Below are 57671 nucleotides of genomic sequence, written 5' to 3' on the forward strand. Positions count from 1 at the left end.
GGTATTGTCACCTTGGACAATGGCGTATACAAAATATGGTTCGCCCGAAACTATAAATGTTACGAACCCAATACGCTGCTACTTGACAATGCGCTAGCCACCATGGGGGCTGGTTTGCCTTCGGCGATGGCTGCTAAACTTATTCATCCTGACAAAAAAGTAATAGCAGTATGTGGAGACGGAGGTTTCATGATGAATTCTCAGGAACTAGAAACTGCCGTCAGAGAAAAACTGCACGTAGTAATCATTATACTTAATGACAATGCATATGGCATGATCAAATGGAAACAGGAAGGTATGGGCTTCGATAATTATGGTCTGGACTATAACAACCCAGATTTTGTAAAATATGCAGAAAGCTACGGTGCCATAGGTCATAGAATATCAAGTGATGCTGATTTTAGCGAAACCTTAACACATTGCCTAAATACCGATGGAGTTCATTTGATTGACTGTCCGGTGGATTACTCTCTCAACCATGCCATTCTGAATGTTAAAATCAAAGAAAAAGCAAAAGCACTCTAATCCAAATACCAATATTATTACCATGTCAAAACTATCAGTTTACGCCCCATTTGATCAATCCTTAATCAAAGAAATTCCACTGGCTACCAGTAAAGAAATGGATGAAACCATTGAACGAGCCCATGCACTATTCTTGGATCAATCAAAATGGTTGCCAAAGCACAAAAGAGTAGAAATACTCGAAAACATTGCCTTTCTGATGGAAGAACGGTCCGAAGAAATCATACAGGTATCGGCCATGGAAGGTGGCAAACCCTGGATGGATACTGAGGTAGAAATGAAACGTGCCATCAATGGCGTGAAGCTGGCTATCGAAAACATGGGGCATCTGAAAGGTGAAGAAGTAGCTATGGGCCACACCGCTTCATCTGCCAACCGGATGGCCTATACCATGCGTGAGCCTATTGGTGTGGTAGCTTCTGTCAGCGCCTTCAACCATCCAATCAACTTGATCATTCACCAAACTATACCAGCCATAGCTGTAGGTAGTCCTGTGATTATCAAACCTGCACCCACTACTCCTCTCACCTGCCTGCTTTTAGTGGAAATTTTTGAATCTGCGGGTTTACCAAAAGGCTGGTGCACAGCCATGCCGTGCGAAAATGAGGTAGCTGAGCAGCTAGTAACCAGTCCAAAGGTCAATTTCTTTTCTTTCATCGGATCGGCCAAAGTTGGCTGGTACTTAAAATCTAAGTTGGCGCCAGGCACAAGATGTGCACTAGAGCATGGCGGAGCAGCGCCTGTCATTATTGAGCCAGATGCAGAGATTAAAACCATGATTCCAGCACTGGTGAAAGGTGGTTTTTATCATGCCGGTCAGGTGTGTGTTTCTGTGCAACGCATCTATGCCCACGAATCAATCGTAGATGAGGTGGTTGAAGAAATGGACTCACAAGTACGGGCCTTAAAGTCTGGCAACCCTTTAGATAAGGAAACGGAAGTAGGGCCTCTTATTTTACCTAAGGAAGTTGATAGAGTACATCAGTGGGTATCGGAAGCCAAAGACAAAGGAGCTAAAATTATTTGTGGTGGTCAGAAACAATCAGACACCTTCTACGAACCCACAATTATTTTGAACCCTTCAGATGACTGCAAAGTATCCTCGCAAGAAATTTTTGGTCCAGTCGTTTGCGTATATTCCTACACCGATCGTCAGGAAGCTATCAACAGAGCCAATTCACTAGAATTTGCCTTTCAATCTTCCGTGTTCACTAAAGATATCAATGTTGCCTTAGACACTGTGAAAAAACTTAATTCAACAGCCGTCATGGTCAATGACCATACAGCTTTCAGAGTAGATTGGATGCCTTTTGGAGGGCGGGACTCGTCGGGCCTTGGACTAGGCAGTATTCCTCATTCTATGCACGATATGACACGGGAAAAACTAATGGTGATTAAAAGCCATGTTTTGTAAAAATGATTAAGGTCATGTTTTATTGATTTTTTCATCAATCCTGAAATTTCTTTTTCTTAGGTAAATATTTGATATTTTAAAGTCTTCTTTAAGTGTTTTATATCCTTTAAAAACTATTTCCCTACGATTATCACATCGCACTACTTTTTTACCTATATGTACCTACATATAACTATACGTATATTCTCCTAATCGAAAATTGAGTAGTTCCGCTTATTGTCTTAAACAACTTCACCATTGTACTTTTGTGGAAAGTTAATTCTGATATGATTTATTGACCGATAGAATTAACATTTATAAACTCAGTTTGCACTGATTTTAGTAACTTAAAGTCAGGACATAACAGAATCAACATAATGATGGAGCTTAGGCATCTGATAAAACTTAATTTCACTATCGGACGAAAAATCCGACTTAGCTTTTACATACTCATAGGTGTTATTGCCTTAAATGGTCTTTACACATATAGTACGCTAAACAATAGCATTGACCTCCTCAATAAAGTCTTCAAAGACGTATATCCAACACTCGATACCTACGGAGATTTTAGAAACCTTATCAAAGACAGTAAAGCCTACTCAACCAATTGGGTCTATGTAAGCCGATACGAAAAGGATAAAGAAAAACTCAGAGTTATCCATAAAGAGACTTATCCGGCGCTAAAAGAAAAACTTCAAACGATCATCACCACCACGCATCCGGAGGAAGCTGAAGTTATAGGGTCTATTTTAGAAACCTATGAGTCCATTCTGGAAGATCAGAAAACTATCATGGAGAGTCTTAATTCTGCATTAGCTTATGAAGATGCCATGACACTTTTTGTATGTGAAGACTTAGTAGAAGGAAACATCATTCCAATTTGTGATGAACTGATCGAAAGACTAGATGCTACGATGGCAGCCAAATCTGCTGAAACCAATAGCATCAGTCTAGAAATGGAAGATTCATTCTCGGATTTGAGCTTAGCCATTTTTATATTGGGGTTAGTAGGTGCAGTTTTTGGATTGGTTATATCAGGTTGGCTGTCAAGAAATATCACTAAACCTGTGAAAGCCCTACAAGCAAAAATTGCTCAAATACGCCTTGGTGAAATACCAGAATCTATCTCTGTCATGAACAATGACGAAATCGGAGAAATGAGCCATGGTATTAATTCGCTCATTCAAGGTTTTAGGTCTTCATCTGAATTTGCAAGTGAAGTTGGAAAAGGTAATTTGGAAGCAGAATTCCAGGCCCTGAGTGAAAACGACGTTCTCGGTCATGCCTTGCTTTCTATGAGATCAAATCTCAAAGAAGTAATAAATGAGACTAATGAGGTCGTTAAAGCCGCTGGCGAAGACGGTAGACTAGATACGCGGATATCAACAGAGGCTAAAGCAGGCGCTTGGTTAGATCTTAGTGATGCCATCAATCATTTACTTCATTCCATTGCAACGCCAATTCTTGAGGTCAACAAAATTGTGACTGCTCTTGCTGATGGTGACCTAACACATAAATACCAGTTAGATTCGAAGGGAGATATTTATACACTTGTTAGCAACTTAAATAAGGCCACTTCCAACCTCAACAATCTTTTGGTTCAAATTACTGATAGCGCCAGCGTAGTGGAAGAGGCATCTACAGAAATGCTCAATGCCAGTGAAGAAATGTCTTCTAACACAGGGGAAATTGCATCGGCCATTGGACAAATGAGCACTGGTGCTCAGAATCAGGTAGTTAAAGTAGATGAAGCGTCCAATTTAGTAGAAGGGATTAGAAATTCATCCAATGAGATGGGTAGTAAAGCCGCAAATATTAATGAAGCTGCTAAATCTGGTGTAGAAAGCAGTAAGAAAGGAAGAGAAATGGTAGACAACGTGGCTACTAGTATGGAAGAAATTGCGGTCTACTCGGTAAAAACTAATGACTCCATTAAAGTACTAACTCAGAGGTCCGAAGAAATCACAAGAGTTCTAGGAGTAATTACTGAAATCGCCTCACAGACCAACTTATTGGCATTGAATGCAGCTATCGAAGCAGCTCAGGCTGGTGATGCTGGTAGAGGGTTCGCAGTAGTAGCAGAAGAAATTAGAAAACTAGCCGAAGACTCAAGAAGCTCTGCTCGAGAGATTGAAACCTTAGTCGCTGATGTGCAAAAGGACACTGAGCAAGCAGCTCAAGTAATGGAAACCATGAATCAGAGTGTAAAGGTGGGCGGACAAGCCTCTACCGAAGCTTCTGAGGTATTTAAAGAAATTGCAGATTCTACCACCCGAACCCTATCCTATTCAGAGGAAATTGTGAATGCAACTCAAACACAACAGACAGATATTGGCAAGGTAGTCTCTATCACTGAATCTGTAGTTGTCATTGCAGAACAAACAGCAGCAGGTACGGAAGAAGTGGCTAGTTCGGCCACAGAGTTATCTTCTGGAATGGAAAATTACAGCCAAAAGTCAGAGCAGCTGACTCATGTCGCCACAGAATTAAAAGGCAGTATGAGTAAATTCAAACTGGCTAAAAACGAAGACATTTAATCAAAGAAACTGACTCAAATTAGAACTTCATGAAGCAAAGTAAAATCATATTTGGATTAGTACTTTTTCTGGTGCTGGCATTTACAAACAGTAGTCATGCCCAGGAAAGTAAATTCAAAGCGCTGTTCATTTACAAGTTTGCCGAATATATAGAGTGGCCATCTGGTAAAAAAAATGTAACTGTAGGAATGGCTGGCAAATCTGGAGTGTCCAAAGAGCTATCAAACTTTGCCGCCTCCAAAGGTAACATGACTGTCTTAGATATCGGAGGCCCAAGTGATACCGGAAAGTGTGATATCATTTTTCTGCCAAACTCAGAAGATTCAAAAATCGCGGACTATAATTCTGCTATTGGTGGCAAGAGTGTTTTGGTTGTCTCAGAAAACAGTGAGCTCGCAGGAAAAGGATCCGATATCGGATTCTACTTAGATAGTGGAAAACTAAGGTTTCTAATCGACGAGAAAAGTATCAGAAATAAAAAAATGACACCTAGCTCCAAACTTCTGGCGTTGGGCAAACCAATCTAACTAGGAAAAGCCTTTAAATCAGGAAAATTCAAGCTTTCGAAAGATTGCATGGAAGAATACACCCTAAATAAAAAACTATGAAGCATTTTAAAAACATCCTTTTCTATCATCTGCTAGGCATGAGCATGATGATGAGTCCAAGTTTATTGGGACAGGATATTGACGACAACATGTTTGACATGTCATTGGAAGATTTGATGAATCTTGAAATCACTTCAGTTTCGAAAAAGGCAGAAAGACTGCAAGATGTATCATCTTCTATATACGTGGTGACTTCTAGGGATATAGAACACTCTGGTGCCACTACCCTACATGAAGTATTAAGATTAGTTCCTGGCTATTGGGGTGTACAAGATGAATACTCTAATGCCGAATCGAATGTTCGCTACTCACAGGTAACTAACGGATTGACTGGAACTGTTCTTTATCTATTGGATGGTACTCCCATTCAGGATTTGATGTCATCCTCGTTTTCATTTAGAAATTTCGACATTCCATTAGACGAAATTGATAGAATCGAGGTAATTCGTGGGTCTGGAGGAACAATCTACGGAGCAAACTCAGCGACAGGTGTAGTAAATATATTCACTAAAAGCCCAGACAACTATGATGGTATAAATGCAAGAGCAGAAGGAGGCTCTGCAGGGTATGTTGCCACTAGCCTAAGAGCTGGCGGAGTATTGAGTGATAAATTTTCAATATCTGGTTATGGAAAAATGAGACTTTTCAAAGGATGGGAATCATTGGCCGGAAAAGATGAAAATGGAGACCCAATCGTGGCCAACAGTAGATTCACAGAAGACTTTGAGAAAATAGACATGTTCAGTCTAGGGATGAAAGCGAAATACAAAGTCAGTGAACAAGGTTCCTTGTCGTTGAACACTCATCTCAACACACTGAAAACTACAGACTATAGCAGCTACTTTGGAGATGATTTTGCTTTCTCGGGCAATGATATACTGATTGAAAATGAAGTGAAGGCTGCGCGATTCGTTGGCAATCTAAGATATGATCATAGCTTTAATGAAAATCATAGTTTGTTTGTACGAGCCTCTACAAACACAGAAGAAGATTTCAATCGTCTTTCTGGAGGGTTTGAAATCTCAAACGCTACCTATGATTTTGAAATTCAAGACAACATATCACTAGGAGACAAGAATGATTTGAGCCTTGGATTTAACTATAGAATAAATAAAATTGATGTTCACGACATCAATTCTACCAGTGCCGTAAACTATGTAGATCCGCAAAGCACCGAGTCTTTAAAAGGAGCATTCATTCAAGACAAAATCAAATTGTCGGATGGCAAACTAAACTTCTTATTGGGAATCAAAGCGGAAAACTATTCGTTGGTTAATGATGATTTTTACTTGTCACCAATGGCTAAAGTGAGCTACATTCCTACAGAAAACCTAACCTTATGGGGAGGTTTTACTCAGTCATTTAGTACGCCTGGATTCAACAATACCAACATTGATTTGTACTTATTTCAAACTCCAGCCAGAAGTGCATGGCAAGGAGTAGTGTATCAGCAAACATACCAAGCAGCAATTGACGGAGGGGCAGATGATGCCACTGCTCAGGCTACGGCAGATGCATTCATAGCATCGGCTGCCGGTCAAGCTACTGTGGATGGCTTGGTTGCTGCCAACCCTAGTGTAGCCGTGAAAAATGGTTCTAGCACGGTGCCAACAAGGTTCAGAACCTGGGAAGCTGGTTTTAGAGCGAATATCGATAATCAGTTGACCTTTGAGTCTAATTTTTACTACACTAATATTCAAGATGGTATTGGCATATCTCCTGAAGCGGCAGCTGAGCAAAATTCAGAATCTGCTACTCAACCAGGCCGCTTTGCCACGTACTACTTGTATGGCAACTATGTTGAAGGCACTACATTCGGAACTGAAAGTACGGTAAAAATCATTCCGGTACATGGTGTGACATTCGAACTCACTCACTCCTACTTGAAATCTACCTGGAAACTTCAGGAAAATCCAGATTTTGATGTGAATGACCCAAACATAGTAACAGACAGAGATCGCACACCAGATGTATCTAAGGTACCTTCACATGTATTCAGGTTTAAAGGAGATTTCGACCTTCCAAGACAAATCAATTTTAGCATGAGTATGATTTATGGTACAGAGTTTAGTTCCCAAGGCAACTATCTACCAACTCAAGAACGTTTTGAAAACATTGCTCTTCCTGAAGCGAATACTTCCGTAGTAGCGCCAAATGGAGAACGTACCATTATCAATGTTCGGATAGAGAAAAAGTGGATGGATGGAGACCTGACGGGTTATGCATTTGGAAATGACATTTTCAACGATGGCGTTGAAGCCAATGCAAAGCCGGTTTTTAACGTCACCAGAACGCAAATTGGTGCAATGTTTGGGCTTGGTCTAAACTATAAATTTTAATCATCCACCTGATTTAAAATTTTGTGGGAAGAATTGAGGGGGAAAAGCCATTCCATTCCGATAGTTATCGGGATCGGAATGGCTTTTTATTTCACTTCTTTCAATTCTTACAACTATTTTAGCGACTTTAATAGTCACCCATGCAAAAAGCCACCAAAGCCGACGAAAGACTCGTCATTGACATCATTGCCGAATCTTTTCCTTACAATCCCAGTGTACTTTCTGTTATAAAAAATGACAAGAAAGAACCTCAACGCATGCGTTGGTTGGCTCAGTATGTATTTCGAACTGCCTTGCGCAGAAATGCCATTTTCATTTCTTCAGACCGCACAGGAGTAGCCGTGTGTTATAGATTCAATAGCCATAAAGAAAACTTGATGGACTATTGGAATCAGCTGCTATTGGCCTTTACTGCCATCGGCATTGAGCGAATTTTCAAAGTGCTGAAAAGAGATAGCTATGTGAAAAAGCAAAGGCCCAAATCTGGTAATTTTATGTATTTCTGGTTTTTTGGAGTTAGCAATGCCGGTAAGGGAAAAGGAGCAGCTTACGAACTCCAAAAGGCAGTTTTTGAAGATGCCGAAAAACAAAACCTACCCATCTACCTCGAAACATCAATAGCTAAGAACAAAAGGGTTTATGAAAGGTTTGGATTTGAAGTATATCACACCTGGGATTACCAAAGCGAGGGTATTACGCTTTGGTTTATGCGAAGTCAACCGACCTTAGAGCGAGCAGCGAGGTCTGTTTAAACAAATAATTCGTTATTCGAGGCAAGACTGGGGATATAAACCCTCACTCTGTGAGTAAATTACGCATATACCCTACGAATTTCAGAGAATACTCTATTGATAGGGATTTCCCTTATGACCATCTTTGCATGGTAGGAATTAGTAAAACGAACTAATTTCTGCATCCACTTAAAAAACTTAAAAATGAGATCATTTGTAGTAGCAGCACTATGCATGACTTTGAGTTTCTCGGCATTTTCGGATGAACAGGATAAATTCAAGGCTTTGCTTGTTTACAAATTCACAGAATACATTGTCTGGCCTAACAACCCTTCTGTGATTAAGGTGGGCGTAATGGGAAACTCTCCTATTTATGCAGAATTGGTTCGATTTGCTTCGCGCAAAGAAAACTTAGAGGTGGTCAAATTGAACAACACCAGCGACGCTGAAAAATGTCATTTGGTCTACTTATCCAAAGCACAAGGTGGTTTGATTAAACCACTATATGCTAGTTTGTACGAAAAAAGTGTTCTACTCGTAAGTGAAGACAAAGATCATATTCAAAAAGGCGCCAATGCTGTGATCTACATTTCCGAAGGAAAACTTAAGTACATCATGAACGAACAATCCATCTCTATTAAAGGGATGATCCCTAGTAAGAGATTGGCCTCTTTGGGAGAGACATTATAAGCCGAAAGGTAGTAGTTAGAAAAAGGTATAAGTGAAGTAGTCTCGGCTACTTCACTTTTTTTGCGTCAAAACTGGAAAAATTTAACAGCCAGGTTTCCCCGCCGTCATAAGAACGATCCATCTTGAATGAATAGCTGTCAGGCTTGATATCATAATACTCAAATCGTTCTAAAAATTCACCATTACCGTCATAGCCCTTACCAGTGGTTACGAGCTTACCATTCGACATCACGCCTGATATATCAGTTATGCCGTTTATTCCTGGCATCACCCACACAATTTGATATTTCCCCGACCTCCTATTATAACTCCTTATGCTCGTTCCCCTAAACACTACATTGTCATTAGGATCTAAAGCATAAAAATCATCCTGAATAGCCGCTTTATCCAAAATATAATACGCTTTGGTTCGGGCCTTGCCCATCATCACCGATCCATCTGGTCGACTGGCCTTTGTGGTCAACTCCCATTCTCCAATAAAGAATTCTATTTTTTTAAGACCTTCATTTTGAGCTTGAACATGTGTCAAGGCCGAACATATGACTAAAGTTAAAAGGTAAATACGTTTCATGTTTTTTTGAGTTTTTGGTTTTGACTTAAACAGCCCAAGTCGCGATTCCCCTTAAATTAAAAACCTAGCTGAGGGAAGTTAATTATACTGCACTCCGGTTTTACCGATACTATTCCCGGGTTGGCCGATTCATGTTATACAGGCTATGATTCCAGTCGTAATATTGTATCGTAATCAATAACTCACAATACCATGTCACAACGTACATCACAAAAAACACCATCATCCAATTCCAGATCAGGAATTTTAGGAATTATTCTAATCGCTCTAGGAGGTTTATTTCTGCTTGACAATTTAGATTTGATTCCTTACGAAATCTCTTATTATCTATTCAATTGGAAGGGAATCATGATCATGATCGGAGCACTATTCCTTTCTTCCAAAGAAAACAAAACCCCAGGCATTATACTTATGGCCGTAGGCGGTTTCTTCATTATGTCAGATGTCCTGTCTTATGAGTTTGATTGGCATTGGTATGATACACGCAAATTATTCTGGCCTGTACTTCTCATAGTCATTGGATTGGTGATACTAAGCAGAAAAAGCAAGAGTCCTATAGTATCGGCACATGTTTTTACTGTTGGAGATGAAGATCTTAATGCTGAAACGGGCGAAAAAACCGTACCCAATGATTCAGATCATATCAACGTCACCGCCGTGCTGGGAGGAGGCGATATGTCCATCACTTCTGATAATTTTCAAGGAGGAAAAGTAACAACAGTTATGGGTGGAGGCACCTACGACCTCAGCAATTGTAAATTGGCCGACGGAACACAAGAAATAGACATTCTCATTCTGATGGGAGGAGCCAATTTCATCGTACCAGCAGATTGGAATGTACGACTCGAAGTTACTTCTATCTTTGGTGGATATAGCGATTGTAGAAAATCAACTTCGGACGTAAAGACCGATACTACTAAAGAATTGCTAATCAAAGGTACCGTATTGTTTGGCGGAGGAGAAGTAAAAAACTACGTGTAAGATATAAACTCAGAATAACCAAACACTCTGTCACCCAGTGAGCCGATTGGCACCTGGGTGATTTTTAAAAATCAAACAACTCGCCGTATCTTGTAGATCAGAATCCAAACACAAATGAGACATCACAAAACAGAAGATAGATCAAATATCATAGGCATTATTCTGGTATGTGTTGGCGGAGCGTTCTTACTCGTCAATTTCAACCTCCTTCCTATGGTAATCGAAAACTTAGTTTTCAACTGGAAAGGAATTGTCCTACTCATCGGACTGATTGTTTTGGCAACAAAACCCAACAAACTGCCTGGCATATTAATGGTGGGAGTTGCCAGTTATTTCATCATAGCCAGTTACGTATGGCAGGAATATCACATCAACATAGGTATGAGCAGAATCTTCTGGCCAGGTTTGATGATAGCCGCTGGTTTTCTGCTTTTGAACAAAAGAAAAATAGAATTTAAACGAAAAGTGACCGGGGAATCTTTCGACTATCTCAATGACTCCAATATCATGGGTGGAGGAGAAGTGAAAGTTCGATCAGAACAATTCAAAGGAGGCCAAACCAGTGCAGTATTTGGAGGAGCCAGCTATGATATGACTGGGTCCAAACTCGCAGAAGGCAATCACACGTTAGAAGTTATGGCAGTGTTTGGAGGGTTTACTTTCATTGTTCCTTCGGACTGGGAAGTACAGATGGAGGTTACAGCCATCTTTGGTGCTTTGGTGGACAAACGGAAATTTGTAAAGCCTGCGGAATCTGACACCAAAAAAGTGCTTCGCATCAAAGGCTTCGTTTTGTTTGGAGGCGGAGAAATCAAAAATTACTAACCTAGCCTATGATCAACCCTATTCTAAAAAACAGAGAGCATCTGCTGGTCTACGGGCTTTTTTGGTTGCTGCTCACCATCATTCATACTATGCTCTTACATTGGGGGCAGCAGGTAGAATGGTCATTGGCTCTTGCCGAAGCCACTATATATGGACTGGGGTTTGCCTTAGTTGGATTAAGCATCTGGTTTATTGTTCGGTTCACAGGCCTTACAGAAGGAAGCTTATGGAATGCAGTTATGAGTCATATTGCAGCTGGTGCTCTGCTTATTTTTATATGGTTAGCTACTAGTTATTTTATTACAGGATATCTGTTGGGGTATGAATCCTCTATACGTCAGGCGTCAATTGAGAAACTTTGGTGGAGAATTGCTTTGGGTGCGGTATATTATCTTCTGGTGGCCTTGGTTTATTATCTATTGATCTTCTACGAAAACTATAAAGAAAAGCAGATCAGGGAGATTGAAATGCAATCAACCCTGAAAGAAACAGAGCTGAGTATGCTAAAAGCTCAGATCAATCCACACTTCATCTTCAACAGCCTGAATTCCATCAGTTCGCTAACACTGACGAGACCTGAAGATGCCCATGAGATGATCGTAAAACTTTCCTCCTTTTTGAGATATACGATAGGTCATTCCGAAACAGAACTTGTTCCCTTGAGCCAGGAAATTGAAACCATACAGCTTTATCTAGAGATTGAAAAGTTAAGATTTGGTAAGAAGCTCGAAGTAAATTTCGAAGGAGTAGATGCTATTCCAAACTCAGCCAATCTACCCAACCTGATACTTCAGCCGTTGATTGAAAATGCCATAAAATATGGCGTATATGAAAGTACGGAGGCCAGTACCATATCTGTAGTAATCTCATATAGCGATAGACATCTGCAAATAGAAATCACCAACAGCACAGAAGACGACTCTATAGTCCACAAAGGAAAAGGCATAGGCTTGAAAAATGTAAGGGGAAGATTGCAACTCATCTATGAAAGTGCTGACCTATTAGAAACCTACAAGGAAGAAAACAAATACAAAGTACAACTGACCATCCCTCAACTAGACCAAAACTAAACTATGTGTGCTTATAGAGTAATCATCATCGACGACGAACCGCCAGCCAGAGAAGTAATCAAACACTTCCTAAAAGACCATGAAGACCTCGAACTGGTAGGCGAAGCAGAAAATGGTTTCGATGGACTTAAATTGATTCAAACTCAAAATCCCGATTTGATTTTTTTGGATATACAAATGCCTAAACTGACTGGCTTTGAATTACTGGAACTGATCGATCAACCACCTACCATCATTTTCTCCACGGCATACGATCAGTATGCGCTCAAAGCATTCGAACAGCACGCGGCCGATTATCTGCTCAAACCTTACAATCGCGAACGGTTTGAAGAGGGACTAACCAAAGCACGAACGCTCATGAGTAAACCCTCCTCCCCTCTAGCCACAGAGGCCCTCGTACAAGATTACCTTCATGAACCCACTCACCGACTCGTAGTGAAAGATGGCACCAAAATAGACATTATTCCTGCGGACGAGGTGATTCGTATTGCTGCACAAGATGACTATTCAGAAATCATTACCGCCAAAGGAAAGCACCTGAAGAAGCAAACGATGAAGCACCTGGAACAAGTGCTTGATCCCATCAAGTTTGTTCGCGTACATCGATCCTCGATCGTACAAGTATCACAAATAGCCAAGATCGACAAGTACGGCAAAGAAACCCATCTGGCCCAACTTAAAAATGGTGATGAAGTGGTGGTGAGTGCTACCGGCTATGCCAAATTGAAAGAATTATTAGGTTGGTAAATCAAAACATGTGATGACAACAAATAGAACCAAAACAATACTTCGAATTTCACTCGCCGTAGGCACAGTAGTTTCCTTATTTTTTGTACCCTGGTTGTTGGTGTATGCATGGATTTTGCCCCTACCAGACACCATTCAGGAACAACTCGATCAAGCCATCGATCATGGCTTTGATGGGATGATTGTGTACATAGATCAGCCAGACCCGGCGACTCAGTTTTATGCCTCTGGCTGGCATGATAGAGAATTAAAAATTCCAGCCAAATCTGACGCATTGTTCAAAATCGCCAGCATTAGCAAGTTATATGATGCTGTAGCAGTTACTAAACTTGTAGGTGACGGACGTCTGTCACTTGACAAAACAATTGCAGACTATCTGCCAGAGTTGGTGGGTAGGATTGAATATGCAGATGAAATCACTTTGAGATTACTGATTCAGCATCGTAGTGGCATTCCCAATTTCACCGACGCACCCAACTTTTGGGGAACTCCACCAGCATCCTATGAGGAGAACCTTGCTCTGATTTTAGACCAACCGGCCAACTTTGAACCCGACGAAGATTATGAATACTGCAACACCAATTACCTGCTCATCAATAAGATCATGGATAATGTGTTGGGGTATGAAAATTTTCAATTTAAAGAGGAAAAAATCCTCTCTCCTCTTGACTTGAAAAACACTTTTGCCTCCTTGGATGAAGTAAATATGGATAATGTAATGAGTGGCTATCATGTAGGTCATCCCTATGATCTGAAAAGCGACAGTCGTGGCATGGTAGCTACTGCTGAAGATGTGGGTATTTTCTTAAGGGCGCTAAACAATGGGGCTTTGTTGACTAATGGCGAACAAGAAATCTATGCATCCCTATACAAGTATGAACACGGCGGCTGGATACCTGGCTATCAAAGTTTTGCCAGCTATCATAAGGATATTGACACTGTAGTTATTCAATTTTACAGCACTACGGATGCTAAGTTGTACCTGTGGAATTTATCTGAAATCATCAATAGTCGAATTGTTGATATTATTCGGAAGTAATGTTCCAACACCAAACTACTTGTACAGGAGATAGATAAAATTGAGTAAGAACTAAGAGTACCCTACCCATGATTACGGCCAAATCAAACTAGTCCAATCAACTTTCAAATTATAAAATTTTGATATATTTGTAACTAGTTACGTATTTAATTACTTAGTATGGATTTTGATAAAATAGGAGTTATGGCATTAGGAAGCCGGTTAAGAGCTTTAAGCGAAACCGTTACTAAAGATGCACAGCACATATATACCATGTATGGCGTAGAGCTAAAACCTAAATGGTTCCCGGTATTCTATGTTTTATCTCAGCAAAATCGGGAGAAGACTATTACCTCAATCGCCAAGGAAATAGGGCATTCTCACCCATCCGTGATAAAAATTGTCAGGGAAATGTCACAAGCAGGATTGGTCCTGGAGCGAAAGGACAAATTAGATGGTAGAATAAACAATATACTGTTGACCAAAAAAGGAATTAAAACATCTAAAAAAATACAAGACCAATATGTGGATGTTGAAAACGCAATTGAACGGACATTAGAACTGACAACTCACAATATTTGGAAGGCTATTCAAGAATTTGAATACTTATTACAAGAAAAGCCTCTTATAGCCAGAGTACAGAAAGAAAAGAAAAGTAGAGAATCCTCAACCATAAAAATCTTAGATTATTTGCCTGAACACCATACCGCTTTCCGGCGATTGAATGAAGAATGGATAACAAAATACTTCAAACTCGAAGAAGCGGACAAAAAAGCATTAGACAACCCAAAGGAGTACATACTTGACAAAGGAGGTCGAATCATTGTCGCTCTCGAGGCTCAGGAAGTGCTAGGAGTTTGTGCTTTGCAAAAAATGAACGATGCAAAGTATGATTTTGAATTGGCAAAAATGGCTGTTTCTCCGAAAGCGCAAGGCAAAGGCATTGGCCTCCTATTAGGAACATCCATTATAGAAAAAGCGAAGGCATTGGATGCCTCTAGCGTTTATCTTGAAAGTAATACTGCCTTAAAACCTGCGATTTCATTATATGAGAAACTGGGCTTTAAAAAGGTTGTTGGACACCACACACCCTATGAAAGGTGCAATATCCAAATGGAACTGAATCTAAATTATAAAAAATGAACTTCGAAAATAAAATAGCTATCATCGTTAAAAACGATCTATTGAATTGGCAAAAGTTAAATGTTGCATCATTTTTGGCGAGCTCTGTAGCAATAAATTTCCCTGAGACACATGGCAAACCATTTATCAATGCTTCACAATCAGAGTACCTTCCTTTTATTAAGCAGCCCATTCTAATTTATAAGGCTGACGACCAGCCACAAATGGATAGGGTATTTTCAAGAGCCAAAGAAAGAAACTTAAGCATTGGCATATACCCCTACTCCTTGTTTTCTACAAAGAATGAAGAGCAAAATCATTTGGAGATGAGCAAACTCACTGACGATTGCTCAAGCTTAGTAGGAATTGTTATCTATGGAGAAAACAAAAAAGTAAACAAGGCGCTGGATGGACTTATGTTTCATTCATAGTATTGGGTTAACCATATCTCTTCGAAAAAATCCAATTACATTGTTAATTCCAATTTCAAACATGTTATTAATCCACTAGATTTGGAAAAAGCATTAAGCGGATAACACAATTAGCGGTTGCCACTTGTTAAGCGAGACTATTGCAGAATAATATCAACAATTTTTAGAATGGGATTTTTTGATTTTTTAAACGGTACACTAGCTATTGAAGCAGGCAGCTCTTGCCTGAGGATTATCAAAGATGGAGATATCGTTTACAATGAACCTACCGCTATATCATTTAACCCCAATGATAATAGGGTGTCTGGAGTTGGTAATAGTATTAATAGCACCCCTCCAAATAAAATCATTGAACCTTTCAATTATGTTATAAGTGATTTCGTCGGGTTTGAATCGTGCCTAAGAGGCGCTATCAAAAAAATTGATAATCAAGTATCATTATTCCCTAAAAGCTATAAGATGTTTTTTTCCATTCCAATTGGAACAACTGAAATTGAAAAACGAGCTTTTAGAGATTCTGCTGAACATGCTGGAGCAAAAGAAGTTTGCATGATACATAGCCCGTACTGCACAGCACTAGAGCTTAACTTGCTAAAGGAAGTCAGAGACTTTCTAATAGTAGATTTTAGTAAGAGCAAATTTGAAGTTACAATGTTTTGCAATTCAATTCCGGTAAGCGAAGGAACTTTGCGTTTGGGAACACAGCAAATTGAAAACTTGGTGAAAAACCACATTTATCGTTCATTTAATATTTTACCAGCTGAAGATGAAGTTAGGCTGCTTCTGAGTTCAACATTCTCAAATCAAAATCACGTTATGCTACAGCACAAGGAAGTGGAATTATTAAAAGTTGAGGAGTTAATTGATCATTACTTAACTTTCGTTATAGACGAACTCTTTACTTGTATTGATACTGTTAAAAACTCGAGTAAAAACGAAGCACTTGGAAGGGGAATCTATTTTACTGGCGGTGGAGCAAAGTATGAGAACATATGCCAACTTATTGCAAAAAGACTGAATCTAGTTTCAAACCTAAGTGCAAACCCGTTGCATGACAACGTAAATGGGCTTTCAAAAATCATGGCAAACCCAAAGGGTTTTGAAGAATTTTTGATGAACTAAAAATACACTTAACATGACAATCTCTCCATGGAAATTGCTGCTAAATTTGAGTGCTTCAGTTTCTAGTTGCACTAGAAAATCACAGATTTTCCTACATTGTAACCGAAACAACAACACACGTCAAATGCCACAGATGATGGGCGGACGCCATATGGCATGACCAAATGAATAGATTAACCAAAATTCTAATTGCAACAACTATAGTGGTTAGCTCCTTAGCATTACTAGGTTATGGATTTTTGGTGCTTATGAGTGGAATGCATCCAATTCCTCCTAAAAAGATCTTACTAGAAGAACTAACAGAAACAAAAACGGTTGAAATACGAGCTAATGAAAATCAAGAGCATATCCATGGACTACTTCTAGAGCTTAGAGGAAACATTTCAGACAGCCTAAGCTTTAGTATTGGCTTCGATGACTCAACCAACTACAGAACCGAACGACTCACATCGGGTGAAGTAGATTATAAGTTCAGTTCAGACTGGTATTCTACTTTATGCCTCCTAACATTCGAACCAACTCAAGGAAGAGTAAGTGGAGACATTCAAATTGAATACAAATTTTACGGAGAATAAGGTATATAACATGGTGTAAGCACGAATGCCTTTGCGAGCTTACCGAATCAATGCTAGTAACACACCACCGCCCTCGCGGAATCTCCAGAATGCCGATAACACATTCGTGGTTTCCTTGGCAGTCTAAATCTAGCTAATGGCTAAACACACTTTTGCGGTTGTGCGCGGATCGGCTATCTTTCTACTTTAACCAAACTGTGAGAGTATATCGTCCTACACAGGGTTAGGGCGAACGATGCAGAGAATAAACTAACTAATGAAAAAAACTATACTTATCCTTCTTTGCTCACTATTGAGCTTAACAGTATTCGGGCAAACTGAAAAAATAATTAGCGAGATTCGAGGGAACTTCAAGAACTGGCAACCAATAATTGAAAGCGAAATAAAAGGCTCAACTCAACTATTTCATTATGCTTGGGGAGAGAATTATCAAGAAGAAGAGTGGTATTCTAACGAACTGGGAACTAAAGATAAATTTCTATTTCAAAAGGCAACAGTTATCGAAAACTCTAACCTTGGAACATTAGTGTACTATGACAACTATGCTATTTCTGGCGACTGGTATATTGCTGTTGACTTCTATTTCGATACGAACAACAAGTTATATTTTGTCTTTTGGCGGATGAACACTTTCCAAGCTTCGGAACCTTTAACTATTGAGAAGAGACTTTATTTCAACCCTCAAGGTGAAATGATAAGAAACCTAAAGTCAACTTATAAGATGAACACCAAGGAGGAGTCAACTTCTGGATTTGCTGACAGAGAAGTGGAATACGAACTCCAACTAGACAAAATGGATTTTTACAACAAATGGAAGGCGAATTAAAACCGCCCCAACATCATAATCAATTCATGCTTGAGGCTGCTAGAGGAAAGGTCTGACTTGACTCCAGTCCCACTGAATCTGCGATTAAGCTATATTGCATCAGAAACATTAATTAAATCAAACGCCACGATTCATACTGAGGTGTTAGGCACATTGAAAAATTATGCAATCAGTTTACACTTGGAAGTATTTAAGAGAAAAAGTGACATTTAGAAGTATCGTAGATGTATTCATTCATGCCATCACACCCGAGTTCTTTGTAACTTCAATTAACCTTACTTTCAAACCAAGGAAGGTAGTAACTGAGTTTCTTGGCGGAAGAAAAACTTTTCTAAATCCTATTTCCTATTTCCTTTCCTCATTGGTTTTTCTGTTAATATTATGGTATTTGAACCAACTAATATCACCAGGAATAAGAAAAGTAACTGAAGGTCAGCCTGAAGATTACTTGCAATACCTTATTACAATTCCATTTATTCTTATAGTTGCATCATTCAATCGCTTTCTATATCGAAAGTCTGAAGTTAACTTTTTAACGAACCTTATCATTGCAACTTATATTGAAGCTCAATCAATAGTTTACCTAACTATCTATTTTCTGATTATAGAGAATCTCCAGATAGTTTTTGAACCAATGACTCAGATGTTTATTTATGTCGGAATAATATATTTTAACTTGATCATTTTTTCATTTGTTTCCTTTCAACGATCCTTTATTTCCACCCTAGCAAGGGCTACTTTAACAATGTTAATTGCAATGCATTTAGTAGCAATGATGTTTTACTTTATACCAATAGAGCCCTAACAAGGTCTGATATCTCATTGGGATTTGGCTTTGAGATTAGCCTCCCTACTTTCTGGCTAGCCCGGAAAAATCTCTGATTTTTCACATGAGGAGAAAAAGTTATTATGAAAAATCGAAGATTTTTCCTGCTTTGAATCCGACACTTTAAATTACATCAACGCCACAATGATATAGACAGGTGTTATGATCAATCTCTGTACTTCAAAAATCTCCTCAATATGAAAAAGATAATTCTACTTGTAATAATTGTAACTGTTTCTTTCGATCAGAGAGCTTTTGCTCAGACGGATACATTCGATCAGTTAAATGCTAATTCAGGGTCGAATAAAAAAATTGAATGGGTTTCATCAGGATATGGCAGTGGTTATGGGCATAAAATATACAATTTAGATCCAGGATTTGGTGGAAAAACATTATTGAATTTTGCAGGTAGGAATAATAACGCTTCATGGACTGATATCATGACAATTACATCTAATGGTAAAATTGGAATTGGAACGACTGATCCTTCAGCAAATTTTCATATTCAATCACCTTTTACAATGTTAAACTCAACCAGCAATCAAGACTCTAATATGTTAATTGAAGGGACTAGTTCGACAAGAAGAACTACAGAAGGAGCAGCATTAGGTTTTGTTGTTCCAGCGAATACTGATGGAAGTAACGGTTGGGAACAAGGTCGGCTACTTGTAACTCCTGATAACGCAGATAACGGAAGAGCTGAAGGAAGGATGTATATCCAAACAAGAGATAGAATTAACAATCAATGGAAATGGGTAAACAATTTAGTTTTAAGATCATCGGGTAATGTTGGAATTGGCACAACATCTCCTGAAGCTCTGTTAGAGGTAGAATCGAGCGCAATAGATTTGTTATCCACTAATAAAGCAGATGCAAATATGATTATTCAAGGAACAAGTTCAAGTAGAAATACAAGCGAAGGCGCAGCACTAGGCTTTATAGTTCCTGCAAACTCAGATGGTACTAACCATTGGCAGCAAGGTCGAATTATTGTTACTCCTGACAATACTAATACAGGAAATGCAAGTGGAAGAATGTATCTTCAAACTAGATATTATAGTGGTGGTGCATGGAGTTGGCGCAAAAACCTAGTTTTGGGTTCATCTGGAAGTGTCGGAATTGGAACCGAAGAAACAGGATCGCATAAACTTGCGGTAGAAGGCTCGATCGGAGCAAGAGAAATAAAAGTTGAAGCAAGTGGTTGGTCAGATTTTGTTTTTTCGAATAACTATGTTCTACGAACTCTTGAAGAAGTCGAGCAGCACATAACGGAGAATGGCCATCTCCCTGAAATTCCAAGTGAAGCTGAAGTAACTGAGAACGGTATCAACTTGGGAGAGATGAACGCAAAGCTTCTTCAGAAGATAGAGGAACTAACTCTTTATCTTATCGAACAGAACAAGGAACTCAAGAAATCTCAATCTGAAATTTTCGAATTGAAAGAAAAGGTTAGCAGCCTTGAAAACGAATAAAGATCATAACAGACAATAAAATGAATGCACTTTCTTTCCTTTTAGAAACTGTTGTGTCAAATCTAAATATTTATGCTTCTAGCCAAGTGTAGCGCACTCATTTTATTTGGACGTTAACCTCATTTTAAAGCAATTTATCGAAAAATCGCAATAGGTACGAGACCACTCACCCCCGCTTACTCTGCCCAAAAAGCAATAAGCCAACAATAATTACAAACCCACCGATAAGCTGAGCTGTAAATACCTCCTCACCAAAAGGGAAGGCCAATAGCACCGTAAAGAGAGGAATCAGATTGCCATAAAGCGCCGTAGTCGTAGCACCTAGCTTGACTACAGCATAATAGAAGGCCACGTAGCCCACGCCCGTACCCAAAATACCCATAAAGCTTACACTTACCCAAAATGGCCACGCTGAAGGCAAATTCGTATCCATCAGTTCTGGGGTAGACACTGCCGCAAACATCAGCAAACCCATAATTACACTAATTGTAGTCATCAAGATGGCATTTACACTTGACAGATATTTGTCCACGATGATTTGTGAAAGTGAAAAGACCAACGCCATACCCAAAATATACAGGTCGCCGGTTTCCAACTCCATTTCGAGTAGTTTAGTAAAGTCACCCTTTACCAGCAAGATCACCACTCCTATTATACTAATTCCCATCGCGCCGAGTTGGATCTTGGAAAATCTACGATTGAGTAAAAAGTAAGCCAGAATAGCCGTCATGATCGGACTGGTAGCCAGGATCAACGAACCACTCACTGCACTTGCCGTTTGTAAGCCTTCATTGAAAAAGTAGATCGTCAAGAAAATGCCAAAAAATGACACCAAACAGATCAGACCAAAGGTTCTAAGTGTTAGGCGTACCTTGAGTAACCTACCACCGTACTGCACGGCCATCACCCCTATCAAAACCACTGCACCAAACAAAAACCGCCAAAAAGCGACCGCCATTGGAGAATAATATGCCAGAGCAATCTTGGTCACATGAAAATTGACAGCCCAAAAAAGCATGGTCAGAATAAGTAGCAACAGGGTAATGGATCTATTCATGCGACTATGATAGATCAATTTTATGATAATCAGAAAATAATTTGCGTAACCAATTAGTTACTCATATATTTGTAACCGAACGGTTACTTTAAAATGAGAAGAGATATATTTCAGGCCATAGCCGACCCCGTAAGGCGAGACATCATTGAACTACTGGCGGAAGACGCACTGACAGTAAATGCAGTGGCTGAAAAGTTCGATGTGAGTAGACCTGCGATTTCCAAACATTTGAAAATTTTAAAGGAATGTGAGGTCATTGACTTTCAACAGAAAGGGCGGGAGCGATACTGCATTATTCAGCCCAAGACTCTCATTCCAGCCTTTCTCTGGATGGAGCAGTACAGGGAACTATGGGAAACTAAACTGGACTCATTCGAAAAGTATCTAAATAAACTTCAATCTGAAAAATCTAAACCATGAGTAAAACAAACGATGCGGCCAACCGCACACTGACCCTGGAGAGAACTTTTAAAGCCCCTATATCCCTGGTCTGGGAAGCCTGGACCAACCCTGAACACATTGCGCAGTGGTGGGGACCAGAAGGTATGGAAACCAAAGTTAATAAGCATGACTTTCGAGTAGGTGGTGCATGGGAATATGCTATGACCATGCCCGATGGTAATGTCTTCATCGCAGAGGGTATCTATAAAGAAATCGTTGAAATGGAAAAAATCTGTTCCTCCGCAGATTTCAAACCCATGACAGAGGGTGTAGAGATTCAAGCCTACTTTGAAGCGGACGGGGAGCAAACCAAATTCACCTTCAAGTGCGTGCACGAAACCGAAGCTTACTGCAAACAGCAAGAAGAAATGGGATTCTATAATGGCTGGGTGTCTGTGTTCAAAAGATTAGACGAGTTTGTAAGCAATTAGTACAAGAATCTCTAAGAAGGGTTTGTTGACTTCCTTCTTAGAGATCATTTGAATATATTCTGCTAGGATAATCCCAGTGTTTAGTCTCCGTTTTGGAAAATTATTAATCGGACGCGATACTATTTTAGCCACTCAATATTTTAATTTGCCCTCAAACTTTAATTATCTCAAGAAGTTCGACGCACAGATATGGAGACTTTTGAAATTGCGCTGTTAATCATAGCTTATACGACCATCATAATCACCCTATTTCTTGAGGTTATATGCTATTCAAAACGCATCGAACACTGGGAGTCCATCGCGTTCACTGGATCTTTACTATTACTCATCATAGCACTGACTGCTGCCAATTTCACATCTCAAATTACCAATGAGACAGACGTTTTCACACTGGTAACTATGGTATTGGTAGGTCTAACCACTCCCTTGAGCGTTCTTCAGGAACGAAAAAATAATATTCCAGATGTTTGGAAAAGGATAGTCATAGGACTTTCTATTTTATTACTATTATTAATTCTAGCGGGTTATCTAGCCTCCCTATTGGGCTACTTACAATACGCCGTATTGGGATTTATGCTAATCTCCATCATTTGTTCTATGCAAGTCATTCGACAGACCAAACCCAAACTGGGTTTGCCAAATCGAGAGCGGACCGAACGAATATTTGCAGTGACAATCGTAGTTGTGCTTCCTATTTCTTTTGTCTTCAATCACCTGTCAATCTCTTCTGGAGCAACAATCAGCATGGGGTTCACCTATCCCCTTATGTTTATTGTGATTGCAACCAGCAAGATGTGGGACAACATTCAGCGTTTGTCATTGGTAAAACCCGAAAATGTATCCGAAGAACAGGTATATAAAAATTTTGCCCTCACTAAACGGGAAACCGAAGTAGCTCGCCTATTAATCAAAGGACAAACTTATGTTCAAATTTCGGAGCAGTTATATATCTCTGTACCCACTGTGAAAACACACACTTCTAAAATATACCATAAGTGCAAAGTCAAAAATAGAAGTGAACTAATTCACACGCTCATTTCATAATCTCACGCTACTCATACTTTTGTATGATATTGACCACGCAATCATTTATCATACCTTTTCCCGATTGTAGGCCTTGACATTTCGATTGAATCTTGCTCTTAAAAAAGTAAACTCATGGTTAGATTCATTTCATTCACATACTTGTTTTTTGGTGTAGTTTTTTTTGCATCCGCTCAACACCCAGAAATGGTCACTCAGAAAAAAAGACTCGACTTCGCCAAAATGTACTTTGAGTTGGGAGGAAATCTCATTCCTTCTTTTACTGGGTACGGAATGATCAACAATGAAATCGAAGCGATCAACAACCCTGCTTCTTTCAGTCCATATCTCAATTGGGGCGCTTTTCATTTTTGGGGCCATGCCGAATTTTACGTTTCAATACCTCTAACCCAGTTCAATCTTTCATCTTCCTCAGATTCAGACTATGAGCTAACCAATGCTGTGGTCACAGGCTTTAGATATTTGCCTTGGGCTTACAAAGACCAACAGCTCACACCATATATGGGATTGAGCTGGCAAGGAACAGAATTCAAGCAAATCTTTGGAATAGAAACAGATCAACCCACGTTATCTAAAGACTTTGGTATTATGCCAGAAATTGGCATTCTCTATGGCTATAAAGGATTCACGGCAAGGTTAGGAGCCTCCTACTCTCAAAATACCCAGTGGAATTATCCAATATCTACCAACCAATTTCAGAAAATAGAAACACCTGACTTCGCCCTGCAATTGGGAATTCTGTATGCCTGGGAAAATAGCCATAGCAAAAACAAAGAAGTAAATAAAAGATGGAATGCATATCCTCGGGTTTCCAACTTGAATACCGGTGCAACTACCGAAGGTGACTTTTTTATAGCAGCTGGCCCATCTACCTCATTCTCCACTGAGTCATCCGGTTACAACAATTCACAACTTCCTTACCTACAAAGCCAACTCACTTCTGAACTGTACTTTGACTTAGCTGTTGGATATCAATCCAACAGCGCTGATTATTTCATCGTCCTATCTTTCAGAAATCCTCAATTCGAAGCTAGCGGATATGGCACAACACAAACCATACAAAAAACCTCGCTAGCCTTCGAGGTCTGTAAATTCATCACAGACTATACCGGGTTCGCACCCTACATTGGATTAAATATGGCCTATGATCATATTCAATACAGCGAAAACACCAATGCCCATGATATAGATACTCAATCCTTTGAGCCAGGGCTTACAATAGGATGGGATATAGTCCCAGGTAAGGTAGAAGAGGCATTAATACTCCGCACCAATCTCCGATGGTATCCATTTTCGTCTTTTGAGGTCGAAGGAATCACTTTCGATTTTGGGCAGCTCGAATACAATCTTATACAAGCTGTATTCTACCCTGGCCGGTTGATTAGATCTAGGAGATTATAATCAACAGTATTAGCTTTAGGCTGATGCTGTCTGAGCCTGAACTTTTCGAATATCTTTATTGATCTCATCACTTTCTATCACGCCATCTCTCAAGCGGATGATGCGATGGGCATATTGAGCAATATCTTCTTCATGAGTCACCATAATGATGGTATTACCCTGTGAATGCAACTGTTCAAACAGTTCCATGATATCATAAGAGGTTTTGGTATCCAGATTACCCGTCGGCTCATCAGCCAGTATGATACTAGGATTATTCACCAATGCTCTCGCAATGGCCACTCTTTGTCTCTGCCCACCAGATAACTCGTTGGGCTTGTGAAGCGCCCTTTCTTCCAACCCCACTCCTTTGAGTACTTCGTGGGCTCGTTCTTCACGATCTGATTTACCCATCCCGGCATACACCAAAGGCAAGGCTACATTTTCTAACGCAGTGGATCGAGGCAACAGATTAAATGTCTGAAACACAAAACCTATTTCCTTGTTCCTTATCTCTGCCAATTCGTTTTCGTCCAGATCAGAAACATCATGATTATTGAGAATATAGGTCCCGGCACTTGGCGTATCCAAGCAACCGATGATATTCATCAAAGTAGATTTTCCGGAACCAGAAGGCCCCATAAAAGCGACATATTCCCCTTTATTGATTGAAATGCTAATCGTTTTTAATGCGTGAATGGTCTCAGCACCCATCACATACTTTCTGGCTATTTCTGTGGTCTTGATTATTTCAGACATATACTCTATTTCTGTTAGGACGGTTTACTGGCCATTCCGTTACGGCTGGTCTTCAATATCTTCTCCAGGATTCGTAAATCCCGAAATCATACTACCTAATAAATCGTCTATTCTCATTCCATTTTCCAATGGATGCTTGCTCAGATAGCTATATTCCACTAACCCAAACAAAACAAACTCCATTAAGAAATATTTAAAATCTTCATCTTTATTATCCTTAATTTGATCTTTTACCAAATCGGCCAAACCAGGAATTTTATTCAATTCTTTTCTGTACTCCTTTTGTGAATAATCATGCAGCAAATCTATCATGTTGCTATTCCCAAACCAGTCTGCAATCGGCTTGAAAGGATCCTGCATCTCACGATTCTTCCTCACCTGATCAGGATCGGTAAAATAATCCACAAACAAAGTTCGAATGGCTTTTCCAACCAGATTCTGGGCTACTATTCCTGCCCCTTCCTGCTCACCTTCATACACCAGTTCTATTTTGCCAGTAATAGATGGAACTATTCCGATGAAGTCGGCAATACGAACATGGCCTGCTGCTTCCTTATTTTTCAAGAGACGACGCTCTACAGCGCTTACCAGATTCTCATAACTTGAGATAGTCAGTCGAGCCGATACACCACTCTTTACATCTACATACTCGCTACTTCTAGCTTCAATGGCAATTTGCTCTATGAGTAGCTTGGCCAATTCATTTATTACAATATGACCGGAAGTATTTTTAGCAACTGCAGCTTCTTGCTGGGTGATCTTCAAACCTGTTTCTACTGCCTTTGGATAGTGCGTAATAATCTGGCTGCCCAGTCGATCCTTCAACGGCGTTACAATACTCCCTCTATTGGTGTAGTCCTCAGGGTTGGCAGTAAATACAAACTGAATATCCAGTGGCAACCTCAACTTGAATCCTCTAATTTGGATGTCTCCTTCTTGCAAAATATTGAACAAAGCCACCTGAATTCTTGGTTGTAAGTCAGGTAGTTCATTGATAACAAAGATGCCACGATGTGACCGAGGCACCAGTCCATAATGAATTACGCGTTCATCAGAATATGGCAGTTTCAAAGTAGCCGCCTTAATCGGGTCTACATCACCTATCAAATCAGCAATTGACACATCTGGAGTGGCCAGTTTTTCAGTAAATCGTTCGTCTCTATGCAACCAGCTGACCGGTGTGTCCTCCCCCTTTTCCGCGATCAAATCAATGGCATGTCTCGAAAGTGGTTGGAGTGGATCATCATTCAAATCACTACCATGCACAAAAGGTACCCATTCATCCAGCAACCCGACCATCATTCTGGCAATTCGCGTTTTAGCCTGCCCACGAAGCCCTAGCAAATTAATATTATGTCTAGACAAAATAGCACGCTCAATATCTGGAATAACGGTATCTTCATAACCCCATACCCCTTCGAATACATTTTCTCCCGATTGTATTGCAGTAATCAAATTGGCTCTCAATTCGTCTTTGATTGACTGTGGCTCATATCCTTCTGATCTGAGTTGGCCTAGTGTGGTAATGGCAAGTTTTTGGTCTGCACTTAGACCTCTATATCCTTTCGTCATTTATAAATTCTTTCTTCTATTCTTTTTAAAATCTTCGAACACCAGATGCCCCAATCCTTGTAAATCACTATAGTAGGCGTTGCCGTTGTTAACAGCTGTAAACTCCTTCACAAACTGTTTTAAATAGGGATCAGAGGCAATCATAAAAGTGGTGATTGGTATATTCAAGCGTCGACAAGCTGCTCCCAAATTCATGGTTTTCTTTAAAATTTTGGGATCGAGTCCAAAACTATTTTTATAATATTTGATGCCCACTTTCATACAAGTAGGCTTTCCATCTGTAATCATAAAAATCTGCTTATTTTGATTCTTTCGCTTCCGCAAAATATCCATGGCTAGCTCCAAGCCTGCTACAGTGTTCGTATGATATGGCCCTACGCTTAAGTATGGTAAATCTTTAATACTGATTTGCCAGGCATCATTTCCAAACACAATTACATCCAGGGTGTCCTTTTTGTATTTGCTTAAGATTAACTCAGAGAGCGCCATTGCCACTTTCTTAGCAGGTGTAATTCGATCCTCCCCATACAAAATCATAGAATGACTGATATCAATCATTAAAACAGTAGAAGTCTGTGTTTTGTATTCATTGTCTACGACTTCCAAATCATCTTCGGTTAGCATAAAGTCACCAAAACCATGATTGATTTGTGCATTACGAAGACTATCCGTAACCGAGATATTATCAGGAGAATCTCCGAACTGAAAATCTCGAATATCTACTCCTTTCTCCTCTCCTCGCCCAGAAATAAAAGTGTTGTGATCCCCTTTACCCGACTTTCTCAGCTTGCCAAAAATCTCTTCCAATGCATTCTTTCTAAAGTCATTCTCGGTTTTGGCTGTGATTTTGAGTTTTCCTGTTTTTCTTTCCTCGTCAAGGTATCCTTTTTCTCTTAACTCTTCTATAAAATCACCTATTCCATAATTTTCACTGGTAATATTATACTGCTTGTCAAGATTGGTCAGCCAGCTTAAAGCTTCATTCGGATCTCCAGAAGTTATTAACAGGAGCTCTCTGAAAATATTCCACAAGCTATCAAAGGTGTCGCTGGACTCCTTTTTTTCAGGAATATATTCAGTAAATCTGTAACCTATCATCTGCCTCTTTTCTTATTAAAACTCGTAACATTAAACTGGATTAACCACTTAATGTTGGTTTAATTTTAATAAATTTAATGAAGCTCGCTACTAAGTCAACTGACCTCAGAGCAAGCTCACAAGGCATGTTTATAGGAAAAAAATTATCGAGATAAGCCTTGGAACATTCAAGCCTCACTTTGTGAGTGAAAATTAGCAAATACAAATGGCTGGACGTAGACCCATATTTGCCACATTAGTACAAGACATGATTCTCTTCATCAGAGATTCTACGTTCAAAATGATCCTGGAGCCAAAACCCAAGAAGCCTAAAAAAGAAAAGAAATCTTAAAGCAAACTATTTGATAGGCATTGTACGAAATACCAAATCCCAAATAGGTGTGGTCACCCCAAAAGCACGTTCCGGTTGTTTATAATGATGTATGCCATGGTGTACCCAGAAAAACTTAAAGAAGTTCTTAGGTGGCTGAAAGGCGTGAATCATGAAGTGAATCCAAAGATAACCAGCATAGCCCATCAAGAATCCAGGCAAAAACCCCCAGACTAGTTCTCCCATCAACAGTCTGAAGAACCAAAAGAACAAAAATGAAATAGTCAAACTCAATGGCACTGGCATAGCCAACCTGTCCTTGTCTTTTGGGTGATCATGGTGTACACCATGCATAGTGTATACTACCTTCTTTCTTGCAGGAGTTGTTTCAGGCATGTGAAACAAAAAACGGTGCATTAAATACTCCACAAAAGTAAAAGCAAACGTACCAGCCAAAAACAGCAATACGAGTGAAATGACATTCAAGCCATATTCAGTAGCCCCCGTATAAATCAAATAGGAAGAAACTGCCGAAAAGGCAATTAATGGCATCGAAATATGCGTTTTGGTTAGTTTTTCTAAGATTGGGTTTTTGAAAATTTGCCCAGACCCAGAGTTTTTGGCTTTGTTTTCCATGAAACAAGTAGAATTTTTAAATCAAGTTTTGAACTGCAAACATATCTATAAACCTAAAATAAATACAAAAACGAGCAACTCATTTTTAATATGATTATTGTCATTAAGCTATTTGACGGCAATTTTTGCCTTAAATTCTTCAACGACTTGGTTGTAGTAGCCCTCATACATAGGTAGTATATTCGAAAGTTCGAACTCCTTAGCTCTTTTTAGAGCAGCAGCCTTAAACGTTGGCAAGTTGTCTTTGTCCAGGATTTGGAGTGCTTTGGCTGACATGTTATCTATATCTCCTACATCACATAAAAAGCCCGTTACTCCATCTACATTCAACTCCGGTAATCCACCTGCATTCGTAGATATCAAAGGCACTTCGCATGCCATAGCTTCAAGGGCTGCCAAGCCAAAACTTTCTTTCTCAGAAGTCATCAAGAACAGGTCAGAAACACTCAGCACCTCCTCTACAGCTTCTAACTTACCTAAAAACCTTACATCATCTATACTGCAAGATTGCTCCGCCAACTTCTCAATAGCAGATCGCTCCGGTCCATCTCCAACCAGCAAAAGCTTAGCAGGCACTGTTTTTCTCACTTCATTAAATACCTTGACCACATCCTGTACACGTTTTACCTTTCTAAAATTAGAGGTATGTACAATTAACATTTCACCATTTGGACAAATGGCTTTTTTAAAATGATCCTTTTTCTGCTTTTTGAATCTGTCCAAATCAATGAAGTTTGGAATAACCTTGATGTCCTTGGTGACTTTAAAATGATCATAAGTGTCTTTACTCAAATCACTTGATACCGCCGTTATACCATCTGATTGATTGATAGAGAAAGTAACCACTGGTTCAAGTGAAGCGTCTTTGCCAACAATGGTAATATCTGTACCATGGAGTGTAGTGATAAATGGAATATGTACATCTTCCATTTTTAATATTTCCCTGGCCATATAAGCCGCAGAAGCATGCGGTACCGCATAGTGCACATGAAAAATATCCAACTTTTCCTTTTTAGCTACATCCACCATTTTACTAGCCAATGCAATCTCATAAGGCGGATACTGAAAGAGTGGATAGGGTTTGATATCAACCTCGTGATAAAACAGATTTTCATTGAAAAAATCCAAGCGAGTAGGTTGAGAATAAGTAATAAAATGGACCTTATGCCCTTCTGCAGCCATAGCTTTGCCCAGCTCCGTGGCCACTACTCCCGAACCTCCATAGGTTGGATAACAAACAACTCCTATATTCATTTATGCTCTATCTAATTATACAGTCAGGTTCGGTAGATGCGAAATTAGGCTTCTAATAATTACTAACCCAAATTCAATAACATTATATCAACTTCCAGGACTCGTTTCCTTTTTAATATTTAAGAACGATTCATACATCAGGTCGTGGATTTTAGTACGAGTATTACTTTCTATTAGTTTATAATTCTGAGGATCGGGATATATTCGGTTTGAAAGGAAAATATAAACCAAGTCATACTTGGGGTCTGCCCAAACCAGTGTTCCCGTAAAGCCTGAGTGCCCAAAAGATTCCGAAGATGCATACTTGGATGCATTACCCACGGAAGCATAGGGTTTATCCCACCCCATGGCTCGTCTGTCATTTTCATTCTTTTTGGAAGTAAAGGTTTGTACCACGTCATTAGAAAAATATCGAAGTCCGCCATAGTACCCTCCTTGCAACAGCATCTGCATATATTTAGCCAAATCGCTAGCATTTGAAAAGAGACCCGCATGCCCGCTCACCCCACCAAGCAATGCAGCGTTTTTATCATGCACCACTCCCCTCAGTAGTTCCGACCTGAAAAACTTATCCTGCTCTGTTGGAGCGATTTGTTCTTTTGATATTTTACTCAATGGATTGAAGGAAGTAAAACTCATACCCAATGGTTGATAAATCGTTTCATCCAGGCTTCGATCAAAATCACAAGCACAATTCTCTTCCACCATATCCTTCATTAGCATAAATCCCAAATCGCTATACAAATAGCGATAGGTTCCGTCTCCATTAGACAAACTATTATACTGTGAATGGCCTATCCACGACTGAATAGAATCTCCCCAGTGAATGGAATGATAAGTATACCTTCTCCTTCTTTTCCTCTTCTTATAAAGAAAACTCGCACTATCAGAAAAGTATTTGGCGTTGCGCCAAAACGGCAAATACGACTTTAAGCCAGACTGATGAGTCAGTATATCATCCAACATCAGCTCTGTTTTACTCGTATCAATGTCGGTAAGGTAGTCTCCTAAAAAACCATCCAATCTCACCTTACCTTCATCCATTCTTTGCATCAAGGCAGGCACCGTAGCCACTGTTTTTGTAACCGAAGCGATATCATATACATGGTTCCATCGTACGGCAGTTAAACTATCGTAGGTCAGATACCCAAAGGATTTGTCGTAGACTACCTGTCCGTCTTTAATCATCATGATTTGGCATCCTGGCATCATCTCTTCTTGAATGGCATGGGCAACCATTGTGTCTATTTGGTTTAATATTTCTTGATTAACAACCTCTGTAAATTGGCTGGAATATATAAGCCTGCCATTGGCTTTTGTAACTACTCCTTTCCGAGATTGATCTTCTTGAAAATAACCTGGCAACGCTCCAGAAACAGCTCTCGCTCCAAATGCCATCTCAACCATTTCATCCAATCTTGATTTAGATCCATCAGGATTCCAGATCATGGGCACATTCCCAATTGAGTTTTCTAGCATGTCATGGTTTCCTTCCAAGAAGGTAAGAATTGGGAAAGTTGCACTCAACGAATCACACAGACTAATTATTCCAAGCTGCTCTTCTTTCTCCCATGAATTCAAATCCACCAGCAAAACAGATCGCTTCGAAATCAATTCTTCTAATGAGTCTATGGGAACGCTAAAAACATCTATAGAAAAATGAGTGGCCAATTTGTACCTATCTACGATATCCGTAAAAGCAGTATTACTTGATATCGTCACAAAATCGATCTCACCTAAATCACTAAAAGGCAAAAGTTGATTAAGGTCGTTCGTCAACGCAACATCCTTCAGTTGGAATTTTCGTTTGAGCTTAACCCAATCTCTAGATGAATCATTAGATTGAGTTAATCGTTTTTCTATATCGTGATATAATTTAAAATAGGCTTTGGCATGTTGCTTGTAATATCCTTTTGTGGGAATTCCTTCCGAAAGCAAATGACTAATCAGTGTCTGAGGTTTGTTTTGTTTTGAGACTAGAGTTACACCCACCCCTCTTTCAATTTGCCTGAGACTCAAAGCCATACTTGTTGAAGCTTCAAAAACTATTCGTGAATCTTTATTTTCCTTTTTATACTTTTTCAATGACTTCTTTTCCAGCACTCCATTTGGATCGATTTCATAAACACTTAATAACCTACTCTTCCATTCATCCTTAGAAACATTGGTCCAATTCCAGTGATGGGGCATCACCTTAAAGTAATAGGAGACTTTCTCATCATTCAAGCCCTGCAAATATATCTGCACCTTACGCCATTCATAAGCTGAGAATTTGGAAGGAATTTCTTCAATTTGAACCAATCCAATATCCATCGACCTAAACAATTGAGCATGTGCAATTCCTAATGCATACACTAAACTATCATCGGTAAAGCAAGTAACAGAAAGTTGATTTGGAAATCCAGACACACCTTGAAATGGCAATTCGAAAATTTGATCAATGGATGCAATATGAAGTACAGGTTCTTTTCTCCAGGATTGGTTTACAGCCATCCATAGTTTCACCTCTTTAAATTCACCATTTGGGACTACGACACCACCAATTCCATACATTCGTATCAGACTCTCTGCTTCAACACGATCTGAAAAGTCGTTGAAATCTGCTAACTCGTAAAAAAGGGTAGGCAATGTGTTTTTTGTCTTCGCCCATTGGATAAACAAAGTGTCCTTTTCAATTGGATCCGGTGCGTTCGCAAACGATGCGGAGACCGAAACGCAAATACTCATCAGGCAAAAAAGAAGACCAACTCTACCTGTATTTGTCCGTAATAAAATAGAAACTAAGTAAGTTTGCATACAGAATAATCAAAGTATTACTACAGGTGGATGGAAGTAGTTAGACTGAAAATTATTCATATAATATCTAATCAACGTATACCTTACATAAAGAGTGCCATTTTTTTTCCATCAATGGTAATTTATGATTTGATTTGTTAAGAATAAAGAAGATTACTTTATGAAATTCCCTTCATTGATCCGTACGAATAAATTCAGTCAGTTTCACTACGAACCGCGCTACTACGATCCCATCAAAGAGGAAATTGAAGGCAAATTAAAAGCAGCTCGAGCCAACAAGGGCAAAGAAAGTGCAAGCGCAGGACATGCTTCCAGCATCAGCGCAGCATTTAGGAAAAGAGAAAGAAAATCAAGCCAGACCTCAGTAGTACAAATGCTTATTGCAGCAGCTATGCTAGCCACATTTGTGGGTTGGGTATTCTACGGCAACGATGTCTTCTATATCTATTTATTACTATCCCCACTTTACTTCTATTTCAGGTTAAAGGGAAGAAATAAATCCAGAAATTAATGCCTGACATCATCAATCTACTACCAGATGCTATCGCCAACCAAATAGCAGCAGGCGAAGTAGTACAAAGACCCGCTTCGGTTGTAAAAGAATTACTTGAAAATAGCGTAGATGCTGGAGCCACCAACATCCAATTGATTATCAGTGAATCGGGAAAGGTGCTGATTCAGGTCATTGACAATGGCTTGGGTATGTCTGAAACGGATGCTCGCATGTGTTTTGAACGACATGCCACTTCAAAAATCTCCACCTCTGATGATCTTTTCAAAATAAAAACAATGGGCTTTCGCGGAGAGGCTTTAGCTTCTATAGCGGCCGTAGCCAGAGTAGAACTAAAGTCAAAGACTGCTCAGGCAGAACTAGCTACTTTCATTCATATTGAAGCCTCTGAGATCAAAAAACAGGAACCAGTTTCAGCTAATCAGGGGACTTCCATTTCTGTCAAGAACTTATTTTATAACGTACCCGCACGGCGAAACTTCCTTAAAAGCAATCCAGTAGAAATGCGTCATATACTAGATGAGTTTCATCGCGTAGCGCTATCTAACCCGACCATCGGCTTTTCTCTGGTACAAAACGACAAAGAAATTTATCAACTACCGGCTGGTAAACTCAGCCAGCGGATTGTTTCTCTTTTCGGAAAGAACTACCAAAAACAATTAATCACCTGCCAGGAAGAAACGCACTGGCTGAAAGTGGAAGGTTATATCGGCACGCCTGAGTTTTGCAAAAAGACTCGCGGGGAACAGTTCTTCTTCATCAACAATCGCTTTATCAAAAGTAGTTACCTAAACCATGCCGTTCAGGGTGCTTATGAAGGTATGATTCAGGAAGGTCAATTTCCATTTTATGCACTATTTATAGAAATGGATCCTGTGCATATTGATATCAATGTACATCCCACCAAAACGGAGGTCAAATTCGATGACGAGCGCAGCGTATATGGCATTATCAAAGCCGCTGTCAAACAAGCCCTTGGTACACACAATGTTACTCCTAGTTTGGATTTCGGGTCTGATGTCAATTTCAAAAATCTAGCGATTGATAATTCACACTTCAATACACCGACCAAATCGGAAGGAAACTACAGCAGCTTCAAGTCTCTGGACAAACAAGGCAAAAGCACCCGCTGGGACGAAATGTACGAACAAGCCATTGATGAATCCAGGCCCTCTCCTGCTGAAATCAGGCAGGAAGAATTAGCCGGTTTGGAAACTCCACAGATGATTTTTCAGAGCGAGGCCAATACCCAACAGTCTGTGGAATTTGAAGTAGAGGAGTCAAGCGCCAAACCCATCTTGATGCACGAAAAGTATGTACTCAAGCAAGTAAAGACTGGAGTAATGGTGGTAGATGTGATACTGGCGCACCAGCGAATTTTGTACGAAAAGTATCTGGAGACCTTACACAAAAAGTCTGGAAGCTCCCAACGCAGCCTATTCCCGGTTACTTTCGAAATGAATCCCGCTGACTTCGCACTAGTCATGGAACTCAAAGAAGAAATTACTGCCTTGGGCTTTGAATTTGAAGAGTTTGGTAAAAACACAGTAGCCATCAACGGCGTTCCCGCCGACATCAAAAATATCAATGAGAAAGAGTTGTTTGAAGGGTTGCTGGAGCAATTCAAGTTCAATAAATCCGAACTTTCTCTGAGCACACAAGAAAATATGGCAAGATCTATAGCAAAAAGATCTGCCGGCAAAACAAAAATCTCAAATGACAGTATAGAGTTAAGAACTTTAATAGACCGACTGTTTGCCTGTCACCAACCAAACTATACGCCAAACGGCACCCCAACATTCATTATATTGGGGCTTGAAAAAATTGCAGAGTTTTTTAATCAATAGCGCATGTTTCAACTGACACCTATCGTCAAGAATATTCTTATCATCAATGGAATAATACTTTTTTTAGAATTTATTCTGAAAATAAGTTTTGGCCCTTTGTTTGGGGTACACAGTATCTATTCTGACTCATTTTTCATTTTTCAATATGTGACCTATATGTGGTTGCATGCTGACTTGTGGCATCTTATAAGTAATATGTTTGCCGTCCTAGTCTTTGGCCCAATGCTAGAGCGAGTCTGGGGAGCAAAAAGATTCTTGATTTTTTATCTAATTACTGGTATAGGTGCTGGTTTACTCTACGGTGTAGCTGATACGGTCGATAAAGGTTCTATAAAAAAAGACAGTATTGAATTTACTGCAAATCCAAATCCAGATGATTTCTACATTTACATACATAATTATGGTAAAGATTTTAACATTGTAGAATTGGGAGAATTTGCAGACACTTATTTCGACAATGCGTCCAACTCAAATTATGAGTCCAATGCTGTTTCCATTGTCAATGGAATATATAATACACGCACTAAAGGATTCATGCGAGGTGCATCGGGCGCTGTTTTTGGAATATTATTAGCTTTTGCTATGTTATTCCCTAATACGGAGTTAATGCTTTTATTCTTTCCATTTCCTATTAAAGCCAAGTATTTGGTGTTTGCATATGCAGCATGGGAAGTGTACTCAGAAATTTTCAAAAGAACTGGAGATAATGTTTCTCATTTCACTCACTTAAGTGGTATGTTAGTTGCTTTTCTTATTCTTAAATATTGGCAGCGACAGCGTGGTAATTTTTATTAATTAGTAATCGGCCATAAAAACATGATGGACAATTTTTTACATGAGTTTAAAGATGCCTGGCGAAGGCCTAACAATGCCTTACCACAGATCATAATCATTAATGTGATTGTGTTTTTGGTTCTTGCCGTTCTCAACGTCTTTGGAAAGATATTTGGGTTCTCAGTGATCTCTGATTTTGTGTATGACCAATTTTCCATACCACCACTTTTCGCAGATTTTATACTAAGACCTTGGACTCTGATCACCTATGCCTTTGCACATAGCCTTCATAGCATTTTTCATATCCTGTTCAATATGCTGGTGCTGTACTGGTTTGGCAAGCTCATCGTTGAATACATTGGCAATCAAAAGCTTATTAATCTCTATGTATTAGGTGCGTTGGCCGGTGGCCTGCTTTATTTATTGGTGTACAACTTTGTGCCATTTTATGTTGAAAATTCCAACTTTCATGGCATGGTAGGTGCTTCGGCAGCAGTTTATGCCATCACTGTAGCAGCAGCCACATTAGTACCTAACTACACGTTCTTCCTTCTGTTCTTTGGCCCGGTCAAAATCAAATATATTGCTGGTTTCTATATTGTGATATCCTTTCTTGGTACGGTAGGAGGCAATGCAGGAGGTAACATTGCTCATTTAGGAGGAGCACTCATGGGATACGTATACATCAAACAACTACAAGCTGGAACGGATTGGGGCGCATGGATTGGTGGTGTCATGAGATTCTTTAAGAGCTTTTTCGTTTCCCAACCTAAAATGAAAGTGAGTAGTAATCAGAAAAGAACAAAAACTTATTCTACCGCAAGCAATACCCAATCATCCTCTACAGCGAGTAATATTGCTGACCAAGCTGAAATCGATAAAATCTTAGATAAGATCTCACAATCTGGCTATGAAAGTCTAAGCAAAGAAGAGAAACAAAAGCTCTTCAATGCGAGCAAGAAGGGATGAAAACTGGGTTTGAAATTACGTTATCCGTCTTCATGCTGTTTTGCCTTTTTAGCTGCAAATCAGATGGCGACATCATTTTTGATGATGGTTTCGAATTTTACGAGGTTGGATCTGCTCCGTCAGGCCCCTGGTCGACCGAGGGCAAAGGTATAATCAAAGTTGATACTACAAGAAGTCATACAGGAAACCAGTCCATCTATTTCGAGTCTGGTGAAGGATTTGACCAAAGAGCTTTTTTAGTACTAAAAGGAAATCCACTCTTTCCATTTACGTACAACCGAATTACTGGATCATTTTACATCTGGCTTGATGAAGCTTCGCCAGATGGGGTGCATTGGACCATGGTACAAGGCACTGGAAGGGTAAAGGATCAAGGCTATCGTAGTGAAATACGGTATGGTGGTCAGCACAACAAACGGTTTATGGCCAACTATGACACTCAGGGCAAAAAGACCGACTGCTGGCATCACTCTGCAACTGCTATTCCCGAAAAACAATGGACAAAGATTGGTTGGCAATTTGACGGCCCCAATCAAACCATGAAGTTTTGGCTAGATGACCAACTTATCGAAGACTTAACAGTTATTGGCCAAGGTCAAGGCTGTGTTTCGAACGACCTCGATGAAAAGTGGGTTTTTCCTGTTTTCGAAGAGCTCATGATTGGCTGGGTTGATTATCAAACTGGTGGTGGCACACGACGATTCTGGATCGATGATGTCAAACTTTACCAGTGAACTTTAGGCTTTATCCTCACAGTGAAAGTAAACTTGGTCCCGTGACCAAGGGTTGAATCTACCCAAATATTCCCTCCTGCTTCGTTTATGATTTTCTTTACCGTAGCCAATCCCACGCCAGAGCTATCTTTGGTAGTATCTTTGTTCACCTTGTTGAAAAGTTTAAACATATCTTCTTGATATTCCTTGGCCACGCCAGGTCCATTGTCAGCAATTGAGATATGGTAATAATGATCGTCCATCCTACTCGAAAACTCTATGATACACTGGTCTTTGTCGTTAAACTTAATAGCATTGCTCATCAAGTTTGAAACTACCTGTTTCAATACTGTTTCATTATAGCTAATCTCTGGCAGGGTGTTTTTGAATATAAGTTTGGCCTTGCCTTTGGCTGTCAGTGTATTGGCCACCTCCTGTATAAAAGGCTCTAGAAGTATTCTATCCAGTTTTGCATCTCTACCACTCGCTTTCGAATATTGTAAGATACCATCAATTAATGATCGCATTTTGTCATTGGTTTCGTTCAGCAACGAAAGGTATTCTTTGACCTCAGCAGGCTGATCTTCGCTCATTGAAGCCTCTATGATCGATACCAAGCCTTTGGCATTGTTGAGTGGTGATTTCAAGTCGTGAGAGACTGTATGAGCAAAATCTTCCAAGTTCTTGTTGATGCTTTCCAGTTGCAAATGATACTCTCTAGCTTCCTCTTCCTGCAACTTTCTTTTGGTAATATCATGCCCCATGGATAGGTAACTCACGATCTCTCCCTGACTATTAAAAAATGGGACAATAGTAGTGTCCACCCAATAGCCTATCCCCTCTTTGTTGAGATTCATGATTTCATTGTGCCAAATGTTGCCTTGGCTGATAATTTGCCACATGCCATCCCAAAAAATACGCTTATGCTGATCTGATTTTAGAATATTATGGTTTTGACCAATAAGTTCTTCCTTTTCATATCCTGAGATTTGGCAAAACATATCATTGACATAGGTAATGTTTCCGTTTTGATCCCCAATACTTACGATAGAAGAAATATCGAGAGCTGATTGATAACGACTTACTTCCTGAAGAGAAATCAGCAGTTCTTTGTTTGTCTCTTTCAGATTATCAATTTCGGATTGTCTGTCTTCCAGTGCGACAGTAACGATATTTAGAGCATCAACAATAGATGAACTAGCATCGGACTCATCAAATTCTGGTTGCTCCTTTTGAGCTCTTACCACTTCCATGTTGACGATGATATCAAATACTTCTTTGATCGTCTCCTCACTCATTCGTTTGCATAGTTGATTGAAAATTCACTTCCATATTGGGACAGGCGGATAGTAAAATTTTACAACCACAAGTACTACAATTTTCAAATGCTTTCAAAAATAATTGAGCAGAAGTTATCCCCCATTTTGATTTTCTGCCCAGTAGGCTGGTGCGTACTTTTTTATATTCAAACCCAAGGTAAACTGTATCCAAATCCAGGTATCCTTTAAAAACACTTTAAAAACATTACCCTGCTCGAACCTACGTGCTGAGGTAAGGATAGGCGACTTGATGAGAGTCAATCGTCCAATACCTCTCAAAGCCTTGCAGAAATAAGCGGCTTCCATAATTGGCTCGTGTGGATAGCCTCTCACACGTTCAAAGTTTTCTCTACTACAGAATACTGCCTGATCCCCGAAATAACGCTTATCTATACGATAGCGAATTCTATTGATCCATTCGATGATTCTATATACCACCCCTCCTCTATTGAAACCAAACTCAAAAGCACCACCAACAACTCCTCTAACCTTCAATGCCTTCATAACCAACAAATCAAAATTCTCAGGTAGTAAGGTATCCGCATCTAAAAACAGCAACGCCTCCCCTTTGGCCCTTGCTGCACCCTTGTTCAAGGACTTATATTTGGCTCCTGCCAGCGTGGAGTCTTCAATCAGTTGGTCTACTTTTTCCTTGACTGTGTTCGTGGTCCCATCTCTGCTCCCAGCATCAATTACAATCACTTCTAGCTCGAATTCACGAGATTTGTTCGAATGCAGTCTGTCAATTGTTTTGCTGATATGATTGACTTCGTTGAGCGTAGGAATGATGACACTGATATCCATAGATTAAAGATATAAGAACCATTTCAATTGTCCGTAATTAATGCAGGGTGTTACAAAAACGAACATTGACTATTCCAGCCAATACCCCATACACTCTCCAATCACGGATTATTGATTTGGCACTAAAATTGGCGTAACTAACTCATCCTAAACTATTAACACAAGAGTTATGTTTTATCAATTTCTCCTAATCAGCCTCAGAAGATTTAAAAAAGATAGATTTTTCACCTTACTGAATGTGCTCGGTTTGTCTCTGGGCATCGCTACCACTATAGTTATTTTGTCGTTTGTAGCTTTCGAATATAGCTTCGATCAATTTCACTCTAAAAAGAACAACACCTACCGCGTACTCACTCATTGGGCCTCTGGCGATCGAATCGAAAAATTATCAGTTACGGGGACCAAAATTTCAAACATAGCCGCTAATGAAATTCCTGAGGTGGTCAACACGGCAAAGTTCTTCCCTATTGGCTCTAGGGTGCCCTATTCTCTGAAGTTTGAAGACAAAGTATTTCAGGAATCTGATTTTGCCTATGCAGATCCTTCTTTTCTTAAAATCTTCGATTTTAAATTAAAGTCAGGAGACCCAAACACCGCACTCAACGAACCCAACTCCATAATCCTTACAGAAGACATGGCTAAGAAGTATTTTGACTCAGCTGATCCCATGGGAAAAATTATCACGGTCAATGGTAACACAGATATGATAGTAACTGGAGTTTTTTATAATCCACCAAAGAATTCGTCCATACCCATAGGTGCTTTAGCTTCATTCAAAAGATTGGAAGCTCGATACGGTATCGGGTGGTTTCCTATGAACTTCATGACCTTTGTTCAAGTACAGGATCGAGCTAATACCGACAAAATTGCCAACTTCTTTCTTGCTAAAGCTCAAGAAGACATGACCGGCGACGTGGCGGCCGATGCGGCTGGAATCAATTTTAGTCTACAGTCACTATCTGATATCCATATGCAAAAAGACATAGCCGCTGATATTGGAAAGCGAGGGAATGACAAAAACACGCTGACCTTTTTGTTCATAGGTGTATTCATTCTGATTATTGCCTGTATCAACTATATCAATCTCACGACAGCTCAGAGTGAAAAAAAATCAAAGGAGGTTGGAATTCGCAAAGTGCTTGGAAGTAGCAGAAAAGCGCTCATCAAACGGTATTTGGGAGAGACAGCTATACTTACCTTACTATCCATTTTACTGGCCATCACATTTGTTCAACTGGCTTTGCCATACATCAATCAGGTGATCGGCACTGAGATACCTTTTGACCCTATGAATAGTTGGCATTGGCCTGCATTCTTACTCGGGCTTTTAGCCATCATTACTGCACTAGCTGGCAGCTACCCAGCATTGTTTTTATCATCCTTCCAACCAGTATCCGTCCTAAAAGGCACCTTTCTTTCTGCCAAGTCAGGGGATAGATTCAGAAAAATATTGGTAGTCTTTCAGTTTTCTATTTCCATTTTCCTCATCTTAGGAACTATCATCATATACAAGCAAGTAATGTATGGCAGCCAAAAGAAGCTAGGCTTTGATCAGGAACAAATTATCGTAATTCCTCTGGCAGACCAGGCATCATTTGACAAACTTGAAGCTATTGAAGCCAGTCTGAATAGCCATCCTGCCGTACAAAGCACAGCCAAAGTTTCTGAAGTACTGGGAAATATAAGAGCAGGCTACGGCTTTGATGCAGAGGGATTGATCAGCAAAGAAAATAACAACTGCACAGGATTTTCGGTAGACCGAAAGGGGTTAAAGACTATGGGTCTTGAACTGATTGCGGGATCAGATTTTACCAAAACTTCAGAAAACGATTCTGTTTGGCACTATATAGCGAATCGTCAGTTGATTAATAGCATAGGATGGACACCTGAGGAAGCCATTGGAAAAGACTTCAGAATGACTCCCATGCCTTTTGGTAAATTGATCGGTGTAGTGGAAGACTTCCACTTCGCTTCGCTTCATGAAAAAATTGGACCGGTAGTGCTTACCTATATTGATCACGAAATAAGTAACCTCTACGTACGAACGACTCAGAACCAATCACAAGCTGCCATGGATCACATATTCACCATCTTCAACGATATCGTACCCGATAGTCCGATAGAACCAAGTTTTTTGGTCAGTGAGTTAGACCAGCTTTATCAAAATGAAAAAAGGACCGCACATTTGATGATTCTATTCACCGGTCTGAGCATAGTTATTGGATGTTTGGGTCTTCTCGGATTGACTGCTTTTCTTGTGGAAAAAAAGAATAAGGAGATCGGCATCCGCAAAATCTTGGGCGCCAGCATTGCACATATTATTCGGAATCTATCTTGGCGATTTGTCAGTTTAATTCTTATAGCCAATGTAATTGTCACTCCAATTGCTTACATCGTTCTAAATAGTTGGCTCAACAACTATGCTTATTCGATCTCTATCGGCTGGGATATTTTTGCCATCACAGGTATTTGTGCCATGGTGATAGGGTTCTTTACGGTATTTTATCACAGCTACAAAGCCGCTACAGCAAATCCAGCAGATGCTATAAGAAGTGAATGAAAATCAAGACTTTAGCATTAGCTGTAATCTTTTGTATAGTGGGTATATACCTAGTTTGATCAATGCATTGATTACTTGATATTTATGGCTACCATTAATGGGTTCTTGTAGTGCTTCTGGGCACAACTTTTCTATAATTTTCTTATGGAAAATTGAATTGTATCTTCCTCGATGTTTTTCATCTACAGCCAAGAAATTGATCATCAGGTTTCTGCAATTGAAAGGTGAAAAATCTTCAATAACTGATCCCATGGAAGATCGACCATTCGCCAGCCAATTACCCATTTTTTCTTCCCAGTAAAACATATCCAAGGCGTTGTATCCTTTTTCATCAAAGCTCTTTCGGCTTTCGGCCAACCACTTATTGTAAACCCCAGACACGAATATGTCTCCCTTGAATTTATTCAAATTAGCCAAGTCGTCTCCTGAAAGATTCTTAGGGTCAGCTTCATAGTGATAGTAGTTTCGTGCAAACTCGCTAACTGAGGTGATATTCAAGTAGCCTTTCTTCTGATAGAAAACATTGTACCAAAAATTGAAATGACGATGAAGCATCAACTCCACATTTTGAAGTAGAGTATCTCTGACTGTCTCAGACACTTGCTCGCCCTGTTTCAAAATATGAAATGGCAAACCCATTTTATCTAACAACCTTTGTGGAGTTGTAATATCCAGACTGTCTTTTTTCAGCCTATCTGATTTCAAGATGAAATAAAAAGCCTCTTGCGTCAGGTGAGTACTCAGGGCTAACATTATCCGACTGTCCATACCTGCCGTCACAGCAATCATCAGGCGATATCTATAAGCCATGGATTCAAAAATACCCTTCAGATATAAAATTGATTGGTCCACAGCTACCTCTAATCCAATATTTTTTAATGGCTCATTGGGAAAATATCGACTAGCCTTTCCACACCTTAAATCAAGATAATAATTAGGCTGCAAGTGCCATAATCCTTCGTACTGAGTGGTCTCTGAAATTCGCTCTTTTCTCTCATAAAATGCTGAAGAAGAGTAAAATGCTGAAGCTAATGAATCAGTAGTTGGTTGTATTTTTTTGTATTGAGCAAACAAGGTAGGCTGCGAAGCACATGGCGTATTGGGCTTCCCTTTCCAATAAAATACCTCTCGCAGTCCCACTGCATCATGGAATAATTTTAAATCTCGACTGTCTTGGTAAATCAGAATGAACTTTCCCGCCAAGTCAAAAGTAGCCGTGAGTACATCATTAAATGATGATTCATTGGCTAGGGACTGAAGGATTTCTTGGTTGGATTTCTTGGGGTGATGTGGGTCAAAGAGATCACCCACCAAAGTTAATTTCCTGTCAGCGGCACCGACTTGATGCAAATCGAGGTTAGGATGAACATAAAGCGTTAAACTATCTCCTACCGGCTTTTGATTCCACCCTTCTAAAAAGCTAACAGGCTCATCGCACAATAAATATTGTCTGTTGTAGATAAGTTCATCCATAGTCCTATAAAAATCAGCAGTTGTTGTATATAAGAACTATTATGTTCAAAACTAGCTTTTTGTAGCCACCACTCTAATCACAGCTGGATCTTCATTTTTATACACAGCAAACCCTTTCGATTCTTCTGAATATTCAATTTTGAAACCAAGTGCCTGAAGCTCTTTGGTGAGCTCATCAATTCTTACGAATCTTCTGTAATGATCGGTCACAAATGCGTCTCTTTCTACCTCTGTACCTTCTCCAAATAATTCGTCATGAATACTTCGAACTTCAATGCAGAGTTTTCCTCCAACATTGAGTGAATCAAATGCCCAAGCTAATGTTTGAGAAGCCTGCTTTTCAGATACAGAATGTAAAGTGAATCTGGAATAGATGTTATCGAACTTTCCAAGTTCGCCAAGAGCAGTGAAATCTTTGACCTCAAACTTTCCTCCTTCCAGGTCTAAGTCATTCAATCTACCAATAGTAGTTTCACACTGATCCGTGCCAAACACCTCCAATTTATTCTTAATAAAAAAGATACTATCCCGGCCATTTCCACATCCAAGCTCAATTAAAGAGCCCTTCAGTTGATGTTCTTTCAAAACATACTCAGCAAAAGGCGAAGGGCTTAGGGTCCCTTTTTTATTAGAATAAAAGTCTTCCCAAAATTCTTTATCACTCATAGATTAATTCATTAAAGTGGCGAAGATAATATTTTTTGTGATAGCCTCATGACCCCCTGAATTGTAAGCTAGATAATCTCTGCATTGTTGGGGCATTTAGATTAGTTTTGGCGCAAAAAGCAAAACTCTCCTATGAGCAAACGACTGATTAAGATTTATGGTCTTTTTTTAAGGATTCTTCAAATCATAATTTCAAAAGTTGACAAGCGTCGCAAGACACAAATTATTCTTGGAAGCTCTGCCGGAACAAATATTAATGGCAACAGCAAAGCTTTGTTTGTCTATATGCTTCAATCCAACACTGAGCTTGAACCCTATTTCATTACCAGAAATTACAAGGAGTATAAAAAGCACAAAGTGGATTATCCAGATAATTTCTTTTATGCATACTCTTTCCGTGCCCTATTCAAAGTAATATATGCAAAAGCCTTTGTTCTCACTCATGGACCATATGATGTCACGCCATTCAAATGCACCAACACAGACAAAGCACTGATAAATGTTTGGCATGGGTTTCCTATAAAAAAACTAGGAATAGACAGCCACTTTTTAACAGAAAAACAAAAGAGCCAGGTATTGGGAAACTTTGATGGGTTGGTAGTCATGTCAGAAGAAGAGGCCGATATTATGAGCGCATGCTATCGCACCAAACGCGAGAATATGTGGGTAACGGGCTACCCGAGAAATGATTTCACTTTCGTCACTAACCATAAAATCATCGATACCATACCATACATCAAAAACAAAAAAGTACTGATGTATGCCCCTACATTCCGAGATAGTGGAAAAACAAAGCTCTTTCCCTTTGGGGATTTTGATCTGAAAAAAATGATCGATTTTTTGAGTAAAAACAATATCATCATGTTGCTGAGAATTCATAAGAACGAATTGGTCGAGCATAATTTAGAAGAAAACGAATGGATCAAAGTTTGTGACGGAGATGTTGTTCAAGAAATTAACGAGTTAATGTCGGTGATTGACCTGCTCATCACAGATTATAGCAGTTCTTACATAGACAGACTCTTGATCGATACGCCTACCCTATTTGTCCCATATGATTTGGAATGGTTTTCAGAATATCGTGGTTTGAATTTCAACTATGATGAAGTGACACCAGGAGCTAAAGTTTATGATTTTGAAAACTTCCTGATTCAGATCAAAAAATATTTGGATAACCCTCAATTAGACGCCGAAAAAAGAGAGAAAATAAGAGAAAGATTCCATAAATACCCTGACGATAAGAGTGCAAGGCGGGTCTATGAGAAAATTAAACAATTAGTAGAACATGGATGAGGCCATGAACAATAAACCCATCATAGGCATGGTATTCCATGGAGAATACCCGACTCATCCAAGAATAGAGAACCAGGCACTATACCTTCTTTCTGAAGGGGCTGAAATTCACCTTTTTTGCGTCACCTATCAAAAACAAAATGCTGGTATTGAAATATACAAGGGCATACATGTACACAGATACTACTGCAAAAAATGGATGTATAAAGTATCCGCTCTGGCTTATACCATTCCTCTATACCATTCGCTCATTAAAGGAAAACTCCTTGATTTTATGAGTCGGGTTAAGCCGGACGTTATCCATTTGCACAATATGTACCTGGCAGAACCTGTATACAACCTTGCCTCCAAGCAGCGCATCCCTGTGATTTTAGACATTCATGAAAATGTACCTGAGATCATGAAGTTCTACCCACACCTTCAAAGTGGCTTAGGCAAACTATTAATCAAGCCATCGGTTTGGAAGCGAAAAGAGGAAGAGTTCATCTTAAAGTCGGATGGTATTATTGTAGTAACCAGTGATGCGAAAAACGAACTCGAACAGAGAACCGGAGCTGCTCCTTCAAAAACACTAGTGCTCCCAAATTTCACAGACCCATCTTTTGAAAAGGCAGCCTACGACTTTGGGCTTATCAATAAATTCAAAGGCAATTTCAATGCTATTTACGTTGGTGATACAGGAAAAAGAAGAGGGATAGAATCTGTGATAAAAGCTATTCCGTTGATATTGAAAGAGATTTCAAACTTTCATCTAATAGTTGTGGGCGCAAGCAATAACGATCAGGCACTACGCGACTTGGCTAAGCAAATGAATGTAGATCAGCATATCTCTTTTGAAGGATGGCAACCAGAAAGTATACTCTCTGATTACATTTACCTATCCGATATTGGTATATGTCCGCTGCTTAGAAACATTCATCACGACACAACCTATGCTAATAAATTATTCCAGTATGCCATGCTCGGAAAACCCATTTTAGCCAGTAATTGCACTGCGCAAAAAAATCTTATTGAAAACGAAAAGTGGGGGCTCATTCACGAATCGGAGGACTCGTTAGACTTTGCCAAACAATTCATTGACCTCTACAACAATACTCAACTACGTAAGCAATGTGGTGAAAATGGTGCCAAAGCTATTGCGAGCAAATACAATTACCCTTCCAGTGAATTCGGAATAGCGTACTATCAAAAACTCATTCGTTAAGACTGTTCTTTTCGAACCGAATGCCCAATGGCTCCAAGAAAGAGGAGCATTAATATGGCACTCGAAATACCGGAAATAACATTGCCCGTGTAATAAGATTTTGGTCTAAACTCAAATTCAATTTGATGCTTACCTGATGGAACTTCCAAACCTCTTAGCACATAGTTAACTCGATGAATCGGCACTTCGTTTCCATCAATTCTAGCTACCCATCCATTCTCGTAATAGATCTCAGAAAACACAGCGAATCCGTTCTCTGAATTATCAGAAATGTAGGTCAATCGGTTGGGCTTGTAATCCTCTAGTGCTATCGTACCATTTGCTCCATATGATGTTTGACTCAGGTCAAATTTGGATCCGTCTATAACCGCAGTTGATTTAGTATCCATGGAATTTACTTTCTCCATCTCCTCATCTGCAGAAGTCACCTCCACTACATCGGAAACAAACCACGCATTTCCATTCGCAGCTGGATTCGGAATTACAGCATTCGCCGTGGTACCTGCCAAAAAGTATTTTGTATTCAGCATATTTAACACATCAATTTGATCAAATGCCGGAACTCCCTTTTGCAAACCATCAATTAACATTGAAGTCTCAGGCGAAATAGCCTCCTCAATCAAGTCTTGATATCTTCTCATTTTTGCTCCATGATACCCCCCAATGGACTGGTGGAAATAAGACGTTTTCGCATCATTAAAACCATTGATCAAATTGTACACCCTGTAGCTCTTATCACTATCCTTCAATATACGCTGATCCGCCTCTGAAGCCGCAAATCCATGATTTTTCGATTTACGCTCGAAAGAGTCATTTGAAATGAATCGTTTGCTCACGGTGAACATATCCAAGCCAACTAGAAAAGCAAGTGCGATCACTGCCATCTGACTTTTCAATTTACCTTTGAGACTCAGCCAAATCAGCACTGCTGCTGCCATAACGAAGAAGAAAGTACGCCAGGCATCTGCTTGAAGTAAACTCTGACGGTCTGCTTTTAGAGCAGTAAGAAACCACTCTGGGTATGCGGCTAGTTGCTGATCAACTGCTCCCGAATAACCACCAATTCCAGCAAAAAGAGAGGCTAATAAAGCAAATCCTCCAGTTGCTGCAAATGCAATCAACAATTTCTGTTGTAACTGTTTCGACCAGCTCATCGAAAGCACTTTTTCCAACCCTATGAATCCTCCAATAACCAAGCAGCAAACAGTCATAATAATAGTGAAGGTAACCGAGCGAAACTTGTTATATCCAGGCAGGTAATCGAAGAGCAAATAATTGAGTGAAGCAAAGTTGCTTCCCCAACTTAATACAATGCCGACTGCAACCCCAGCTATCAACCAATACTTAATCCTACCTTCCAAGACTAACATTCCTAAAACAAATAGGAACACTACAATGGCGCCTGCATAGTAAGGTGCCGTGAGTGGCTGGTCTCCCCAATAGGCAGGAGCATTTTTTACTTGATTGGCTATTTGTCTATTGTCTAATCCATTTTTGCGCAAGGCTTCTTCAAGATTAGAATTATTACCTAGATCCTGTCTTGATGATCCTCCAAAATAATTGGGAATGAATAGCACTATTGGTTCGAAAATTCCATTACTATATTGAAAGGCATAGCTTTTGTCCAAACCAGATGATCGATCGTTGGCATCAGCCGATAATTCAGTTTTTCCTCGAATCGAGTATGGACTATACTCAATTACAGACCATAATTTTCCAAAATTGGCCCCGACAGCCAAAAATGCTGCTATAACCAACATACCAATGGTTTTAAAAAACTCTTTTTGTGTATTCTGCTTAATAGCGGCAATCAATGCAAATATTCCATAGAGCACCGTGAGAATAAGCAAATAGTAGGTGATCTGCAGGTGATTAAATTTGAGCTGCATGGCTAATCCCAATGCTGTAATTATAGCCCCCCAAATCCTGTTTCTGTCTAAAGCTAAGTGAATTCCCCCAAGTACCAGAGGCATAAACGCCACTGCAGCAACTTTCATATTATGACCAGCACCCACACTTATAATTATAAATCCAGTAAAACCGAACGCCAGTGCTGCAGCCACAGCCAGACCAGTTCTTACCTGAAAACATCTCATCATGATGTAGAAAGAGAGCAGCGCGGTAAAAACCAAATACAATGGGTTTGGTAATCCTAATTTGTAAATTTCATAGGGGTAACTGAGGAATTCTCCCGAAAACTTAATACTGACTAAATAGGCTGGCATCCCGCCAAACATTGAATTAGTCCAAAGCCCCTCTTCTCCTGTTTTCTCTCTGTAATCAATCAACTCCTGAGCACCTCCTCTCCATTGGGTAATATCATGCTGAGGGAGTTCCTTGTCCTCAAAGACAACAGGCGCAAAGAAAATCAAGGTAACTACCAAAAAAATAAATACTGCTGCCAGATGCGGCAAAATGTCTTTCTTAAAACTGAGGTTTAGCATAAATCTGGTGAAGTGCTGGGTTCTAGAATATTCCGAAGGTAATATTAGCTCAAATGAAGTTAATTTCTATTTCAAGGCTTGAATTAATCGCTCGATATCCTCCTCGTTGTTGTAAAAGTAAATACCTAACCGAACCAACCCTTGGCGAAAAGTAAAGTCAATGTTAGCAGATTCAAAATCCGACAATCTTTCAGAGGTACCCTCAATCATAATGATGCTACTACTCGCTTGTTCTGGGGTGATTACTTCAACTCCAGATTTCTCGAGTGAGCTCCTTAGCATGTCTCTCAGCTTCGTGGTCCGCTTCTGAATGTTATCATATCCAATATCCTTCAATTCCATCAACGAGTTTTCTAACGCGAGCACTTGCTGAATCTTAAAATGACCCAATTCCAAACGTTCTATCCCTTGTCTGTAGTTATCCTCTGCTTCAACATCCCTTTCATTATCGATAATCGTATTCTGACCAGCAAACGGCAGGTTATGATTAGAAACAAACTCATCAGAGGCAATAGCAATAGAAATACCATAGCCCCCTAGCATCCACTTGAATGCCGATGCCAAAACGATGTCTACATGGGTTTCACTTAAATCCAATGGATTAGCCACCAAGCCTTGAGTAGCATCAACAATAAACATCACCTGATGCTTTTTGCACAACTCCCCAATTAACTTTAAGTCAAGCCTGGCACCAGAGTTATACATCACCCAACTCAGTACCAATACTTCCGCGCCCTTGATTAAGGCTGCTTCAATATCGCTCAACTCAAAATTGAATTTCTTCCTTTCAATCCATTCAATTTCAAATCCTCTCGCCATCCATGGTGTACTGGTCGCTGGGTAGTCCGTCTTGAGCAAAGCTATTTTCCGCTTATCTTTAAGTACTTCTGCAAACTGATTCATAGTTGTACTAACATCCGAAACAATCGCCACACTATGATTTTTCGCATTTGTCATTTCTAAAACTTCCCTACGAATCCTTTGAGCTGCCTCATTGGTCCGTTCATTCAAACGGTTACCTTCGTTCTGCCAGCTTTCCAGACAATCCTTTTGCACTTGCACGGTTTGATTGGACATGGCTCCAAAAGAAGCTGTGTTAAAATATGTTCGTTGATTCAGTAGTTGATAATTGTTTCTGATCTTATTCCAGTCTATTGACATAACGCGTAATTTAATGGTGATTGATTACCGTTGATATGGGCTTGATGGTTGTTCGTCACGAAGCAATAAATATACCTCCACTTTTACTTATATTTAAGTTGATAATTATTCATCATCAAGATCAATAAAATTGGATATCAGATTAGGAAAGGGAGTGTTGAAACTTTGTTTCGTTGCTTTATCGTTTTGCATAATTGGCCATCGATCCCAAGGTCAATCTTTAGAAGAGAGTCTGGCCAGAGGTGAACAAGTTTATCAAAATGAATGTATGATTTGCCACATGAAAAACGGAGAAGGCCTCTCTGGTGCATTTCCGCCACTATCAAACTCAGACTATTTTAAAAATGATGTATCCAAGGCTGTTGGTGCTATTCTCAATGGACTTGAAGGAGAGTTAGTGGTGAACGGTGAAACTTATTTTGGAGTAATGGATCCAGTGCCGTTGTCTGATCAAGAACTGGTGGATGTATTAAATTATGTTAGAAATAGTTGGGGAGGAAAGGCTAATCAATTGACCACAACTGATATTCAAAAAATGAAATGAAAGAATTTAAAACTATACTCGAAGCTTATGATAAAGTCGATTTCAAAGAACGAAAAGCGGCTTTAGCCACTGTCGTTCAAGTTAAAGGTTCCTCTTATCGAAGCCCTGGCGCCAGGATGCTCATGCTGGACAATGGCAGATGGGTAGGCTCTATCAGTGGCGGATGTCTGGAAGGTGACGCACTGAGAAAAGCTCGCCAAGTCATTCTAAGTGGGGAATCAAGGACAGTCACCTACGACACCTCCAACGATGATGATAATCAGCTGGGTATTGGGTTGGGCTGCAATGGAATCATTGACATACTTATAGAACCCATTGATCCTGAGAGTAGTTCAAATCCTATCACTCAATTAGAAGCATTTTTGAAATACGATAACATTGGTGCTCATGCCATTGTCTTCGAATCAACTGCTAAAAACATCCCTGTAGGTACAACGGTTAGTTTTAATGACAAAGGAATGCTAGAAGGCAAAAACTCACCTTTGATTGATCTAATGGTAACGGATCTCCAGGAAGTAGCAGAAAACCAAAAGCCGTTTATCAAAGAATATAAAATAGACAATCAACCAATTAAAGTATTTCTGGAGCTGATTCAGCCTGGCATTGACTTACTTATCTTCGGGGGTGGTTTTGACGCCAAACCGGTGACCGAACTGGCCCACGTTCTCGGTTGGAATGTTAGAGTAACCGACGAATGTGTAGCCCATTTAGTCCCAATCAACTTTCCGTTGGCCAATGAACTAAAATCCTGCAAAAGAGAGTTTGTAGATCAGGAAATAAAAATCACACCATTCACCGCAGTGGTACTGATGTCGCATAACCTTAAGTATGATGAAGAAGTGATGCGTCAGATCGTTGATAGTGATGCGCCCTATATAGGCATTCTAGGACCAAAGAAAAGAGCCAATAAGATATTCAAGACACTCAGAGATCAATACAAAATTGAAATAACTTCTGAGCAAATGGATCGTATCCATGCACCGATCGGCTTGGATATTGGTGCCGAGACACCAGACGAGATTGCCGTATCGATCATCAGCGAAATTCAAGCTAAATTCTCCAACCGATCTGGCGGATTCATCAAGTACAGAACTGGCCCTATCCATCACAGAGATGGCAAAGAGGATCAAGTATTTCGTCAAGTATATCTCAAGAACTTCTTCCCAAAAAGAAAAGCCGATTAGCCCCTCACCTACCATATTGATCCTTGCAGCGGGTAGTTCTAGCAGATTAGGACAACCCAAACAACTATTACACTTCAGAGGAAAAACTTTGCTCGAAAATGTGGTCGAAACAGCTTCTGCTATATCTGATGAGGTGTTCGTGATTTTAGGAAGTCACCATGAGCAAATTGCACCGATTGTATCTCCTACAGATGCAACAGTGGCCTACTTCGCTGATTGGCAGCAAGGCATGGGCAGCACGGTATCTTTTGGTATTCAGCAAATTCTGAATAAGGATCGTTATACCAAGGAGGTCCTTATTTTGCTATGCGATCAATTGCATGTAACCAAACAGGTGCTTACTGAACTGATTTTCTTCCATCAAGAATCTGATCATTTGATCACCGCCTGTGGATATGATAAGTCCTACGGTGCACCAGCCATTTTCAATAGAAAGACATTTCTTGATTTACTGAATCTGAGTGGTGATCAAGGAGCCAAAAAGGTTATTCACAAACATTTCAAGAACGCACAAATCATTTCTTATCCCGAGGCTCAAGTCGACATCGATACTCCGAAGGACTTAGCATTACTCAAATAGCATAGTAGGTTTTTAGAGAATTTCTTATTTTCACAAAAACTTAAAAACACTCAATATGTCTAAATGGGATAGCGATAAGATTTTCAGCGTTTCGGCCTTTATTATTAGTGTAGCTACGCTGGCCACGCTCGTTTATCAATCACAAATCATGCGCGAGCATCAGGAGAAGACGTCGTTTCCTAAACTAGAACTATGGAATAACAATTCTGATTCTCGATATCAATTAGAATTAAAAAACACAGGCATGGGACCCGCAATTCTAGAAGACATTCAAGTGATTTTTGAAGACTCCATATACCAACTAGACCCTGCAAGTTTTGCTCGTTATTTCAAAGACACGTTGAAAACCAGCTACCCGCTTGGCACCTCATCGTTACGTAAAGGCAGAGTAATAGAACCTGGAGTTAGAGTTTGGCCGATTAATATTTCATACGATTCAATTAAGTCTCATCCTATAGCCAATGTGTTTCGATCAGAGAAAGCAAAGGTGGTTATTCGCTATTCATCCGTATATCAACACCAATGGGAAATAGTCGGAATAGGAACAGTCCCGAATCTTTTGGATGAAGACCCACAAATTATAGATCAACTATTGGGAGACTAAAAGAACCACAACTTCACCGCCATGATGGATACGGTCACAATTAAAAAATAACGAATCCATTTGTCACCCTTGTCTACCGACCATCTGCTGGCAAACCATCCTCCAATGGACGTGCCTGCGGCTAAAGTCAATCCAAGCACCCAGTCGACCTGGCCTTCCCAAGTGAAGACGATCAAAGCAAAAAGCGTATAGATCAAGGCCACAAAAACTTTGATGCTATTGGTTTTCACCAAAGACAAATGATTGATTCCAGTAAGGGCAGCAATAATGATAAACCCTACTCCAGCCTGAATAAACCCACCATAGATACCCACAAAGAAAAAAGCAATTATGCTAGCCGTCTGGCGTCCTTTGCTCATCAGTTCTACTCCTTCCTCGCTCTTTTTCTTCCTTTTAAATACCGTGAGTGCAATTACCATCATCATTACGATGGCCAATATTCTATTGAACAATTCACCGCTGATATCTACGGCTATCTTGGCTCCTAAAATAGCTCCGATTAAAGCTGATATAGACAGCCAAATAGAAAAACGAAACGAAGAGACTCCTTTGCTTTTGAAACCGCTGACGGCAAATATATTTTGAAGAAAGATACCTACCCTGTTGGTACCATTGGCCATGGCTGGTGGCAGGCCTAGGAATATTAAAATGGGCAGGGTAAGCAATGAACCTCCTCCAGCTACTACATTAATAAATCCGGCGATCAACCCAGAACCAAAGATCAATAGGTATTCATAATACTCCATAATTAATCGATTTTTACCACTTCAAGTGGGTCATTACAAGCCTCCAACAAGTCTTTGTTGGTTTGCTTCATCTTTGGGTGTTTGTGGTCTGGTGCAAGTTCCACCAATGGCACTAAGGTAAATTTTCTATTTTGAATTTCAGGATGCGGTACGGTCAAACGCTGACTGGTAATCACTTGATCTTCGTAATAGAGAATGTCAATATCAATCAACCGTTCGCCCCAATGCTCATACCGAATCCGGCCCAATTCCTTTTCTATATCCAACCCTACCGATAGCAAATGCTCAGGACTGAGATCAGTCTCCACCTCCAACACCTGATTCAAGAAGTCATCCTGATCCTCTTTGCCCCAGGCCGAAGTTTGATAAATAGCTGATGGTTTAGTGATTTCACCAATACGCGCCGTTATCAATTCCCTTGCTTGTAATAAATTGTGCTTTTTGTCACCTATGTTGGTACCCAAAAGCAAGTAGCATTGGCTCATAAAATAAATTTGAAACTGAGTCAGCCTACAGCTGAAATTAATAGTTTTGCAATAATAGAAAATAAAAGAAATCTAAGTTTATGTCCTTCTTTAAATCTGTCCTTTCGACAATCACTGCATTATTCATTTTTTGCATCCTCTTCTTTATCGTTTTTATTCCAGCTATGATTGGGGTATTTGCAGCTTTAGGCTCAGAAGAAATGCCTGTAGTGGAAGAAAACTCCGTATTATATATCAATCTGAGTGGCATGATCTCAGAGCGTGTTGCGGAAGATCCCTTTGCAGAAATATTTCCGGACGAAGGAGATACCCAGCTCCCACTTTTGAAGACCTTGGCTTCCATTGAAGCTGCAAAACATGACAGCAACATCGAAGGCATCTATTTAGAGCACGGATATATCAGTGGTGGCTATGCCGCCTTGGACGAAATCAGACTCGCACTGGAGGACTTCAAGTCATCTGGAAAATTCATTTACAGTTATGGTGAGTTTATATCGGAAGGCAACTATTATGTAGCTTCAGTAGCCGACGAGATCGTTCTCAATCCCATTGGCACTTTAGAATTTAATGGATTAAACGCAAGTATCACCTTCTTCAAAGGACTGTTTGACAAACTAGATATCGAGGCTCAAATTTTTCGAGTAGGTACTTACAAAAGTGCAGTAGAGCCCTATTTCAGAAAGGATATGAGCGAGGCCAACAAAGAGCAAATGACTTCATTCGTGAATGATATTTATGATAACATCCTAAAAAATGTAAGTACATCAAGGAATATCGAGTTGAGTCGCTTGCGCGAAATCTCTGATCAGATGCTCGTACGAAAAGCAGAGGATGCTGCTGAGTTTGGATTGATCACCAAGGTAGCTTATGAAAATCAGGTAAAGGACATGATCAGAACGAGAATGGATCTCGCTCAAGATGACAAAATTAAATTCATCAATCTTAGCAGCTACATGAAGACGGTTGACTATGATTACTCCTCAAACAAGGTAGCCGTAATTGTGGCAGATGGCGAAATCGTGTCAGGCAACGGGGACTTAGAGTCAGTTGGTTCTGAAAAATTCGTAAAAGCGATCAAGGCAGCCAGAGAAAGCAAAAGAGTAAAAGCGGTTGTCATCCGTATCAACTCTCCTGGTGGCTCTATGGTGGCTTCAGATGTAATGTGGAACGAAATCATGTTGACCAAGAAGGAAAAACCAGTCATTGCCTCTATGTCGAATATGGCTGCATCAGGTGGCTACTATATGGCGATGCCGTGTGATACTATCATCGCTCAGCCGATGACCATTACTGGCTCGATCGGCATCTTCGGTATGATTCCAAATTTGGGTGGTTTCTTAGAAAACAAGTTAGGCATCACCAACGATGGCGTGAGCACCGGACAGTTCTCAGACTTGTATCGAGTATCCAGTGCTTTAAATCCACAAGAAAAAGCAATTATCCAGACATCAGTAGAACGAGGCTATGAAACTTTCACCGGCAAAGCTGCCGAAGGTCGTGGTATGACGCAAGACGACATCAAAGCCGTGGCTTCTGGTAGAGTATGGACAGGAAGCCAAGCCAAAGAAAGAGGGCTGGTAGATATTCTGGGTACTTACAATGATGCAGTAACCCTAGCCGCTGAGAAAGCGGGCATTTCAGACGATTATGCGATCAAGTATTACCCTACCTTGAAATCCAAATGGGAAGAAATCTTTAGCTCAGTACTTGAAGAAACCGAAACCCGAATCTTTCATGCCAACTACGGAGAAATGGCCAAATACATAGATGCTATCAAAGAGCTAGAGAAGTATCAAGGTGTGCAGGCCAGAATGCCTTTTGAGGTGGAATTGAGGTGAAAATATTTATCAAATGGTTTAAGAAAGTTGTAGCATGAAGTTTGTTTTGGTTCTATTATGTAGCCTTGTTTATTCTTCAGGTTTTTCTCAATCTTCGAACATGAGAAGAGATTTTCTGACTCAAAACCTGAGTCTAGAAATTAGAAATCTTGACAATGGGAAAATCCCATATATCTATCTCTACAAGTTTGATGATGGCACTTTTATCGATGCATTCGCACTACCCGAAAATTTTTATTTTGAGTTTAGTACGTCACATTTTGGCTATAAAAAATTAGTTGTCATTTCATCATCATCAAGCTACTATATTCTTGATATCGAAACTAATAAACTCGCGGGGCCATTTAAACCAAACTACAGAAGAGAATTGGACGATGCGGTTAGTGCACGCATTCATAGTTTAAATATCATTGAAAATGGTAATTATTTAACTTTTAATGCCACAGGAGATAATTTCCGGATGGATATTTCTGATCCAAGCAACCCTATTGAAGTATTAATTGTTGAAATTGACAATTCATGGGTTAGAGATGAACCTTATAACGGAAATGTAATCATGAAACTACCCATAGAAACAGAATGTGAAATTGTTTCCAGAGGAAAAAAGGAGGTCATCCGGGATGAGGAAGATTACTGGTATAAAATAAGGTATAAAGATAAAGAAGGTTACATTTTTGGGTCTCAAACTTCTGTAAAGCTAAAAAGACAATAATTGAAACTAACCTTACTCACCACTTGTGACAATTCCATAGACGCCAATTTGAT

53 protein-coding genes (2 of these 53 only partly in view) are annotated in these 57671 nt (G+C 39.7%); 37 read left to right on the forward strand and 16 right to left on the reverse strand.

Going from position 1 to position 57671, the window contains the following annotated elements; genetic code table 11:
* The 7 genes from ACO6S2_RS15360 to ACO6S2_RS15390 form a co-directional block, all read left to right on the forward strand.
* Positions 1 to 525, forward strand: the 3' end of a protein-coding gene (locus ACO6S2_RS15360; RefSeq protein WP_422359441.1) for an acetolactate synthase large subunit. The gene continues 1119 nt to the left of window position 1, outside the view; only the last 525 of its 1644 coding nucleotides appear in the window; its start codon lies beyond the left edge, outside the window; the stop codon is at positions 523 to 525.
* A gap of 22 nt (positions 526 to 547) precedes the next feature.
* Positions 548 to 1939 carry an aldehyde dehydrogenase family protein gene (locus ACO6S2_RS15365; protein ID WP_422359442.1) on the forward strand — a complete coding sequence of 464 codons (1392 nt, stop codon included), beginning with the start codon at positions 548 to 550 and terminating at the stop codon, positions 1937 to 1939.
* 356 nt (positions 1940 to 2295) lie between these two features.
* On the forward strand, positions 2296 to 4455 hold the full coding sequence (locus ACO6S2_RS15370; RefSeq protein ID WP_422359443.1) for a methyl-accepting chemotaxis protein: 2160 nt from the start codon (positions 2296 to 2298) through the stop codon (positions 4453 to 4455).
* Between the two features lie 29 nt (positions 4456 to 4484).
* Positions 4485 to 4982, forward strand: a complete 498-nt coding sequence (locus ACO6S2_RS15375) for a YfiR family protein (protein WP_422359444.1) — start codon at positions 4485 to 4487, stop codon at positions 4980 to 4982.
* Positions 4983 to 5059: 77 nt separating this feature from the next.
* Positions 5060 to 7402 (forward strand): TonB-dependent receptor plug domain-containing protein, encoded by a 2343-nt coding sequence (locus ACO6S2_RS15380; RefSeq protein ID WP_422359445.1) that lies wholly within the window; start codon positions 5060 to 5062, stop codon positions 7400 to 7402.
* Positions 7403 to 7542: 140 nt separating this feature from the next.
* Positions 7543 to 8154, forward strand: a complete 612-nt coding sequence (locus ACO6S2_RS15385; protein WP_422359446.1) for a hypothetical protein — start codon at positions 7543 to 7545, stop codon at positions 8152 to 8154.
* Between the two features lie 183 nt (positions 8155 to 8337).
* On the forward strand, positions 8338 to 8823 hold the full coding sequence (locus ACO6S2_RS15390; RefSeq protein WP_422359447.1) for a YfiR family protein: 486 nt from the start codon (positions 8338 to 8340) through the stop codon (positions 8821 to 8823).
* Between the two features lie 46 nt (positions 8824 to 8869).
* Here the strand turns inward: ACO6S2_RS15390 and ACO6S2_RS15395 are convergent, their stop codons facing one another.
* Positions 8870 to 9394, reverse strand: a complete 525-nt coding sequence (locus ACO6S2_RS15395; RefSeq protein WP_422359448.1) for a hypothetical protein — start codon at positions 9392 to 9394, stop codon at positions 8870 to 8872.
* Between the two features lie 192 nt (positions 9395 to 9586).
* Between ACO6S2_RS15395 and ACO6S2_RS15400 the strand changes: the two genes are divergently transcribed.
* The 11 genes from ACO6S2_RS15400 to ACO6S2_RS15450 all read left to right on the forward strand — a co-directional run bounded on the left by ACO6S2_RS15400 (position 9587) and on the right by ACO6S2_RS15450 (position 20409).
* Positions 9587 to 10375 (forward strand): LiaI-LiaF-like domain-containing protein, encoded by a 789-nt coding sequence (locus ACO6S2_RS15400; protein WP_422359449.1) that lies wholly within the window; start codon positions 9587 to 9589, stop codon positions 10373 to 10375.
* A 114-nt stretch (positions 10376 to 10489) separates the two neighbouring features.
* Positions 10490 to 11200, forward strand: a complete 711-nt coding sequence (locus ACO6S2_RS15405; RefSeq protein ID WP_422359450.1) for a LiaF transmembrane domain-containing protein — start codon at positions 10490 to 10492, stop codon at positions 11198 to 11200.
* A gap of 8 nt (positions 11201 to 11208) precedes the next feature.
* Positions 11209 to 12270, forward strand: coding sequence for a sensor histidine kinase (locus ACO6S2_RS15410; protein ID WP_422359451.1), 1062 nt, complete (start codon positions 11209 to 11211; stop codon positions 12268 to 12270).
* Positions 12271 to 12273: 3 nt separating this feature from the next.
* Entirely contained in the window at positions 12274 to 13017 is a 744-nt protein-coding gene (locus tag ACO6S2_RS15415; protein WP_422359452.1) for a LytR/AlgR family response regulator transcription factor, read from the forward strand.
* Positions 13018 to 13030: 13 nt separating this feature from the next.
* Complete coding sequence (locus ACO6S2_RS15420) at positions 13031 to 14056, forward strand: serine hydrolase domain-containing protein (protein WP_422359453.1); 1026 nt, start codon at positions 13031 to 13033, stop codon at positions 14054 to 14056.
* A 159-nt stretch (positions 14057 to 14215) separates the two neighbouring features.
* Positions 14216 to 15178, forward strand: a complete 963-nt coding sequence (locus ACO6S2_RS15425) for a bifunctional helix-turn-helix transcriptional regulator/GNAT family N-acetyltransferase (RefSeq protein ID WP_422359454.1) — start codon at positions 14216 to 14218, stop codon at positions 15176 to 15178.
* On the forward strand, positions 15175 to 15588 hold the full coding sequence (locus ACO6S2_RS15430; RefSeq protein WP_422359455.1) for a DUF2000 family protein: 414 nt from the start codon (positions 15175 to 15177) through the stop codon (positions 15586 to 15588). The genes ACO6S2_RS15425 and ACO6S2_RS15430 overlap by 4 nt, the downstream gene beginning before the upstream one ends.
* 168 nt (positions 15589 to 15756) lie before the next feature.
* The gene (locus tag ACO6S2_RS15435) at positions 15757 to 16710 is read left to right on the forward strand and encodes a rod shape-determining protein (RefSeq protein WP_422359456.1); all 954 of its coding nucleotides are present in this window, start codon (positions 15757 to 15759) and stop codon (positions 16708 to 16710) included.
* Positions 16711 to 16874: 164 nt separating this feature from the next.
* Positions 16875 to 17285: a hypothetical protein gene (locus ACO6S2_RS15440; protein ID WP_422359457.1), complete on the forward strand. Its 411-nt coding sequence runs from the start codon at positions 16875 to 16877 to the stop codon at positions 17283 to 17285.
* A 256-nt stretch (positions 17286 to 17541) separates the two neighbouring features.
* On the forward strand, positions 17542 to 18111 hold the full coding sequence (locus ACO6S2_RS15445) for a hypothetical protein (RefSeq protein WP_422359458.1): 570 nt from the start codon (positions 17542 to 17544) through the stop codon (positions 18109 to 18111).
* A 1023-nt stretch (positions 18112 to 19134) separates the two neighbouring features.
* A complete protein-coding gene (locus ACO6S2_RS15450; RefSeq protein WP_422359459.1) occupies positions 19135 to 20409 on the forward strand; it encodes a hypothetical protein in 1275 nt (424 codons plus the stop codon).
* Positions 20410 to 20575: 166 nt separating this feature from the next.
* Here the strand turns inward: ACO6S2_RS15450 and ACO6S2_RS15455 are convergent, their stop codons facing one another.
* Positions 20576 to 21466, reverse strand: coding sequence for a DMT family transporter (locus tag ACO6S2_RS15455; RefSeq protein ID WP_422359460.1), 891 nt, complete (start codon positions 21464 to 21466; stop codon positions 20576 to 20578).
* Between the two features lie 93 nt (positions 21467 to 21559).
* On the opposite strand from ACO6S2_RS15455, the gene ACO6S2_RS15460 reads away from it, so the two are divergent.
* From ACO6S2_RS15460 to ACO6S2_RS15475, 4 genes are all read left to right on the forward strand, one after another.
* Positions 21560 to 21886, forward strand: a complete 327-nt coding sequence (locus tag ACO6S2_RS15460) for an ArsR/SmtB family transcription factor (RefSeq protein WP_422359461.1) — start codon at positions 21560 to 21562, stop codon at positions 21884 to 21886.
* A complete protein-coding gene (locus tag ACO6S2_RS15465) occupies positions 21883 to 22338 on the forward strand; it encodes an SRPBCC family protein (RefSeq protein WP_422359462.1) in 456 nt (151 codons plus the stop codon). Before ACO6S2_RS15460 ends, ACO6S2_RS15465 begins: the two co-directional genes overlap by 4 nt.
* Positions 22339 to 22527: 189 nt before the next feature.
* Positions 22528 to 23382: a response regulator transcription factor gene (locus ACO6S2_RS15470; RefSeq protein WP_422359463.1), complete on the forward strand. Its 855-nt coding sequence runs from the start codon at positions 22528 to 22530 to the stop codon at positions 23380 to 23382.
* 114 nt (positions 23383 to 23496) lie between these two features.
* Entirely contained in the window at positions 23497 to 24783 is a 1287-nt protein-coding gene (locus tag ACO6S2_RS15475; protein WP_422359464.1) for a hypothetical protein, read from the forward strand.
* Between the two features lie 15 nt (positions 24784 to 24798).
* On the opposite strand, the gene ACO6S2_RS15480 is transcribed toward ACO6S2_RS15475, so the two are convergent.
* The 6 genes from ACO6S2_RS15480 to ACO6S2_RS15505 all read right to left on the reverse strand — a co-directional run bounded on the left by ACO6S2_RS15480 (position 24799) and on the right by ACO6S2_RS15505 (position 33118).
* Positions 24799 to 25521 carry an ABC transporter ATP-binding protein gene (locus ACO6S2_RS15480; RefSeq protein ID WP_422359465.1) on the reverse strand — a complete coding sequence of 241 codons (723 nt, stop codon included), beginning with the start codon at positions 25519 to 25521 and terminating at the stop codon, positions 24799 to 24801.
* A gap of 39 nt (positions 25522 to 25560) precedes the next feature.
* Positions 25561 to 27093, reverse strand: coding sequence for a magnesium chelatase (locus ACO6S2_RS15485; protein WP_422359466.1), 1533 nt, complete (start codon positions 27091 to 27093; stop codon positions 25561 to 25563).
* Positions 27094 to 28191, reverse strand: coding sequence for a vWA domain-containing protein (locus ACO6S2_RS15490; RefSeq protein ID WP_422359467.1), 1098 nt, complete (start codon positions 28189 to 28191; stop codon positions 27094 to 27096).
* 337 nt (positions 28192 to 28528) lie between these two features.
* Positions 28529 to 29137 carry a sterol desaturase family protein gene (locus tag ACO6S2_RS15495; RefSeq protein ID WP_422359468.1) on the reverse strand — a complete coding sequence of 203 codons (609 nt, stop codon included), beginning with the start codon at positions 29135 to 29137 and terminating at the stop codon, positions 28529 to 28531.
* Between the two features lie 108 nt (positions 29138 to 29245).
* The gene (gene bshA, locus ACO6S2_RS15500; protein WP_422359469.1) at positions 29246 to 30391 is read right to left on the reverse strand and encodes an N-acetyl-alpha-D-glucosaminyl L-malate synthase BshA; all 1146 of its coding nucleotides are present in this window, start codon (positions 30389 to 30391) and stop codon (positions 29246 to 29248) included.
* A gap of 87 nt (positions 30392 to 30478) precedes the next feature.
* A complete protein-coding gene (locus ACO6S2_RS15505) occupies positions 30479 to 33118 on the reverse strand; it encodes a serine hydrolase domain-containing protein (RefSeq protein WP_422359470.1) in 2640 nt (879 codons plus the stop codon).
* A gap of 229 nt (positions 33119 to 33347) precedes the next feature.
* Between ACO6S2_RS15505 and ACO6S2_RS15510 the strand changes: the two genes are divergently transcribed.
* From ACO6S2_RS15510 to ACO6S2_RS15530, 5 genes are read left to right on the forward strand one after another with little or no spacing between them, the layout of a single operon-like run.
* Complete coding sequence (locus tag ACO6S2_RS15510) at positions 33348 to 33698, forward strand: hypothetical protein (protein ID WP_422359471.1); 351 nt, start codon at positions 33348 to 33350, stop codon at positions 33696 to 33698.
* Complete coding sequence (gene mutL, locus ACO6S2_RS15515; RefSeq protein WP_422359472.1) at positions 33698 to 35545, forward strand: DNA mismatch repair endonuclease MutL; 1848 nt, start codon at positions 33698 to 33700, stop codon at positions 35543 to 35545. The genes ACO6S2_RS15510 and mutL overlap by 1 nt, the downstream gene beginning before the upstream one ends.
* A 3-nt stretch (positions 35546 to 35548) precedes the next feature.
* Entirely contained in the window at positions 35549 to 36340 is a 792-nt protein-coding gene (locus tag ACO6S2_RS15520) for a rhomboid family intramembrane serine protease (RefSeq protein WP_422359473.1), read from the forward strand.
* Between the two features lie 21 nt (positions 36341 to 36361).
* Complete coding sequence (locus ACO6S2_RS15525; protein WP_422359474.1) at positions 36362 to 37288, forward strand: rhomboid family intramembrane serine protease; 927 nt, start codon at positions 36362 to 36364, stop codon at positions 37286 to 37288.
* Positions 37285 to 38022 (forward strand): hypothetical protein, encoded by a 738-nt coding sequence (locus tag ACO6S2_RS15530; protein WP_422359475.1) that lies wholly within the window; start codon positions 37285 to 37287, stop codon positions 38020 to 38022. Before ACO6S2_RS15525 ends, ACO6S2_RS15530 begins: the two co-directional genes overlap by 4 nt.
* Here ACO6S2_RS15530 and ACO6S2_RS15535 read toward each other — a convergent pair.
* Together ACO6S2_RS15535 and ACO6S2_RS15540 are read right to left on the reverse strand one after the other, a co-directional pair.
* Positions 38013 to 39299, reverse strand: a complete 1287-nt coding sequence (locus ACO6S2_RS15535) for a sensor histidine kinase (protein WP_422359476.1) — start codon at positions 39297 to 39299, stop codon at positions 38013 to 38015. The two genes, ACO6S2_RS15530 and ACO6S2_RS15535, sit on opposite strands and share 10 nt — an antisense overlap.
* Before the next feature lie 114 nt (positions 39300 to 39413).
* Positions 39414 to 40124, reverse strand: a complete 711-nt coding sequence (locus ACO6S2_RS15540; protein ID WP_422359477.1) for a TIGR04283 family arsenosugar biosynthesis glycosyltransferase — start codon at positions 40122 to 40124, stop codon at positions 39414 to 39416.
* 169 nt (positions 40125 to 40293) lie between these two features.
* Here ACO6S2_RS15540 and ACO6S2_RS15545 point away from each other — a divergent pair, with 169 nt between their 5' ends.
* A complete protein-coding gene (locus tag ACO6S2_RS15545) occupies positions 40294 to 42684 on the forward strand; it encodes an ABC transporter permease (RefSeq protein ID WP_422359478.1) in 2391 nt (796 codons plus the stop codon).
* A 3-nt stretch (positions 42685 to 42687) separates the two neighbouring features.
* On the opposite strand, the gene ACO6S2_RS15550 is transcribed toward ACO6S2_RS15545, so the two are convergent.
* Together ACO6S2_RS15550 and ACO6S2_RS15555 are read right to left on the reverse strand one after the other, a co-directional pair.
* On the reverse strand, positions 42688 to 44157 hold the full coding sequence (locus tag ACO6S2_RS15550; protein WP_422359479.1) for a hypothetical protein: 1470 nt from the start codon (positions 44155 to 44157) through the stop codon (positions 42688 to 42690).
* Between the two features lie 51 nt (positions 44158 to 44208).
* Positions 44209 to 44823, reverse strand: a complete 615-nt coding sequence (locus ACO6S2_RS15555) for a class I SAM-dependent methyltransferase (RefSeq protein ID WP_422359480.1) — start codon at positions 44821 to 44823, stop codon at positions 44209 to 44211.
* Positions 44824 to 44955: 132 nt separating this feature from the next.
* On the opposite strand from ACO6S2_RS15555, the gene ACO6S2_RS15560 reads away from it, so the two are divergent.
* Both ACO6S2_RS15560 and ACO6S2_RS15565 read left to right on the forward strand, forming a co-directional pair.
* Positions 44956 to 46116, forward strand: a complete 1161-nt coding sequence (locus ACO6S2_RS15560; protein ID WP_422359481.1) for a CDP-glycerol glycerophosphotransferase family protein — start codon at positions 44956 to 44958, stop codon at positions 46114 to 46116.
* Complete coding sequence (locus ACO6S2_RS15565; RefSeq protein WP_422359482.1) at positions 46109 to 47320, forward strand: glycosyltransferase family 4 protein; 1212 nt, start codon at positions 46109 to 46111, stop codon at positions 47318 to 47320. Before ACO6S2_RS15560 ends, ACO6S2_RS15565 begins: the two co-directional genes overlap by 8 nt.
* Here ACO6S2_RS15565 and ACO6S2_RS15570 read toward each other — a convergent pair.
* Entirely contained in the window at positions 47317 to 49764 is a 2448-nt protein-coding gene (locus ACO6S2_RS15570; protein ID WP_422359483.1) for a YfhO family protein, read from the reverse strand. The two genes, ACO6S2_RS15565 and ACO6S2_RS15570, sit on opposite strands and share 4 nt — an antisense overlap.
* Positions 49765 to 49830: 66 nt before the next feature.
* A complete protein-coding gene (locus ACO6S2_RS15575; RefSeq protein ID WP_422359484.1) occupies positions 49831 to 50925 on the reverse strand; it encodes an aminotransferase class V-fold PLP-dependent enzyme in 1095 nt (364 codons plus the stop codon).
* Positions 50926 to 51079: 154 nt separating this feature from the next.
* Between ACO6S2_RS15575 and ACO6S2_RS15580 the strand changes: the two genes are divergently transcribed.
* Genes ACO6S2_RS15580 through ACO6S2_RS15595 form a run of 4 tightly spaced genes read left to right on the forward strand, consistent with a single transcriptional unit; the run spans position 51080 to position 53837 of the window.
* Positions 51080 to 51469 carry a c-type cytochrome gene (locus ACO6S2_RS15580; RefSeq protein ID WP_422362451.1) on the forward strand — a complete coding sequence of 130 codons (390 nt, stop codon included), beginning with the start codon at positions 51080 to 51082 and terminating at the stop codon, positions 51467 to 51469.
* Entirely contained in the window at positions 51466 to 52653 is a 1188-nt protein-coding gene (locus ACO6S2_RS15585; protein WP_422359485.1) for an XdhC family protein, read from the forward strand. The genes ACO6S2_RS15580 and ACO6S2_RS15585 overlap by 4 nt, the downstream gene beginning before the upstream one ends.
* Positions 52583 to 53233, forward strand: a complete 651-nt coding sequence (locus tag ACO6S2_RS15590) for a nucleotidyltransferase family protein (RefSeq protein ID WP_422359486.1) — start codon at positions 52583 to 52585, stop codon at positions 53231 to 53233. Before ACO6S2_RS15585 ends, ACO6S2_RS15590 begins: the two co-directional genes overlap by 71 nt.
* A gap of 55 nt (positions 53234 to 53288) precedes the next feature.
* Positions 53289 to 53837 carry a hypothetical protein gene (locus tag ACO6S2_RS15595; RefSeq protein WP_422359487.1) on the forward strand — a complete coding sequence of 183 codons (549 nt, stop codon included), beginning with the start codon at positions 53289 to 53291 and terminating at the stop codon, positions 53835 to 53837.
* Here the strand turns inward: ACO6S2_RS15595 and ACO6S2_RS15600 are convergent.
* Positions 53834 to 54583, reverse strand: a complete 750-nt coding sequence (locus tag ACO6S2_RS15600) for a sulfite exporter TauE/SafE family protein (protein WP_422359488.1) — start codon at positions 54581 to 54583, stop codon at positions 53834 to 53836. The genes ACO6S2_RS15595 and ACO6S2_RS15600 overlap by 4 nt on opposite strands.
* Before the next feature lie 2 nt (positions 54584 to 54585).
* Positions 54586 to 55068, reverse strand: a complete 483-nt coding sequence (gene folK / locus ACO6S2_RS15605; RefSeq protein ID WP_422359489.1) for a 2-amino-4-hydroxy-6-hydroxymethyldihydropteridine diphosphokinase — start codon at positions 55066 to 55068, stop codon at positions 54586 to 54588.
* Between the two features lie 80 nt (positions 55069 to 55148).
* On the opposite strand from folK, the gene sppA reads away from it, so the two are divergent.
* The 3 genes from sppA to ACO6S2_RS15620 all read left to right on the forward strand — a co-directional run.
* On the forward strand, positions 55149 to 56906 hold the full coding sequence (gene sppA, locus ACO6S2_RS15610; protein ID WP_422359490.1) for a signal peptide peptidase SppA: 1758 nt from the start codon (positions 55149 to 55151) through the stop codon (positions 56904 to 56906).
* Between the two features lie 100 nt (positions 56907 to 57006).
* Positions 57007 to 57618 (forward strand): SH3 domain-containing protein, encoded by a 612-nt coding sequence (locus tag ACO6S2_RS15615; protein WP_422359491.1) that lies wholly within the window; start codon positions 57007 to 57009, stop codon positions 57616 to 57618.
* On the forward strand, positions 57619 to 57671 hold the start of the coding sequence (locus tag ACO6S2_RS15620; protein ID WP_422359492.1) for a DUF2007 domain-containing protein. 328 nt of this gene lie beyond the right edge of the window; 53 of the gene's 381 nt are visible here — the first part of the coding sequence; it begins with the start codon at positions 57619 to 57621; its stop codon lies off the right edge, out of view.

It is taken from the genome of Reichenbachiella sp. (assembly GCF_965233835.1).
Taxonomy (GTDB): Bacteria; Bacteroidota; Bacteroidia; order Cytophagales; family Cyclobacteriaceae; genus Reichenbachiella.

Coding starts and splice junctions, on each gene's coding strand:
- ACO6S2_RS15365 (WP_422359442.1), top strand. CDS start 548: ATGTCAAAACTATCAGTTTACGCCCCATTTGATCAATCCTTAATCAAA.
- ACO6S2_RS15370 (WP_422359443.1), top strand. CDS start 2,296: ATGATGGAGCTTAGGCATCTGATAAAACTTAATTTCACTATCGGACGA.
- ACO6S2_RS15375 (WP_422359444.1), top strand. CDS start 4,485: ATGAAGCAAAGTAAAATCATATTTGGATTAGTACTTTTTCTGGTGCTG.
- ACO6S2_RS15380 (WP_422359445.1), top strand. CDS start 5,060: ATGAAGCATTTTAAAAACATCCTTTTCTATCATCTGCTAGGCATGAGC.
- ACO6S2_RS15385 (WP_422359446.1), top strand. CDS start 7,543: ATGCAAAAAGCCACCAAAGCCGACGAAAGACTCGTCATTGACATCATT.
- ACO6S2_RS15390 (WP_422359447.1), top strand. CDS start 8,338: ATGAGATCATTTGTAGTAGCAGCACTATGCATGACTTTGAGTTTCTCG.
- ACO6S2_RS15395 (WP_422359448.1), bottom strand. CDS start 9,394: ATGAAACGTATTTACCTTTTAACTTTAGTCATATGTTCGGCCTTGACA.
- ACO6S2_RS15400 (WP_422359449.1), top strand. CDS start 9,587: ATGTCACAACGTACATCACAAAAAACACCATCATCCAATTCCAGATCA.
- ACO6S2_RS15405 (WP_422359450.1), top strand. CDS start 10,490: ATGAGACATCACAAAACAGAAGATAGATCAAATATCATAGGCATTATT.
- ACO6S2_RS15410 (WP_422359451.1), top strand. CDS start 11,209: ATGATCAACCCTATTCTAAAAAACAGAGAGCATCTGCTGGTCTACGGG.
- ACO6S2_RS15415 (WP_422359452.1), top strand. CDS start 12,274: ATGTGTGCTTATAGAGTAATCATCATCGACGACGAACCGCCAGCCAGA.
- ACO6S2_RS15420 (WP_422359453.1), top strand. CDS start 13,031: ATGACAACAAATAGAACCAAAACAATACTTCGAATTTCACTCGCCGTA.
- ACO6S2_RS15425 (WP_422359454.1), top strand. CDS start 14,216: ATGGATTTTGATAAAATAGGAGTTATGGCATTAGGAAGCCGGTTAAGA.
- ACO6S2_RS15430 (WP_422359455.1), top strand. CDS start 15,175: ATGAACTTCGAAAATAAAATAGCTATCATCGTTAAAAACGATCTATTG.
- ACO6S2_RS15435 (WP_422359456.1), top strand. CDS start 15,757: ATGGGATTTTTTGATTTTTTAAACGGTACACTAGCTATTGAAGCAGGC.
- ACO6S2_RS15440 (WP_422359457.1), top strand. CDS start 16,875: ATGAATAGATTAACCAAAATTCTAATTGCAACAACTATAGTGGTTAGC.
- ACO6S2_RS15445 (WP_422359458.1), top strand. CDS start 17,542: ATGAAAAAAACTATACTTATCCTTCTTTGCTCACTATTGAGCTTAACA.
- ACO6S2_RS15450 (WP_422359459.1), top strand. CDS start 19,135: ATGAAAAAGATAATTCTACTTGTAATAATTGTAACTGTTTCTTTCGAT.
- ACO6S2_RS15455 (WP_422359460.1), bottom strand. CDS start 21,466: ATGAATAGATCCATTACCCTGTTGCTACTTATTCTGACCATGCTTTTT.
- ACO6S2_RS15460 (WP_422359461.1), top strand. CDS start 21,560: ATGAGAAGAGATATATTTCAGGCCATAGCCGACCCCGTAAGGCGAGAC.
- ACO6S2_RS15465 (WP_422359462.1), top strand. CDS start 21,883: ATGAGTAAAACAAACGATGCGGCCAACCGCACACTGACCCTGGAGAGA.
- ACO6S2_RS15470 (WP_422359463.1), top strand. CDS start 22,528: ATGGAGACTTTTGAAATTGCGCTGTTAATCATAGCTTATACGACCATC.
- ACO6S2_RS15475 (WP_422359464.1), top strand. CDS start 23,497: ATGGTTAGATTCATTTCATTCACATACTTGTTTTTTGGTGTAGTTTTT.
- ACO6S2_RS15480 (WP_422359465.1), bottom strand. CDS start 25,521: ATGTCTGAAATAATCAAGACCACAGAAATAGCCAGAAAGTATGTGATG.
- ACO6S2_RS15485 (WP_422359466.1), bottom strand. CDS start 27,093: ATGACGAAAGGATATAGAGGTCTAAGTGCAGACCAAAAACTTGCCATT.
- ACO6S2_RS15490 (WP_422359467.1), bottom strand. CDS start 28,191: ATGATAGGTTACAGATTTACTGAATATATTCCTGAAAAAAAGGAGTCC.
- ACO6S2_RS15495 (WP_422359468.1), bottom strand. CDS start 29,137: ATGGAAAACAAAGCCAAAAACTCTGGGTCTGGGCAAATTTTCAAAAAC.
- bshA (WP_422359469.1), bottom strand. CDS start 30,391: ATGAATATAGGAGTTGTTTGTTATCCAACCTATGGAGGTTCGGGAGTA.
- ACO6S2_RS15505 (WP_422359470.1), bottom strand. CDS start 33,118: ATGAGTATTTGCGTTTCGGTCTCCGCATCGTTTGCGAACGCACCGGAT.
- ACO6S2_RS15510 (WP_422359471.1), top strand. CDS start 33,348: ATGAAATTCCCTTCATTGATCCGTACGAATAAATTCAGTCAGTTTCAC.
- mutL (WP_422359472.1), top strand. CDS start 33,698: ATGCCTGACATCATCAATCTACTACCAGATGCTATCGCCAACCAAATA.
- ACO6S2_RS15520 (WP_422359473.1), top strand. CDS start 35,549: ATGTTTCAACTGACACCTATCGTCAAGAATATTCTTATCATCAATGGA.
- ACO6S2_RS15525 (WP_422359474.1), top strand. CDS start 36,362: ATGATGGACAATTTTTTACATGAGTTTAAAGATGCCTGGCGAAGGCCT.
- ACO6S2_RS15530 (WP_422359475.1), top strand. CDS start 37,285: ATGAAAACTGGGTTTGAAATTACGTTATCCGTCTTCATGCTGTTTTGC.
- ACO6S2_RS15535 (WP_422359476.1), bottom strand. CDS start 39,299: ATGAGTGAGGAGACGATCAAAGAAGTATTTGATATCATCGTCAACATG.
- ACO6S2_RS15540 (WP_422359477.1), bottom strand. CDS start 40,124: ATGGATATCAGTGTCATCATTCCTACGCTCAACGAAGTCAATCATATC.
- ACO6S2_RS15545 (WP_422359478.1), top strand. CDS start 40,294: ATGTTTTATCAATTTCTCCTAATCAGCCTCAGAAGATTTAAAAAAGAT.
- ACO6S2_RS15550 (WP_422359479.1), bottom strand. CDS start 44,157: ATGGATGAACTTATCTACAACAGACAATATTTATTGTGCGATGAGCCT.
- ACO6S2_RS15555 (WP_422359480.1), bottom strand. CDS start 44,823: ATGAGTGATAAAGAATTTTGGGAAGACTTTTATTCTAATAAAAAAGGG.
- ACO6S2_RS15560 (WP_422359481.1), top strand. CDS start 44,956: ATGAGCAAACGACTGATTAAGATTTATGGTCTTTTTTTAAGGATTCTT.
- ACO6S2_RS15565 (WP_422359482.1), top strand. CDS start 46,109: ATGGATGAGGCCATGAACAATAAACCCATCATAGGCATGGTATTCCAT.
- ACO6S2_RS15570 (WP_422359483.1), bottom strand. CDS start 49,764: ATGCTAAACCTCAGTTTTAAGAAAGACATTTTGCCGCATCTGGCAGCA.
- ACO6S2_RS15575 (WP_422359484.1), bottom strand. CDS start 50,925: ATGTCAATAGACTGGAATAAGATCAGAAACAATTATCAACTACTGAAT.
- ACO6S2_RS15585 (WP_422359485.1), top strand. CDS start 51,466: ATGAAAGAATTTAAAACTATACTCGAAGCTTATGATAAAGTCGATTTC.
- ACO6S2_RS15590 (WP_422359486.1), top strand. CDS start 52,583: ATGGCAAAGAGGATCAAGTATTTCGTCAAGTATATCTCAAGAACTTCT.
- ACO6S2_RS15595 (WP_422359487.1), top strand. CDS start 53,289: ATGTCTAAATGGGATAGCGATAAGATTTTCAGCGTTTCGGCCTTTATT.
- ACO6S2_RS15600 (WP_422359488.1), bottom strand. CDS start 54,583: ATGGAGTATTATGAATACCTATTGATCTTTGGTTCTGGGTTGATCGCC.
- folK (WP_422359489.1), bottom strand. CDS start 55,068: ATGAGCCAATGCTACTTGCTTTTGGGTACCAACATAGGTGACAAAAAG.
- sppA (WP_422359490.1), top strand. CDS start 55,149: ATGTCCTTCTTTAAATCTGTCCTTTCGACAATCACTGCATTATTCATT.
- ACO6S2_RS15615 (WP_422359491.1), top strand. CDS start 57,007: ATGAGAAGAGATTTTCTGACTCAAAACCTGAGTCTAGAAATTAGAAAT.